Origin of the sequence: Cryobacterium sp. MP_M3 (assembly GCF_015752155.1) — a bacterium.
Classification (GTDB): Bacteria; Actinomycetota; Actinomycetes; order Actinomycetales; family Microbacteriaceae; genus Cryobacterium.
In genome coordinates this window covers 1-57,043 of the sequence record NZ_JADOVI010000016.1, presented here as the reverse complement: position 1 = coordinate 57,043, position 57,043 = coordinate 1, and the positions used below count along the sequence as shown (strand labels likewise).

Annotated in this window: 50 protein-coding genes and 2 pseudogenes (1 of these 52 cut by a window edge); 27 read left to right on the top strand and 25 right to left on the bottom strand. The window is 70.1% G+C overall.

The genetic code is table 11. The features are described from left to right. Positions 1-774 carry the 5' portion of an amidohydrolase family protein gene (locus IWX89_RS15525; RefSeq protein ID WP_196904441.1) on the bottom strand. It extends 180 nt beyond the left edge of the window, so only the first 774 of its 954 coding nucleotides appear in the window; it begins with the start codon at positions 772-774; its stop codon lies off the left edge, out of view. A gap of 22 nt (positions 775-796) precedes the next feature. Further along, a pseudogene (gene kynA / locus IWX89_RS15520) lies at positions 797-1,652 on the bottom strand (tryptophan 2,3-dioxygenase). Between the two features lie 161 nt (positions 1,653-1,813). Here kynA and IWX89_RS15515 point away from each other — a divergent pair. The 8 genes from IWX89_RS15515 to IWX89_RS15480 all read left to right on the top strand — a co-directional run bounded on the left by IWX89_RS15515 (position 1,814) and on the right by IWX89_RS15480 (position 11,683). Beyond that, entirely contained in the window at positions 1,814-2,533 is a 720-nt protein-coding gene (locus IWX89_RS15515; RefSeq protein WP_196904440.1) for a TetR/AcrR family transcriptional regulator, read from the top strand. Continuing rightward, on the top strand, positions 2,533-3,624 hold the full coding sequence (locus IWX89_RS15510) for a LacI family DNA-binding transcriptional regulator (RefSeq protein WP_231383379.1): 1,092 nt from the start codon (positions 2,533-2,535) through the stop codon (positions 3,622-3,624). The genes IWX89_RS15515 and IWX89_RS15510 overlap by 1 nt, the downstream gene beginning before the upstream one ends. A gap of 153 nt (positions 3,625-3,777) precedes the next feature. Next, the gene (locus IWX89_RS15505) at positions 3,778-5,430 is read left to right on the top strand and encodes an ABC transporter substrate-binding protein (RefSeq protein WP_196904439.1); all 1,653 of its coding nucleotides are present in this window, start codon (positions 3,778-3,780) and stop codon (positions 5,428-5,430) included. A 105-nt stretch (positions 5,431-5,535) separates the two neighbouring features. Beyond that, positions 5,536-6,516: an ABC transporter permease gene (locus tag IWX89_RS15500; RefSeq protein ID WP_196904438.1), complete on the top strand. Its 981-nt coding sequence runs from the start codon at positions 5,536-5,538 to the stop codon at positions 6,514-6,516. Further along, the gene (locus IWX89_RS15495) at positions 6,513-7,463 is read left to right on the top strand and encodes an ABC transporter permease (RefSeq protein ID WP_196904437.1); all 951 of its coding nucleotides are present in this window, start codon (positions 6,513-6,515) and stop codon (positions 7,461-7,463) included. The genes IWX89_RS15500 and IWX89_RS15495 overlap by 4 nt, the downstream gene beginning before the upstream one ends. Next, positions 7,460-9,397, top strand: coding sequence for an ABC transporter ATP-binding protein (locus IWX89_RS15490; RefSeq protein WP_196904436.1), 1,938 nt, complete (start codon positions 7,460-7,462; stop codon positions 9,395-9,397). The genes IWX89_RS15495 and IWX89_RS15490 overlap by 4 nt, the downstream gene beginning before the upstream one ends. After that, positions 9,394-10,302 carry an alpha/beta fold hydrolase gene (locus tag IWX89_RS15485; protein ID WP_196904435.1) on the top strand — a complete coding sequence of 303 codons (909 nt, stop codon included), beginning with the start codon at positions 9,394-9,396 and terminating at the stop codon, positions 10,300-10,302. The genes IWX89_RS15490 and IWX89_RS15485 overlap by 4 nt, the downstream gene beginning before the upstream one ends. Positions 10,303-10,360: 58 nt before the next feature. Beyond that, positions 10,361-11,683, top strand: coding sequence for a glycoside hydrolase family 1 protein (locus IWX89_RS15480; protein WP_196904434.1), 1,323 nt, complete (start codon positions 10,361-10,363; stop codon positions 11,681-11,683). A 141-nt stretch (positions 11,684-11,824) separates the two neighbouring features. Here IWX89_RS15480 and IWX89_RS15475 read toward each other — a convergent pair whose 3' ends face one another. The 4 genes from IWX89_RS15475 to purD form a co-directional block, all read right to left on the bottom strand. Further along, on the bottom strand, positions 11,825-12,664 hold the full coding sequence (locus IWX89_RS15475; protein ID WP_196904468.1) for a VOC family protein: 840 nt from the start codon (positions 12,662-12,664) through the stop codon (positions 11,825-11,827). A gap of 149 nt (positions 12,665-12,813) precedes the next feature. Further along, positions 12,814-13,191, bottom strand: coding sequence for a VOC family protein (locus tag IWX89_RS15470; protein WP_196904433.1), 378 nt, complete (start codon positions 13,189-13,191; stop codon positions 12,814-12,816). 103 nt (positions 13,192-13,294) lie between these two features. After that, on the bottom strand, positions 13,295-14,260 hold the full coding sequence (locus tag IWX89_RS15465) for a phosphoribosylaminoimidazolesuccinocarboxamide synthase (protein ID WP_196904432.1): 966 nt from the start codon (positions 14,258-14,260) through the stop codon (positions 13,295-13,297). Between the two features lie 22 nt (positions 14,261-14,282). Further along, the gene (purD, locus tag IWX89_RS15460) at positions 14,283-15,551 is read right to left on the bottom strand and encodes a phosphoribosylamine--glycine ligase (RefSeq protein WP_196904431.1); all 1,269 of its coding nucleotides are present in this window, start codon (positions 15,549-15,551) and stop codon (positions 14,283-14,285) included. A 73-nt stretch (positions 15,552-15,624) separates the two neighbouring features. Here purD and IWX89_RS15455 point away from each other — a divergent pair, with 73 nt between their 5' ends. Next, positions 15,625-15,990 (top strand): sterol carrier family protein, encoded by a 366-nt coding sequence (locus tag IWX89_RS15455; RefSeq protein ID WP_196904430.1) that lies wholly within the window; start codon positions 15,625-15,627, stop codon positions 15,988-15,990. Between the two features lie 180 nt (positions 15,991-16,170). Here IWX89_RS15455 and IWX89_RS15450 read toward each other — a convergent pair whose 3' ends face one another. Then, positions 16,171-17,157 (bottom strand): ribokinase, encoded by a 987-nt coding sequence (locus IWX89_RS15450; RefSeq protein WP_196904429.1) that lies wholly within the window; start codon positions 17,155-17,157, stop codon positions 16,171-16,173. A gap of 67 nt (positions 17,158-17,224) precedes the next feature. On the opposite strand from IWX89_RS15450, the gene IWX89_RS15445 reads away from it, so the two are divergent. The 3 genes from IWX89_RS15445 to purM are packed head-to-tail and all read left to right on the top strand — an operon-like array spanning position 17,225 to position 20,364. Then, entirely contained in the window at positions 17,225-17,620 is a 396-nt protein-coding gene (locus tag IWX89_RS15445) for a hypothetical protein (RefSeq protein ID WP_196904428.1), read from the top strand. Between the two features lie 21 nt (positions 17,621-17,641). Continuing rightward, a complete protein-coding gene (gene purF / locus IWX89_RS15440; protein ID WP_231383377.1) occupies positions 17,642-19,264 on the top strand; it encodes an amidophosphoribosyltransferase in 1,623 nt (540 codons plus the stop codon). Next, the gene (gene purM / locus IWX89_RS15435) at positions 19,261-20,364 is read left to right on the top strand and encodes a phosphoribosylformylglycinamidine cyclo-ligase (protein ID WP_196904427.1); all 1,104 of its coding nucleotides are present in this window, start codon (positions 19,261-19,263) and stop codon (positions 20,362-20,364) included. The genes purF and purM overlap by 4 nt, the downstream gene beginning before the upstream one ends. 260 nt (positions 20,365-20,624) lie before the next feature. On the opposite strand, the gene IWX89_RS15430 is transcribed toward purM, so the two are convergent. Then, a complete protein-coding gene (locus IWX89_RS15430) occupies positions 20,625-20,870 on the bottom strand; it encodes a DUF3073 domain-containing protein (protein ID WP_134522745.1) in 246 nt (81 codons plus the stop codon). A gap of 151 nt (positions 20,871-21,021) precedes the next feature. Here IWX89_RS15430 and IWX89_RS15425 point away from each other — a divergent pair, with 151 nt between their 5' ends. Continuing rightward, positions 21,022-22,107 carry an NAD(P)-binding domain-containing protein gene (locus IWX89_RS15425; protein ID WP_196904426.1) on the top strand — a complete coding sequence of 362 codons (1,086 nt, stop codon included), beginning with the start codon at positions 21,022-21,024 and terminating at the stop codon, positions 22,105-22,107. Between the two features lie 36 nt (positions 22,108-22,143). Here IWX89_RS15425 and crcB read toward each other — a convergent pair whose 3' ends face one another. From crcB to IWX89_RS15405, 4 genes are all read right to left on the bottom strand, one after another. Beyond that, a complete protein-coding gene (gene crcB / locus IWX89_RS15420; protein ID WP_196904425.1) occupies positions 22,144-22,512 on the bottom strand; it encodes a fluoride efflux transporter CrcB in 369 nt (122 codons plus the stop codon). After that, positions 22,509-22,928 carry a CrcB family protein gene (locus IWX89_RS15415; RefSeq protein ID WP_196904424.1) on the bottom strand — a complete coding sequence of 140 codons (420 nt, stop codon included), beginning with the start codon at positions 22,926-22,928 and terminating at the stop codon, positions 22,509-22,511. Before IWX89_RS15415 ends, crcB begins: the two co-directional genes overlap by 4 nt. A gap of 3 nt (positions 22,929-22,931) precedes the next feature. Continuing rightward, complete coding sequence (locus tag IWX89_RS15410; protein WP_196904423.1) at positions 22,932-25,055, bottom strand: APC family permease; 2,124 nt, start codon at positions 25,053-25,055, stop codon at positions 22,932-22,934. A gap of 143 nt (positions 25,056-25,198) precedes the next feature. Next, positions 25,199-25,642 carry a MarR family winged helix-turn-helix transcriptional regulator gene (locus IWX89_RS15405; protein WP_196904422.1) on the bottom strand — a complete coding sequence of 148 codons (444 nt, stop codon included), beginning with the start codon at positions 25,640-25,642 and terminating at the stop codon, positions 25,199-25,201. 47 nt (positions 25,643-25,689) lie between these two features. Here IWX89_RS15405 and IWX89_RS15400 point away from each other — a divergent pair, with 47 nt between their 5' ends. Beyond that, positions 25,690-25,956, top strand: a complete 267-nt coding sequence (locus IWX89_RS15400; protein WP_196904421.1) for a hypothetical protein — start codon at positions 25,690-25,692, stop codon at positions 25,954-25,956. A gap of 91 nt (positions 25,957-26,047) precedes the next feature. Here the strand turns inward: IWX89_RS15400 and IWX89_RS15395 are convergent, their stop codons facing one another. The 3 genes from IWX89_RS15395 to IWX89_RS15385 form a co-directional block, all read right to left on the bottom strand. Further along, positions 26,048-26,671: a PadR family transcriptional regulator gene (locus tag IWX89_RS15395; RefSeq protein WP_196904420.1), complete on the bottom strand. Its 624-nt coding sequence runs from the start codon at positions 26,669-26,671 to the stop codon at positions 26,048-26,050. Further along, positions 26,668-27,555 carry a DUF4097 family beta strand repeat-containing protein gene (locus IWX89_RS15390; protein ID WP_196904419.1) on the bottom strand — a complete coding sequence of 296 codons (888 nt, stop codon included), beginning with the start codon at positions 27,553-27,555 and terminating at the stop codon, positions 26,668-26,670. Before IWX89_RS15390 ends, IWX89_RS15395 begins: the two co-directional genes overlap by 4 nt. A 231-nt stretch (positions 27,556-27,786) precedes the next feature. Then, positions 27,787-29,301: a chitinase gene (locus IWX89_RS15385; protein ID WP_307836589.1), complete on the bottom strand. Its 1,515-nt coding sequence runs from the start codon at positions 29,299-29,301 to the stop codon at positions 27,787-27,789. A gap of 337 nt (positions 29,302-29,638) precedes the next feature. Between IWX89_RS15385 and IWX89_RS15380 the strand changes: the two genes are divergently transcribed. Together IWX89_RS15380 and IWX89_RS15375 are read left to right on the top strand one after the other, a co-directional pair. Beyond that, complete coding sequence (locus IWX89_RS15380; protein WP_196904467.1) at positions 29,639-31,900, top strand: glycosyltransferase family 2 protein; 2,262 nt, start codon at positions 29,639-29,641, stop codon at positions 31,898-31,900. Positions 31,901-32,037: 137 nt separating this feature from the next. Then, the gene (locus IWX89_RS15375; RefSeq protein WP_196904417.1) at positions 32,038-33,822 is read left to right on the top strand and encodes a DUF222 domain-containing protein; all 1,785 of its coding nucleotides are present in this window, start codon (positions 32,038-32,040) and stop codon (positions 33,820-33,822) included. A gap of 181 nt (positions 33,823-34,003) precedes the next feature. Here IWX89_RS15375 and IWX89_RS15370 read toward each other — a convergent pair whose 3' ends face one another. Further along, positions 34,004-34,843 carry a CPBP family intramembrane glutamic endopeptidase gene (locus IWX89_RS15370; protein ID WP_196904416.1) on the bottom strand — a complete coding sequence of 280 codons (840 nt, stop codon included), beginning with the start codon at positions 34,841-34,843 and terminating at the stop codon, positions 34,004-34,006. A 57-nt stretch (positions 34,844-34,900) separates the two neighbouring features. Here IWX89_RS15370 and IWX89_RS15365 point away from each other — a divergent pair, with 57 nt between their 5' ends. The 4 genes from IWX89_RS15365 to IWX89_RS15350 all read left to right on the top strand — a co-directional run bounded on the left by IWX89_RS15365 (position 34,901) and on the right by IWX89_RS15350 (position 39,238). Beyond that, entirely contained in the window at positions 34,901-36,073 is a 1,173-nt protein-coding gene (locus IWX89_RS15365) for a M20/M25/M40 family metallo-hydrolase (protein WP_307836588.1), read from the top strand. Between the two features lie 149 nt (positions 36,074-36,222). Next, positions 36,223-36,999, top strand: a complete 777-nt coding sequence (locus IWX89_RS15360; RefSeq protein ID WP_196904465.1) for a MerR family transcriptional regulator — start codon at positions 36,223-36,225, stop codon at positions 36,997-36,999. 285 nt (positions 37,000-37,284) lie between these two features. Beyond that, the gene (locus IWX89_RS15355) at positions 37,285-38,436 is read left to right on the top strand and encodes an NRAMP family divalent metal transporter (protein ID WP_196904464.1); all 1,152 of its coding nucleotides are present in this window, start codon (positions 37,285-37,287) and stop codon (positions 38,434-38,436) included. A gap of 4 nt (positions 38,437-38,440) precedes the next feature. Further along, positions 38,441-39,238: a putative hydro-lyase gene (locus tag IWX89_RS15350; RefSeq protein WP_196904415.1), complete on the top strand. Its 798-nt coding sequence runs from the start codon at positions 38,441-38,443 to the stop codon at positions 39,236-39,238. 132 nt (positions 39,239-39,370) lie between these two features. On the opposite strand, the gene IWX89_RS15345 is transcribed toward IWX89_RS15350, so the two are convergent. From IWX89_RS15345 to IWX89_RS15325, 5 genes are all read right to left on the bottom strand, one after another. Continuing rightward, complete coding sequence (locus tag IWX89_RS15345) at positions 39,371-40,075, bottom strand: GntR family transcriptional regulator (protein WP_196904414.1); 705 nt, start codon at positions 40,073-40,075, stop codon at positions 39,371-39,373. A gap of 101 nt (positions 40,076-40,176) precedes the next feature. Further along, the gene (locus IWX89_RS15340) at positions 40,177-41,976 is read right to left on the bottom strand and encodes a biotin carboxylase N-terminal domain-containing protein (protein ID WP_196904413.1); all 1,800 of its coding nucleotides are present in this window, start codon (positions 41,974-41,976) and stop codon (positions 40,177-40,179) included. 4 nt (positions 41,977-41,980) lie between these two features. Next, on the bottom strand, positions 41,981-43,621 hold the full coding sequence (locus IWX89_RS15335) for a 5-oxoprolinase/urea amidolyase family protein (RefSeq protein WP_196904412.1): 1,641 nt from the start codon (positions 43,619-43,621) through the stop codon (positions 41,981-41,983). Positions 43,622-43,624: 3 nt separating this feature from the next. Then, a complete protein-coding gene (locus IWX89_RS15330; protein ID WP_196904463.1) occupies positions 43,625-44,383 on the bottom strand; it encodes a LamB/YcsF family protein in 759 nt (252 codons plus the stop codon). 139 nt (positions 44,384-44,522) lie between these two features. Next, on the bottom strand, positions 44,523-45,197 hold the full coding sequence (locus tag IWX89_RS15325) for a YitT family protein (protein ID WP_231383373.1): 675 nt from the start codon (positions 45,195-45,197) through the stop codon (positions 44,523-44,525). Positions 45,198-45,260: 63 nt separating this feature from the next. Between IWX89_RS15325 and IWX89_RS15320 the strand changes: the two genes are divergently transcribed. Beyond that, positions 45,261-46,721: a PLP-dependent aminotransferase family protein gene (locus tag IWX89_RS15320; RefSeq protein WP_196904411.1), complete on the top strand. Its 1,461-nt coding sequence runs from the start codon at positions 45,261-45,263 to the stop codon at positions 46,719-46,721. 16 nt (positions 46,722-46,737) lie between these two features. Here the strand turns inward: IWX89_RS15320 and IWX89_RS15315 are convergent, their stop codons facing one another. Beyond that, entirely contained in the window at positions 46,738-46,941 is a 204-nt protein-coding gene (locus IWX89_RS15315) for a dodecin family protein (RefSeq protein ID WP_196904410.1), read from the bottom strand. A gap of 146 nt (positions 46,942-47,087) precedes the next feature. Between IWX89_RS15315 and IWX89_RS15310 the strand changes: the two genes are divergently transcribed. Beyond that, positions 47,088-50,348 carry an efflux RND transporter permease subunit gene (locus IWX89_RS15310; RefSeq protein WP_196904409.1) on the top strand — a complete coding sequence of 1,087 codons (3,261 nt, stop codon included), beginning with the start codon at positions 47,088-47,090 and terminating at the stop codon, positions 50,346-50,348. On the opposite strand, the gene IWX89_RS15305 is transcribed toward IWX89_RS15310, so the two are convergent. Together IWX89_RS15305 and IWX89_RS15300 are read right to left on the bottom strand one after the other, a co-directional pair. Then, positions 50,345-50,680, bottom strand: a complete 336-nt coding sequence (locus IWX89_RS15305; RefSeq protein WP_196904408.1) for a hypothetical protein — start codon at positions 50,678-50,680, stop codon at positions 50,345-50,347. The genes IWX89_RS15310 and IWX89_RS15305 overlap by 4 nt on opposite strands. Before the next feature lies 1 nt (position 50,681). Next, complete coding sequence (locus IWX89_RS15300) at positions 50,682-51,311, bottom strand: DUF4232 domain-containing protein (protein ID WP_196904407.1); 630 nt, start codon at positions 51,309-51,311, stop codon at positions 50,682-50,684. A 110-nt stretch (positions 51,312-51,421) separates the two neighbouring features. Here IWX89_RS15300 and IWX89_RS15295 point away from each other — a divergent pair, with 110 nt between their 5' ends. From IWX89_RS15295 to IWX89_RS15275, 5 genes are all read left to right on the top strand, one after another. Then, on the top strand, positions 51,422-52,783 hold the full coding sequence (locus tag IWX89_RS15295; protein ID WP_196904406.1) for a protein kinase: 1,362 nt from the start codon (positions 51,422-51,424) through the stop codon (positions 52,781-52,783). Positions 52,784-52,845: 62 nt separating this feature from the next. After that, entirely contained in the window at positions 52,846-53,394 is a 549-nt protein-coding gene (locus tag IWX89_RS15290) for a Dps family protein (protein WP_374220528.1), read from the top strand. A gap of 107 nt (positions 53,395-53,501) precedes the next feature. Then, positions 53,502-54,617, top strand: coding sequence for an acyl-CoA dehydrogenase family protein (locus tag IWX89_RS15285; protein ID WP_307836586.1), 1,116 nt, complete (start codon positions 53,502-53,504; stop codon positions 54,615-54,617). Further along, positions 54,611-56,086 (top strand): bifunctional PIG-L family deacetylase/class I SAM-dependent methyltransferase, encoded by a 1,476-nt coding sequence (locus tag IWX89_RS15280; RefSeq protein WP_196904404.1) that lies wholly within the window; start codon positions 54,611-54,613, stop codon positions 56,084-56,086. The genes IWX89_RS15285 and IWX89_RS15280 overlap by 7 nt, the downstream gene beginning before the upstream one ends. Further along, positions 56,083-56,835, top strand: coding sequence for a glycosyltransferase family A protein (locus IWX89_RS15275; RefSeq protein ID WP_196904403.1), 753 nt, complete (start codon positions 56,083-56,085; stop codon positions 56,833-56,835). The genes IWX89_RS15280 and IWX89_RS15275 overlap by 4 nt, the downstream gene beginning before the upstream one ends. Before the next feature lies 1 nt (position 56,836). On the opposite strand, the pseudogene IWX89_RS15270 reads toward IWX89_RS15275, so the two are convergent. Continuing rightward, positions 56,837-57,043, bottom strand: a pseudogene (locus IWX89_RS15270) (HNH endonuclease); the annotation flags it as partial.

Sequence of the window (57,043 nt, the reverse complement as noted above, 5' to 3'; positions counted from 1 at the left end):
GGCGCCGGGGAATCGGCCGATGGAGTCGCCGGTCAAGGCGTGGAGGAGCTCGTCGGGGGAGAGGCCGCAGGCCAGCAGGGCGTCGAGCTCGCGCCGGTTGAGCCCGACCGGGAGCGGGCCGTTGCCGAGGTCCGTGCCGTAGAGCACCTGGCCGCCGGCGGCGTGGAACCGGCGCAGGTTGTCGCTCGCCCGGGCGAAGTCCTCGGTGGGCCGGCCCCAGCCGTGGATGTCGAGGGTGCTGATCCAGGTCATCCGGCCGGCCATCGCGACGATGAGGTCGTCGTCCAGGCGCTCGTCGAACGGGGTGTGCGCGAGGGCGTCGACGCCCGCGGCGCAGGCGTCCCCGGCCTGGCCGGCGCCCTCCGCGTGGGCGACGACGGGCGCGCCGCGCTCGTGCGCCCTGGTGACGATCGCCGCGAGCACATCGCCGGGCAGCACCGGGCCGGCCACGGAGTTGAGAGTGACCTTGATGACGGATGCGCCGGCCGCGAGCTGCCGGTCCACGGCCGCGGCGGCATCCGTGGCGTGCGCCACCTCGCAGACGCTGCCGGCCGGGGTCCAGTCCTGCCTGGCGGGGTAGCCGCCGGGCGTGGTGAGGAACTGGCCGGCGAAGGACGCCTGCGGGCCGGGGTCGCCCGCATCCGTCGCCGGCGCCCGGTGCGGTCCGCCGAGGTCGAGCACCCTGGCGATCCCTCCGGCGGCCAGGCCGGCAGGGTCGATCAGGGCCAGGTGCACGTGCGCGTCGAGAAAACCGGGGAAGACGGTGCCGCTCATGGGGTGGGTCGCCGCCCGCGGCTCACGTGCCGAGCTCCGTGCGCACCGCGAAAAGCTCGGGAAAGAAGGTGAGCTCGAGGGCCTTCTGCAGGAAGGCGGCGCCGCTCGAGCCGCCGGTGCCGTGCTTCATCCCGATGATGCGCTGCACCGTCTTCAGGTGCCGGAACCGCCAGAGCTGGAAGTTGTCCTCGAGGTCGACGAGCTCCTCGCAGGCCTCGTAGGCGCCCCAGTGCAGGGTGGCGTTCTCGTAGATCTCGCGGAAGACCGCCACCAGTTCCGGGTGCAGCACCCAGGCCTCGGTGACGTCCCGGTCGAGCACGGCGGTGGGAACGGAGAATCCCTGCCGGTGCAGGTAGCGCAGGAACTCGTCGTAGATGCTCGGCGCCTCGAGCATCTCGGTGAGCAGCGCATGCGCCGCCTCATCGCTTTCGAACACGGTGAGCATCCGCCGGTTCTTGTTGCCGAGTGCGAACTCCACGGCCCGGTATTGGTAGGACTGGAACCCGGAGGAGTTGCCCAGCACCCCCCCGGAACTCGGCGTACTCGCTCGGGGTGAGTGTCGCGAGCACGGACCACTGCTCAGTGAGCGTGCGCTGGATGTGCTTGACCCTGGCGATGCACTTGAGGGCCGGAGAGATCCGGTCCAGGCGCAGGTGCTCCGTGGCCGCCCGCAGTTCGTGCAGCACGAGCTTGAGCCAGAGTTCAGTGGTCTGGTGCTGGATGATGAAGAGGAGTTCGTCGTGGTGCTCCGGCCTGCTGACCGGTTTCTGGGCGCCGAGCAGGGTGTCCAGGTCGAGGTAGGAGCCGTAGCTCATCCGCTCCCGGAAGTCGGTCACGATCTCCGGATCGAACTCCCGGGTGTTGTTCTCGACCGGCATGGCAGCTCCGTTCCGCACGGCCGGCATCGGGCCGCGGTGCCAGGTTTCGTTGATTGCATTCTCGTGGGACACGCCGGTGGACGCAACATGACGAACCGCGAACCCCGGTCGTGGAGGATCCCCTCCGCGAAGTCGGAGGTAAGGGTCCTAGAATCAAGCCCATGACTTCGCCCGAACCGACCCAGCAGGACGGGGCGCAGCCAAGACGGCGTGACGCCCGGCAGAACCGCGAACGTCTCCTCCTGGAGGCTCGCGCCCTGATCGCCGTGCACGGTGTCGACGCGTCACTCGAGGAGATCGCTCGCCGCGCCGACGTGGGTGTGGCCACGCTGTACCGCAACTTCCCGACCAGGGACGACCTCATTCGCGCGCTGCACGAGATCGCGCTCGCCGAGCTTGCCACCGTCAAGGACGAGATCGCCGCGGCCCCGACCGCGTGGGACGGCATCGTCGTCTACACCGAGCGGGTGGCCGAATGGCTCGTCGCCGACCCGGCCCTCCCGTTCATCCTCAAGCGGATGGAGACCATCGACCCGACGCTCGGCAAGGGCAAGGAATTCCAGACCGTGATCGCGGCGCTCGTGGCCCAGGCCAAGCGAGACGGTGCGTTGCGCCCGGACGTCGACGCGGTCGACCTCGCCGTGCTGGTCACCATGGTCGGCTCCCTCGGCACCCTCGGCGGCGGCTACACCGGCCAGTGGCGCCGGCAACTCTCGATCGTGCTCGACGGGTTGCGCTCGAAGGACCTGGACCGCCCGAAGCTGCCGGGGCGCCCGCTCGGCGCACGCGAGTTCCAGGCCGCTGTGCACGGGCTGTCCCGCCGCGGCAAGCGGGCCGCCACCCGCCCGCCGGCAGGGCCGGCCACGACCCCGGGAGCCTGATGAAGGCCGCGACCGTCTACGACGTGGCCGCCCACGCGGGCGTGTCGATCGCGACGGTCTCGAGGGTGTTGCGGCGACCCGCCGATGTACGCGCATCCACCCGGGAGCGTGTGCTCGCCTCCGTGCAGTTCCTCGGCTACGTGCCCAGCGCCAGTGCCCGTGGCCTGGCCGCGCGCCGCACGGGAGTGCTCGGCCTGTTCTTCCCCAGCATCGACGACGAGGACGACAGCACCGAGGTGCCGTTCGTGCAGGACACGAGCGTCCGGATCGTGGTGGACATCCCCGATTCGGGCGAGGTCCGGCCGCCGAACCTCTACTTCGACGAGGTGCTCCGGGGGAGCGAGCGCGAGGCCTGGCGCCACGGCTTCGCCCTGATGGTCGGCGTCGGCCGCGGCACGAACCCTGCCGAGATGGTCAACGACATCGCCGGCCGGGTCGACGGGATGGCCGTGCTGGCCCGCAGCGTGCCCGACGACCTGCTCGACCACGTGTCGCGGCGCATCCCCGTGGTGCTGATCGCCGGCCCCCGGCGCGGAGACGACTACGACCACGTGAGTGTGAGCAACACCGAGGGGATGCAGGCGCTCACCGAACACCTGCTGGTGACCCACCGGATCACCGAACCGGTCTACGTGGCCGGGCCGGCCGACTCGCCTGACGACGCGGAGCGCTACGCCGGGTTCGTGCAGGCCCTGGCCGCGGCCGGCATCGACGCGACCGCCCTCCCGGTGCTGCGCGGTGACTTCTCCCGGATCCGGGCCCGCGACCTCGCCGAAGAACTGCTTGCGGCCGGCAGCCTGCCCCGCGCGCTCGTCTGCGGCAACGACCAGATGGCGCTGGGCTTCCTCGACGTGTTCGGCCCGGCCGGCGTCCGGGTGCCCGAGGACGTGATCGTGACCGGATTCGACGGGATCGAGGCCGGCCGGCTCTCCACTCCGCGCCTGACCACCGTGCACCAGCCGATGGCCGACCTGGGCCGGGCGGCGATGCGGGCCATGCTCAGCCGGCTGCAGCATCCGGACCAGCCGCCGATCACCTCGCGACTGCCAGTGAAGGTGCTGCTGAGGGAGAGCTCAGAGGGCCCGGTCTGATCCGATCGCGGGGTTTCGACAACCTCGCCGGAAAAAGTGTTGCGCGACGGAATGTAAGCGCATACAGTTGGGGGAACGCCTCAGGTGGTCCGGTTCACCGGCTTCCGACCCCCACTGCCACAGGTCAACGACGACACAAGGGATTCAAGAGCAATGAAGCAATTGAGATTGCGCATCGCACGAACGGCTCTGGCCGTGGTGGGTGTGACCGCACTGCTGGCCACCAGCGCGTGCAGCATGAACGTCAACAAACAGTCTGCCGGTTCGAGTGACGGGTCACTGCTCGTGGCCGCCGACAACGGGTCGCCCACCTTCGAGAAGAACTTCAACCCCTTCTCGACCAGCAAGCGCGTCGCCACGACGTACATGTACGAACCGCTCGAGGTGACCAACACCCTCGACGGCAAGGCGACCCCGTTCCTCGCCACCGGCAACACACTGCCGGATGCCCGGACGGTCGTCTATGACATCCGCAAGGACGTCACCTGGTCCGACGGCCAGGCGTTCACGCCCGCCGACGTCGCCTTCACGTTCAACCTGGTCAAGGCGACCCCCGCGCTCGACACCTGGGGCGTCTGGCAGCACATCGAGAGCCTCGAGATCGTCGGCGACACGGTGGTCTTCCACCTCCAGTCGGATGACGTTCCGGCCGCCTCGATCATCGACCAGCAGCTGATCGTGCCGGAGCACATCTGGAAGGATGTCAAGGACCCGGTGACCTGGAAGAACGAGAAGCCCGTCAGCACCGGCCCGTTCGTGCTCGACACGTTCACCGCCAACCAGTACACCCTGAAGAAGAACAAGGACTACTGGCAGGCCGACAAGGTCGCCGCCCTGAAGCTCGTGCTCCCCGCGGCCAACAGCCAGCTCGACGTGGTCAAGAACGGCTACGACTGGGCCTACGCCTTCATGACGGATGTCGAGGGCACCTGGGTTGCCGCCGACAAGCAGCACAACAAGTACTGGTTCCCGCCGGGCGGAACGGTGACGCTCACACCCAACCTCACCAAGGCGCCGTACAACGACGTGAACTTCCGCCAGGGCCTCAGCCTCGCACTCGACCGCGACAAGATCGCCAAGGACGCGGAGCAGGGCTACGTGGATGCGGCCGGCCAGTCCGGCCTGCTGCTGCCCAACCAGGAGGCGTGGCTGAACCCCGACCTGCCTGACGGCGGAGTCGTCGCCCAGGACGAGACCGCGGCGCTCGCCGCGTTCGCCAAGGCCGGCTACACCAAGCAGGGCGACAAGCTCGTCGACGCGAGCGGAACGCAGCTCAGCATCAACATCCTCACGGCCAACGGCTACACCGACTGGCTCCAGGGCCTGCAGACCGTGCAGTCGCAGCTCGGCAAGATCGGCATCGACGTGAAGCTCAGCCAGCCGCAGCCGGCCGCCTACACGGAGGCGCTCAGCAAGGGCGACTTCGACATGGCGATGAACAGCTTCGGCGGCACCGGCAGCGTCTTCCAGGACATGAACACGCTCCTGAACAGTCAGTTCGCCACCCCGATCGGCTCGGGCACGACCGGCAACTACGGCCGGTTCAGCGACCCGAAGGTCGACGCCCTGCTCGCCCAGCTCAAGGCATCCACCGACGAGGCCGACCAGAAGGCGATCTCCGCCCAGTTGCAGTCCGTGCTCTACGAGCAGCTGCCCGTGATCAGCCTGTTCTACGGCGGGCTCTGGGGTCTGTCCAGCGACAAGAACTTCACCAACTGGCCCAGCGCGGACAACGCCTACGCTCCGCCGAACACGTGGAACTCGACCCCGCTGCTCATCCTGACCAATCTGAAGAAGGCGTCCTAACCCACGATCGGCGATAGCGGGCGGGTACCCCTGGGGGGACTCGCCCGCCCCGCCGCCCACGGCGGATTCATCCGCCGGCCTGTCCAGACTCGAAAGGAACGACCCGTGCGCTATCTGCTGGGCAAGGTCGGCCTGCTCCTGCTCACCCTGTGGGCCGCAGTCACGCTGAACTTCCTCCTCCCCCGACTCATGCCGGGCTCCCCGGCGGATGCCGCGATCGCCAAACTCGCCCAGAACGGCCCGGTCAGCCCGTCGACCAGGGCCGCCATCGAGGCCCAGCTGGGCGTGCCGACCGGCAGCGCCTGGGACCAGTACCTGCAGTACCTGAACAACGTCGTGCACTTCGACTTCGGAGTGTCGTACACATTCTTCCCGCAGAGCGTCGCGAGCCTGGTCGGCACCGCGCTCCCGTGGACCCTGGTGCTCGTCGGGTTCGTCACGATCGTCGCCTTCATCTGCGGCACCCTGCTCGGCGTGCTCGCCGCGTGGAAGCGCGGCACCTGGCTGGACACCCTGCCCACCGTGGGCGGCACCTTCGCCAGCGCGTTCCCGTACTTCTGGACCGCCCTGCTGCTGCTGTTCTTCCTCGGCTACGTCGCCGGCTGGTTTCCCACCTCCGGGGCCTACGGAAGCGCGGCCACCCCCGAGCTCACCGGCACGTTCCTGCTCGATGCCCTCTACCACTCCATCCTGCCGGCGACGACGATCCTGATCACCTCGCTCGGCGGCTGGATCCTCGGCATGCGCAGCACCATGATCAACACCCTCGGCGACGACTACGTGACCTTCGCGGAGGCCAACGGCCTGCACCCGCGCACCGTCGCCATCCGCTACGCGGCCCGCAACGCCATCCTGCCGAATCTCACCTCGTTCGGGCTCGCGCTCGGCGGTGTGGTGGGCGGCTCGCTCCTGGTCGAGCGGGTGTTCAGCTACCCCGGGGTCGGCTACCTGCTCTACACCGCGGTGGTCAACCAGGACTTCCCGCTCATGCAGGCGCTCTTCCTGATCATCACGATCAGCGTGCTCCTGGCCAACTTCATTGTCGATATCTTGTACGGCATCCTGGACCCGAGGACACGACGATGACCCCCACCGGCACGACCCGACCGACCAGACCGACCACCTCCGCGGTGAAGACGATCAGCCAGGGGAACCACGACGCCGGGGCCAACCCGTTGCGCGTCATCCTGCGGGCGTTCCTCACCATCTGGAGTGTGCCCAAGGCCCGGATCGGGGTGGCGCTGCTCGGCGTCTTCGTGCTCCTGGCCGTGTTCGCCCCGCTCCTCGCCCCCTACGGCGCGACCGACAACAGCTTCGACCGCAGCGAGGACATGAGCGCGGCGCACTGGCTGGGCACCACGGCCGCCGGCCAGGACGTGCTCTCCCAGATCATCTACGGCGCCCGCGTCTCCGTGTTCGTCGGCTTCGTCGCCGGGCTGCTCTCGACCATCATCGCCGTGCTGATCGGACTGAGCTGGGGGTACCTGCGCGGCCTCGCCGGCGACGTGATCAACTTCATCGTCAACCTGTTCCTCGTGATCCCGGCACTCCCGCTGATGATCGTGATCGCCGCGTACCTCCAGAACGGCGGGATCGGCATGATCGTGCTCGTCGTCGTGATCACCGGCTGGGCCTGGGGCGCGCGCGTGCTCCGCTCGCAGACCCAGTCGCTCCGCTCCCGAGACTTCGTCACGGCCGCCGTTTTCAGCGGGGAGAGCCCGGCCCGGATCGTGTTCCGGGAGATCCTGCCGAACATGACCTCGCTCATCGTCGGGAGCTTCTTCGGCGCGTCGACCGCGGCGATCCTCGCCGAGGCCGGTCTCGAGTTCCTCGGCCTGGGCGACTCGACCACTGTGAGCTGGGGCACGATGCTCTTCTGGGCCCAGAACAGCAACGCCCTCCTCACCGGCCAGTGGGTGCTCCTCTTCGCCCCAGGCCTCTGCATCTCCCTGCTCGCCACCTCGATGAGCCTGATCAACTTCGGCGTCGACGGGCTGAGCAATCCGCGCCTCCGGGAAGGAGCAACACGATGAGCCTCGTCAGTGTGCAAGGCCTGTCCGTCGTCTACGAACCGAACGGCGCCGAGCCGGTGCCCGCCGTCAAGGCGGTCTCCTTCGACCTCGAACAGGGCGACTTCGTCGGGCTGGTCGGCGAGTCGGGGTCAGGCAAGTCCACCCTGGGCTTCGCGCTGACCGGGCTGTCCAGGCCCCCGGCCCGCGTCTCCGCCGGCAGCATCATCTTCGACGGCGTCGACATCGCCGGCCTGACCCCCAGCCAGCTGCGGGTGCAGCGGCACGGCGGCTTCGCCATGGTGCTGCAGTCGGGGATGAACGCGCTGAACCCGGTGCGCAGCATCCGCAATCACTTCTTCGACATCTTCGCCGCCCACGGCCACGTCTCCACCCGGGACCGGGAGGCCAGGGCGGCCGAACTCGTCGGCAAGGTCCAGTTGCCCGCGAGCGTGCTCGACAGGTTCTCCGGTGAGCTGAGCGGAGGGATGCGCCAGCGCGTCTCGATCGCGCTGGCCCTCTCCCTCGAACCGCGCCTGATGGTCTTCGACGAACCGACCACCGCGCTCGACGTGCTCGTGCAGCATGCCGTGATGGACACCATCCGGGAACTGCAGAAATCGGAGCGGTTCACCGCGGTGCTGATCAGCCACGACCTCGGCATGGTGCTCGAGGTCACCGAGCGGGTCATGGTCATGCACGACGGGCTGATCGTGGAGGACGCCACCGCCGCGGAGATCCTGGCCGCGCCGCAGCATCCGTACACCCGGATGCTGCTCAGCCACTACGGCGACCCCCGCGCTGCCGTCGTCGAGGTGCCGGGGCTCGCCTCCCGCGGCACCGAGCGGGCGACGGATGTCGCTCAGGCCGTTGCCGGGGGAGCCCCCGTGGGCGAGCCGGTTGAGTCGCAGGGCGAGCCGGTCGAGTCGCAGGGCGAGCCGGTCGAGACCCCGGTCGGCGAGCCGGCCCCGAGCGCCCCGACCGCCGTGACAGTGCGGAAGCGCGAGGGCAGGGCCGCCCGGGAGTCGATCGTCGTCTCCGGCGTCTCCAAGGTCTACCCGCGGCCCAGCCGCCGCGACCAGCCCGTGACCGCGGTCAACGACGTGTCCTTCACTCTCGAGCCGGGCGCCTCGATGGCGCTCGTCGGCGCGAGCGGCAGCGGCAAGAGCACGATCGCCAAGCTGATCACGGGCGTCGAGCATCCGACCAGCGGCACCATCACCTTCGGTGATCTGCGGATCGACACGATCAGGCGCCGGCAGCTGAAACGGCTGCACACCGAGGTGCAGATGGTGTTCCAGGACCCGTACGCCGCCCTGAACCCCCTGCACACGGTCGAATATGCGCTCACCCGGCCGGTGCTCAACTACTCGTCGCTGCGCGGCCGGGACGCCCGCCGCCGCGTGCTGGAACTGCTCGAAACCGTGGGGCTGACCCCCGTCGAGCAGTTCGCCGCCCGGCTCCCGCACCAGCTCTCCGGTGGGCAACGGCAGCGCGTCGTGATCGCCCGGGCGCTCGCCAGCGACCCTCAGGTGATCATCGCCGACGAGCCGGTGTCGATGCTCGACGTGTCCCTGCGCGCCGGAGTGCTCGCCCTGCTCGACAGCCTGCGCGAAACCTGGGGGGTGAGCATGCTCTACATCACCCACGACCTGCTCAGCGCCCGGCTCGTCACCGACCAGATCATGGTGCTCAACAAGGGGTCGGTGGTCGAGGAGGGCCGCACCGCGACCGTGCTGCAGAATCCGCAGGATGAGTACACGATCCGACTGCTCGACGCGATCCCCGCGCCGCGAAGCGGCGCGAAAGGCGGCAGCCGTCACCCCCAGGAATCCTCAAAAAAGGGACTGCGACCCCCAGCCACAGTCCCAACTTCCTCACCCCCAGCCACAGTCCCAACTTCCTCACCCCCAGCCACAGTCCCAACCTCCCTGACCTCCCCCCGGAGCCCCTCATGACCTCCACCTCCACCTCGTTCCCCGCAGTGTCCCCGTTCGGGACCCTCCCCGTGCCGCCGGCGGATGCGCTCGCCCACCTGGGCCTCGACCTCCCAGTCGGCCGCCTGACCGCCATCCGCGCCCGGCCGGCCGGTCCGGCCCGCGGTGTCGTGCTGCTCGTGCCCGGCTTCACCGGCTCGAAGGAGGACTTCACCGCGTTCCTTCCGCTGCTGGCCGAGCGGGGCTGGGACGCCTGGAGCTTCAGCCAGCGTGGCCAGGCCGATTCCGCCGCTCCCTCAGGGCCGGGCAACTACACCCTCGACCTCTTCGCCGGCGACGTGGTCGCCGTGGCGGCACTCGTCGGCGCCGGAAGCCCGGTGCACCTGCTGGGCCACAGCTTCGGCGGGGTCGTGGCGCGCGCCGCCGCGATCGCGTCGCCCGGCAGGTTCGCCGACCTCACCATGCTCTGTTCCGGGCCGCACGGCTGGGCGGGAAGGCTGGAACGCGAGGCAGACATCGTCCGTACGCGGGGTTCCGACGGCTGGTGGAGCGAGGACAACCCGCACACCGTCGGCCGGGCGGATGCCGAGCTCACCGCCGACGAGGCGTTCCGCCGGCTGCGGATGGGCCGCACCAGCGACGACAACCTGATCGCCGGCGCCGGGATCCTCGCCGACGAGACCGACAGCACCGGGGAACTGCTGGAGACCGGGCTCCCCGTGCTCGTCGCGCACGGCGCCGCCGACCCGGCCTGGCCGCAGGACTGGCAGCGCACGATGGCGCTGCTCCTCAACGGGCGGTACGCCGTCATCCCGGACGCCGCCCACTCGCCACAGCTCGAGAACCCCGCCGCCACCGCGGCCGTGCTCGACGGGTTCTGGGCCGCCACCAGCCCCGGCCCGGCCGGATCCACCGACGCCGGCTAGGCATCCGCCCCTACTTTTCCGCCAGTCACCGCCCCCGCAATTGCACCAAGGAGTTATCGTGCCCAGTTTTCCCCAAGGATTCCTCTGGGGCGCCGCCACCGCCGCGCACCAGGTCGAAGGCAACAACGTCAACAACGATTGGTGGGTGAAGGAACACGCCGCCGGCACCCGGATCGTGGAGCCCAGCGGCGACGCGATGGACAGCTACCACCGTTTCGGTGAGGACATGAGGCTGCTCGCCGACGCCGGGCTGGACTCCTACCGGTTCAGCATCGAATGGAGTCGGATCGAGCCGGCTCCCGGCCGCGTCTCCCGGGCCGAGATCGACCACTACCGGCGGATGGTCGACACCGCCAGGGAGAACGGGCTGAACCCCATCGTCACCCTGATGCACTTCACCGTGCCGCAGTGGATGTTCGAGCGCGGCTTCTGGCGCAACCCGGACGCCCCCGACCTGTTCGCCCGGTTCACCGAGCTGGCGCTGCCGATCGTCGCCGACGGCGTCGACTACGTCTGCACCATCAACGAGCCGAACATCGCGGCGATGCTCGCCGGAGGGGAGACCGCGGCCAACCTGGTCGCGTTCGGGCTGCCCCGGTCCGACCTGCAGGTGGCGGATGCCCTGCTCGCGTCGCACAAACGCTCCCGCGAGGTGCTGTCCTCGGTCAGCGGGCTGAAGTCGGGCTGGACCGTCGCCACCCAGGCCTTCCAGTCGACCGGTGAGCCCGGCGCCGACGAGAAGCTGCACGAGTACGGCTACCCGAGCGACGACTGGTACCTCGAGAACGCCCGCGGGGACGACTTCATCGGCGTGCAGGCGTACACCCGCACGTTCATCGGACCGGACGGCCCCATCCCGGTGCGGGACGACGTCGAGACCACCCTGACCGGGTGGGAGTACTACCCGCCGGCCCTCGGGCAGGGCGTGCGCGCGGCCTGGGAGCTGAGCGGGCACGTGCCGGTCATGGTCACCGAGAACGGCATCGCGACTGCCGACGACACCCGCCGGATCGCCTACACCGACGGCGCGCTCCGCGGGTTGCGCTCTGCCATGGAGGACGGCGTGGAGGTGCTCGGTTACCTGCACTGGAGCGCCTTGGACAACTACGAGTGGGCCAGCGGATTCCGGCCGACCTTCGGCCTGATCGCGGTCGACCGGGAGACGTTCGTGCGCACCCCGAAGCCGAGCCTGGCCTGGCTGGGCGAGGTCGCCCAGCGGAACGGCCTTCCCGACGAGCCGGTCGAGCCCGCGGAGTCGGAGCCCGCTGAGTCGGAGCCCGCTGAGTCGGAGCCCGCTGAGTCGGAGCCCGCGGAGTCAGGGCCCGCTGCGTCAGTGGGGCCCGCAGCGGTCGCAGCGGCATCCGCGGCATCCGTGGCCTGAACTTCTCGCCGACTTCCACCCTTCCGGTCGAGCCCGACCCGCGCACCGGTCGGGTTCGACCGGAAGGGCAGATCTCGGCGGGGCGTCCGGTGGCTGGGGGTCGCAGTCCGGGGGTCAGGCTGCCGGGGTGGGGCCGCCGCTTTACGCCGCGGCGCGCCGTGCGCGGACGACGATCCGGTTGCCCCACGGGTCGTCGAAGTCGAGGGTCTGCCCGTCGTGGCGGGTCTGGGCGCCGAAGTGGCTCATCCGTTCATCGAGGGCGCCGATGTCGTCGACGGTCGGCAGGATGATGTCCACCTCGCCCAGCCCGAGCGCGAGCCGGCGCTTGCCGGCGCCGGCACTGTTCCAGGTGTTCATCGCCATGTGGTGGTGGTAGCCGCCCGCGGACACGAACAGGGCCGCGCCGCCGAGCGACGCCGTCGCCTCGAAGCCGAGCTGGTCCACGTAGAACCGGCGGGCCGTGGCCACGTCGCCGACGGAGAGGTGCACGTGCCCGACGATGGCGTTGCCCGCGGAGGGGTCAGCCTGGCCGGCCTCGGTGAGGTGCTCGCCGATGAACTCGTTCGGGTCGAGGTAGAGGGTGGCCATCTCGACCTGGCCGTGCGACCAGCTCCACGCCGTGCGGTCGCGGTCCCAGTACAGTTCGATCCCGTTGCCCTCCGGGTCGGTGAAGTAGAAGGCCTGGCTGACCAGGTGGTCGGCGCTGCCGGTGAACGTGCCCGGATGCTTGGTGCCGACCGAGTAGACGGCCGCGGCGAGCTGCGCCTGGGTGTCGAAGAGGATCGCGGTGTGGAACAGCCCGCTCGAGCGCGGCTCGGCAGCGGCGAGCTCGGGGGAGTGCTGCAGGATCACGATCGGCGTGCTGCCGCGGCCGAGCACGGCGACGGCGCCGTGCTGGCTGAGCAGGGTGAGGGTGACCGCATCCCGGTAGTACGCGATCATGGCGTCGAGGTTGCCCACCCGGAGGGTCACCGCGCCCATTCCGGTGGAGGCGGGAAGGAAGTCGTTCGCAGAGTGGCTCACAATTGCTCAAACGGATGCCGGCCAGCCGGTATTCCGGAATGCCCCGTTCGGGGGCGCACCCCGCGGCGCTGCGTCCTGGTGGAGATCCTCAGTCCTGGCCGGGGCGCTCAGTCCTGGTGGAGCTGGACCAGGTTGCCGCAGGTGTCGTCGAAGAGCACCGAGGTGCCGGAGGCATCCGTGATCGGCTCGCTGGTGAAGCGCACCCCGAGGGCGGTGAGCCGGTCGTAGTCCGCGCGAACATCGGGGGAGCCGAGCACGATCACGGGCAGGCCGAGGGCGCGCAGCCCCTGGGCGTACTTCGTGGAGATCTTGTTGTCGCTCGGCTCGAGCAGCAGCCCGACGCCGTCGGGGTCTTCACGGGACTTGACGATGTAGAGCTGGTGTTCGGGCATGGTCAGCAGTTCCTCGAATCCGAGGACGGACGTGTAGAAGTCGAACGCGGCCGAGGGATCGTTCACGTGGACACTGCACATCTTGATTCGCATGCCGGGAGCGTAACATTTTCGCGGCAGCGGGCGGGCGGGCGTGACTCCCCGAGACGCGGGCGCCGGCCCGGCGCCGGGCCGGCCCGGGTGCCCGCGGCGGGTGTCAGCCCTTCGCGGCGAGCCCGGCGTGGGTGAGCCGCTCGAGCAACTCCAGGTAGCGGGCGGAGGTGCGCGCGATGATGTCCTCCGGCAGGGCGGGCGGGGTGCCGGTCTGGTCCCAGTGGGCGGCGAGCCAGTCGCGCACGATCTGCTTGTCGAAGCTGGCCATCCGTTGCTCGGGCGTGCTGCCGGAGCGCCACAGGGCGGCGTCCCAGTAACGGCTAGAGTCGCTGGTGAGCACCTCGTCGGCGAGGGTGATGACGCCGGTGACGCGGTCGGCGCCGAACTCGAACTTCGTGTCGGCGAGGATGACGCCGGCCTTCTCGGCAATGACGGAGGCCTGACCGAAGATCTCGAGCGAGAGCCGGCGAAGTTCGATCGCGACCGGCTCGCCGACCAGGTCGACGGTGCGCTCGAACGAGATGTTCTCGTCGTGCTCGCCCATCGGCGCTTTCCAGGCGGGGGTGTAGATCGGTTCGGGCAGCCGGTCGCCGTTCTGCAGCCCGGCGGGCAGCGGGATGCCGCACACGGTCTGGCTGGCCAGGTATTCCTTCCAGCCGGAGCCGGTCAGGTAGCCGCGCACGACGCATTCGATGGGGAACATGTCCAGGGTTTTGCAGAGCATCGCCCGGCCGGCGACCGCGGCGGGGATGAGGCTCGTCACGACCCCGTTCACGGTGTGGTCGGGAACGAGGTGATTGGGGATGCCCGCGAGCTGGTCGAACCACCACAGGCTGAGCGTGGTGAGCAGTTCGCCCTTGCCGGGGATGCCGGGCTCGAGCACGTGGTCGAAGGCGCTGACGCGGTCGCTGGCGACGACGAGCACCCGGGTGGCGGTGGCCAGGTCAACAGGGGCATCCGGGTTCGCCCCGGCGGGAACGTACAGGTCGCGCACCTTGCCCGAATAGGCGTGGCGCCAGCCCGGCAGGTCGAGGGGGGCGGATGTCGAGGGCTGGTCGGGTGAGGTCACGGCTTCATTCTCTCGCACGGTGTCAGCCGGCGACGCGGGCGGCGATGTCGGTGCGGTACTGGGCGCCCTCGAGGGTGATCAGGGCGAGGGCGTCGTAGGCGCGGGCTCGGGCCTCGGCGAAGCCGGCGCCGACCGCGACGACGCTGAGCACGCGCCCGCCGGTGGAGACGAGCACGTCGTCGATCACGGCGGTCGCCGCGTGCGCGATCGTGACGCCGGGCACGGCGGATGCCGCGTCGAGGCCGGCCAGCGGGCGCCCGGTGACGGGGGCATCCGGGTAGTTCTCGCTCGCGAGCACGACCGTGACGCAGGCGTCGGCCGAGAACACCGGGCGGGCCAGGCCGCCGAGCGCGCCGGTGGACGCAGCCAGCAGCAGTCCGGACAGCGGGGTGACGAGCCGGGGCAGCACGACCTGGGTCTCGGGGTCGCCGAAGCGGGCGTTGAATTCGATCACGCGGATGCCGGCATCCGTCAGAATGAGGCCGCAGTAGAGCAGCCCGATGAACGGGGTGTCCTCGGCGGCGAGGCGGCGCACGGTGGGCAGGGCGATGGTCTCGATGACCTCGTCGACGAAGGCCTGTTCGCTGCCGAACCGGGCGTCGAGCCAGGGCAGCGGGGAGTAGGCGCCCATCCCACCGGTGTTCGGGCCGGCGTCGCCGTCGCCGAGGCGCTTGTAGTCCTGGGCGGGGGAGAGGGGGAGTACAGTGTGGCCGTCGCTGAGCAGGAAGAGCGAGACCTCCTGCCCGTCGAGGAACTCCTCGATCAACACGCTGCCGTGCTGCAGCCAGTGCGTGGCATGGGCGAGGGCCGCGGGGCGGTCCTCGGTGACGAGCACGCCCTTTCCGGCGGCGAGTCCGTCGGCCTTGACCACGTAGGGCGAGCCGAATTCGTCGAGTGCCGCCGTCGCCTCGGCGAGCGTGCCCGCGCGCACGGCGCGGCCGGTCGGCACCCCGGCCGCTTCCATGATGCGTTTGGCGAAGGTCTTGCTGCCTTCGAGGGCCGCGGCGGCCTTGCCCGGGCCGAACACGGGGATCCCGTGGGCGCGCAACGCGTCGGCGACGCCGGCCACGAGCGGAGCCTCCGGGCCGATCACGACGAGGTCGACACCGTTCAGGTTGGCGTAGTTGGTGACCTGCTCCGGGTCGGTCGGATCGAGCGGAACGACCGGCACGTCCCTGGCGATCCCGGCGTTGCCGGGTGCGGCGACGACCTCGTGGGCCGGCTCCTCTCGGAGCAGGGCGGTGATGATGGCGTGCTCGCGGGCACCGGAACCGAGGACCAGAATTCTCACCGGTTCAGGCTACCGGATGACGCGCCCGCGGGTGGCGGGCGCGGTTGTGGGGTGGGGACGGCAGAATGGGGGGATGGCCAAGGCGAGGATCGACGACGGAGTGGGACGCGCGGCGGTGCGCAGCTACGTGGCGGATGCGGCCGGGGCGAGCCGGGACATCCGTGCCCTCGCCGTGCGCTACACCCTGCAGCTGCTCTCCGAGGAGGCCAACGGCAACACCCTCGAGGTGCGCGTGCCGCCGTTCGGGGCCGTGCAGTGCATCGCCGGTCCCCGGCACACCCGCGGCACCCCGCCCAACGTGGTCGAGACGGATGCCGCCACCTGGCTCTCCCTCGCCACCGGGTCGCTCTCCTGGGTCGACGGCCTCGCGACCGGGCGCATCCACGCCTCCGGCCAGCGGGCCGACCTCGCCGCGCACCTCCCGCTCCCGCTCGGCTAGTTGCGGCGGGGCGCGGCCGGCCCGGTTGCCCGAGCCCGGGTGCCCCGGCCCGGGTGACCCGGCCCGGTGGCGCCGAGATCTACCGTTTCGGTCAAACCCGACCCGTGCACCGGTCGGTTTCGACCGAAACGGCAGATCTCGGCGGGGGTAGGCGCCAGGCGCCGTCGGGACGCGGCGCACTCAGCGGAGGATCGCGGTGACCTCGGCCAGGGTCGGCATCGAACTCGTGGCACCGGGCCGGGTGACCGACAGGGACGAGGCAACGGTCGCCCAGCGCACCGCGTCGATCATCTCCGCCTCGCTGACGGCGGCGGGCCCCGCGCCCCCAACGGCACTCACGCCTGAGCCGGTGCCGGCACGCGCATCCACGCCGGCAGCACTCGCGCGGTCCGAGCCGGCCGCCAGTCGCGCGACGAGTGCGCCGACGAAGGTGTCCCCGGCGGCGGTCGTGTCGACCGCCCGCACCGGGCGCGCGGGGGCGAGCCCGAGCACGCTGCCGTCGAAGGCGACGACGCAGCCCTCCGCGCCGAGGGTGACGATGGCCCAGGTGCGGCCCGCGCTGAGGACCTCGGCCGCGCGCACCGGGTCGCTCTCGCCCGTGAGCGCCGCCGATTCCAGGCGGTTGGGCACGACCAGGTCCACCCCGGCGAGGAACCCGTCCGGAAGCGGCACGACCGGCGCCGGCGTGAACACGGTGAACACTCCGGCCGCCCGCGCGGCGGCGACGCCGGCCACGAGTGTGGAAACCGGCAGCTCGCACTGCACCAGGAGATGGGACGCCCCGCCGATCGTCTCCCGCTGCGCCTCCGACAGTCCCGTCACCGTCGCGTTGGCACCCGGCACGACGACGATCGAGTTCTCGCCGGAGTCCACGACGGCGACATGGGCGGTCCCGGTCGCCCCCGGCGCCGTGTCGAGACCCGACGTGCGGATGCCCTCCGAGCCCAGCAGCGCGCGCAGCTCCGAGCCGTAGGCATCCGTTCCGACCGCGCCGAGGAAGTCGACCGAGGCACCGAGCCGGGCTGCGGCGACCGCCTGGTTCAGGCCCTTGCCGCCCGGCACGGTCATGAAGGCGGAGCCGATGATCGTCTCCCCGGGGTTCGCCGGGCGGGGCTGCCGCACGACGAGGTCCATGTTCGCGCTTCCGAGCACCGCAATCCTGTTCATCTGCCCAGTCTGCCAGCGACCGCGAAAAGCCAGCCGATGGCCCCGGCGCGCGTGCGAGAATAGACGGGTGAGTTCAGCCGAGCAACCCGAACAGCAGGTCCCGGAGTCCGGCGAAGGCGAGATCCTCGTCGATCAGACCCGGGTCACCATGCGGCGCTCGCCGCGCTACCTCAACTTCATGATCCTCGGCGCCGTCGTCGGCGCCATCCTCGCCCTCGTGCTCACCGTCTCCTTCCCGGGGAATGCGGAGTTCGCGCCCAGCCAGGTCTTCGGATTCCTGCTGCTCGCGGGGGTCGTGGCCGGCGTCACCGTCGGCGCCGTAGCCGCCATGGTCGTCGACCGGGTCACCGGCCGCTCGGCCACCACGGTCGTCGTCGATAGACTGGGCGCCTATGGTCCGAGCGGCCAGGAGGCTCCGGATGCTCCATCCGACTCCCCGAATTCCAGCGGCAACTCAGAGTAAAGACAGTTAAGAGGCTTCGATTTGGCTGGTGGCGACGGACTTCTAGGTCATGACCTTCTCCCGGGTGAGAAGGGGCCGCAGGATGCCTGTGGCGTCTTCGGCGTCTGGGCCCCCGGCGAGGAGGTGGCCAAGCTCAGCTACTTCGGCCTCTACGCGCTGCAGCACCGCGGTCAGGAATCGGCCGGCATCGCCACGAGCGACGGCTCCAAGATCCTCATCTACAAGGACATGGGCCTCGTCGCGCAGGTCTTCAACGAAGCCGCGCTGAGCACTCTCCTCGGCCACATCGCGGTCGGCCACACCCGGTACTCCACGACCGGGTCCTCGAGCTGGCAGAACGCCCAGCCCACCCTCGGCCGCACTTCGAGCGGAACCGTCGCCCTCGGCCACAACGGCAACCTGACCAACACGGCCGAGCTGCTCCAGCTCGTGCACGAGCGCTACCCGAAGGTCGAGGGTGAACTCGCCCGCGGCAACACGACGGACACCGCCGTCATCACCGCCCTTTTCACCGGGGACCTCGACCACACCCTCGAGGCCACCGCGCTTGAGGTGCTGCCGCGGCTGCGCGGCGCGTACTGCCTCGTTTTCATGGACGAAACCACGTTGTACGCGGCCCGCGACCCGCAGGGCGTGCGCCCGCTGGTGCTCGGCCGTCTCGAACGCGGCTGGGTGGTCGCATCCGAGACCGCGGCCCTCGACATCGTCGGCGCCAGCTTCGTGCGCGAGGTCGAACCGGGCGAACTGCTCATCATCGACGAGGACGGCCTGCGCTCGCAGCGGTTCGCCGAGTCCAAGCCCGCCGGCTGCGTGTTCGAATACGTCTACCTGGCTCGGCCGGACACCACCATCGCGGGCCGCGGGGTGCACGAGGCGCGGGTGGAGATGGGCCGCCGCCTCGCCGCGGAGTACCCGGTCGAGGCCGACCTCGTCATCCCGACCCCGGAGTCGGGCACGCCGGCCGCGATCGGCTACGCGCAGGCGTCCGGCATCCCGTTCGGCCAGGGTCTGGTCAAGAACTCGTATGTCGGCCGCACCTTCATCCAGCCGTCGGAGACCATCCGCCAGCGCGGCATCAAGCTCAAGCTCAACCCGCTCAAGGCCGTGATCAAGGGCAAGCGCCTGATCGTCGTCGACGATTCGATCGTGCGCGGCAACACCCAGCGCGCCCTCGTCAGCATGTTGCGGGAGGCAGGCGCCGCCGAGGTGCACGTGCGCATCTCGAGCCCGCCGATCACCTGGCCCTGCTTCTACGGCATCGACTTCGCCTCCCGGGCGGAACTCATCGCGACGGGGCTCGGCGTCGACGAGGTGCGACAGGCCATCGGCGCCGACTCGCTCGGTTACCTCTCCCCTGAGGGCATGATCGCCGCCACCGAGCAGCCGCGCGAAAAGCTCTGCACCGCGTGCTTCACCGGGGTCTACCCGATCCCGCTGCCCGACGCGCTTCACCTGGGCAAGAACCTGCTCGAACGCCCGGCCGGTTCCGACGGCTGTGACCCCGGACCCGACGCGGAGTACGAGCCCCTGCTCGAAGCGGCTGCGCGCCGCCCCGGCGCCCCGGCCGGAGAACCAACGACCCAGGGCGGCATCCCAGCAAAACCGGTAGTGTTCCCGATCGGCGATCCAGGAAGACAAGAATGAGCAACGCTTCATACGCGGCGGCCGGAGTAGACACCCAGGCCGGCGACCTCGCCGTCTCCCTGATGAAGGCCGCCGTCTCCCAGACCCACGGCCCCGAGGTGCTGGGCGGGTTCGGCGGCTTCGCCGGGCTCTACGACGTGTCGTTCCTCACCTCCTACCGTCGCCCGCTGCTGGCGACGTCGACGGATGGCGTGGGCACCAAGGTCGCGATCGCCCAGGCCATCGACAAGCACGACACGATCGGCCAGGACCTGGTCGGCATGGTCGTCGACGACATCGTCGTGGTGGGCGCCCGCCCGCTGTTCATGACCGACTACATCGCCTGCGGGAAGGTGGTCCCCGAGCGCATCGCGGACATCGTCGCCGGCATCGCCCGCGCCTGCTCCGAAACCGGAACAGCCCTCGTCGGCGGCGAAACCGCGGAGCACCCCGGTCTGCTCGGACCCGACGACTATGACGTCGCCGGGGCGGCAACCGGAGTGGTCGAGGCCGACCAGGTGCTCGGCGCCGAACGGGTCATGCCGGGTGACGTGGTCATCGCACTCGCGTCATCCGGGCTGCACTCCAACGGGTACTCGCTCGTGCGTCACATCCTCGCCCAGCGCGGTATCGGCTACACCGACACCTCCGCTGATCTCGGCGGGGTCGTCGGCGAGGTGCTGCTCACCCCGACCCGGCTCTACACCGGCCCCTTGCTCAGCGTCCTGGCCGACCCGGAGCTCGCCGGGGCGGTGCACTCGCTCAGCCACGTCACCGGCGGCGGGATCGCGGCCAACCTCGCCCGTGTGCTGCCGCTCGGCTCCTGGGTCGAGGTCGACCGGTCCACCTGGTCGCCGTCGCCCGTCTTCCGGGTGCTCAGCGAGATGGCCGGCTCCTCCCTTGAGAGCTCCGAGGGCACCTGGAACCTGGGGATCGGCATGTTCGCGGTCGTCGCGGCCGGCTCCGCGTCATCCGTCATCGCGCGCCTGGCCACCGACGGCATCCCCGCCTGGGTTGCCGGACGGGTCTCGACCGCGGCACACGACCTGTCGGGCTTCGAACAGGGCGCCAAGGGCGTCAACGGCGGCGCCGTGCGCCTGGTCGGCGGCTACGCGGGCTGACCCGGTCGCGTGGCAGGCGCAGTGACGCGGGCCGGGCCCTCACACCCTCGCCGAGATCTGCCGTTTCGGTCGAGACCGCCCCGCGCACCAGTCGGTCTCGACCGAAAAGGTGGATCTCGGCGGTTTGCGTTGGCATGGGGGCGACGGTGGTCACCGGGCGCGGGGATACGCCGAGGTCGGGGTCGCCGGTCGCCGTGGCACTCCTGGAGGCTGCCGGATTTAGGGCTGCCGCCTTTCGCGATGCTTCGCATCGCGCGGCATCACGCCCGGCGCTGCTCGTCTTCCGTCGCGTAGGTGTCGACGTATTGCTCGTCGTCTTCGTCACCCTTGCCGGGCTTGGATGCCTCATATTCCGGCCACTTCGCCAGGTCCTCATCGAGGCGCGGGTCTTCGACCGGATGCCCCGTGAGCTCGCGTTCGAGCGCGTTGTAGTTGGTGTCCGGGCTGAAATACTTCAGCTCGCGGGCTACCTTGGTGTGCTTTGCTTTTTGACGGCCGCGCCCCATGCGAGACCCCCTAACGATGCCAGGCCGAGTGAGGAATGAGTCACCCGGGGAGTTGCCGAACGGAATGGTGAAAACTAGCCGCTAGTTTAGCATGATGGGCCTGAACCCCCGCTGACGCGGTTCACAGGCCACCCTGCTGGAATGAGGTGTGATGGCGAACGAGGCGACGGTACCCGTTGTCATCGTCGGCGCCGGTCAGGCCGGCCTTTCGGTGGCCTATTACCTGCGCAAGTTCGAGCTTAGTCCTGGTCGCGACTTTGTGATCTTCGACCGCGGCCCGGATGCCGGCGGAGCCTGGCAACATCGCTGGCGGTCCCTGCGCCTCGGCGCCGCACACCGGGTCAACGACCTGCCCGGGATGGGCGAAATCGGCGTCAGCTTCGACACCGCCGACCGCTCACTTCCCGCCCGGGACGTCGTGGCGGACTACTACCGCCGGTACGAGGAACACTTCGGGCTGAAGGTCGTGCGGCCGGTCACCGTGCGCTCCGTCTCCAACCGCCGGGCGGACCTCGTGGTGTCGACGACCTCGCCGGGCTACGGCGACCGGGACACCACGGCCCGGCTCCTCGTCAACGCAACCGGCACCTGGGGTTCCCCGTTCGTGCCGCACTACCCCGGGGCGGAGCGTTTCGCGGGGCGGCAGCTGCACACGGCCGGCTACGTCTCCGCCGACGAATTCGCCGGCCAGCGCGTGGTGGTCGTCGGAGGCGGCACCAGCGCGATCGGGTTCCTGCTCGAGCTCGAGGGCGTCGCGGCCGAGCTCAGTTGGGCGGCCAGGCGCCCGATCGACTGGATCCACACCGAACTGCTCGAGCTCGAGGGGGCGTCGGCCGCGGTCGCCGCGCAAGACGAGGCCGCCAGGGCCGGGCGTGCCCTGCCGAGCATCGTCAGCGGCACCGGGGTTCCGGTCAGCCGCCGGATCGCCGCCGGGATCGACCGCGGGCTGCTCGTGGCCCGGCCGATGTTCGCGGCCATCGAGTCGAACGGCGTGCGCTGGCCCGACGACACGTTCACCGAGGCCGACGCGATCATCTGGGCATCCGGGTTCCGGCCCGAACTGCGCCACCTCTCCTCGCTCAAGCTGCGGGAGAAGGCCGGCGGGCTCTCGGTCGGCGGCGGGGCGTCCTGGACCGACCCGCGCATCTTCCTGGCCGGTTATGGACCCCAGGCGAGCACGGTCGGCGCGCACCGGGCCGGGCGCACGATCGCCCGCCAGATCGTGGCCCTGCTCTAGCAGTGCCCGGCCTGGACGCGGCACTACAGTCGGGCATCACCGGGCGAGCAGGTACCCCGCTGCGCAGAAGCCGAGCCCGAGCACGAGGTTGCCGGCCAGGCCGGCCAGGCCGGCCCGCCAGCGCCCCTTGAGCATCAGCTCGACAGTCTCGACGCTCCAGGTGCTGAAGGTGGTCAGCCCGCCGCAGACGCCCGTGAGCACGACCAGGCGCACGTCGTCGCCGACCGCGGCACGTTCGACGAGAGCGAGCACGATCCCGCCGATCAGCGACCCCGCCACGTTCACCACGAGAACGCCGAGCGGCAGTCCGCCCGGGCCCAGCGGGAGCGCGCGCGAGACCAGGTAACGGATGACCGCTGCCGCGCCTCCGCAGGCGAGCACGGCGACGACCAGGCCGGCGTTCACGGGGCACCCCCGGCATCCGTCGCCGCGCGCCCGCCCGGCCGGTGGGCCAGCGGGTTGCCCAGCCAGAGGCCGAGCGCGGCGGCCGGCAGCCCGAGCGCGAGGGTGGCAGCGAGGTAGGCGGCGGCCAGCGCCCAGGAGCCGGCGGAGGCCAGGCCGACCAGCGAGACCATCACCGCGGAGAAGGTCGTGAACGAACCGAGCAGGCCGGGGCCGAGCGCCGCCTTGATCCACTGCGGCACCACCGGCCGGGTCCAGAGGCCGGCAACCAGCCAGCCGAGCACGAACGCGCCGAGGGTGTTGACCACGAGGGTGCCGGCCGGGAACTGTTCGGCGGAATGCGGCAGCACAAGGTCTGTGCCGAAACGCAGGGCGGTTCCGACGACACCGCCGAGGAAGACCGCCGGAGCGAGCCGCACGGGCTACTTGCGCTTGCGGCGTCGCGCGGCGGACGGCCGGGACTGAGGCGGGGTCACGCCGACCACCGGCGTGGGCCGAACGGGGATCTCCTTGGTCGCGGGGGCGAGCGGCTTGCGTGGGATCGGACGGGGACGCACGGGCTCGCCGCGACGATCCTGGCCGGGGATCGGCCGGGAGCGGCGGCCGTAGATGAGCTCGGAGGAGTCGAGCAGCCACGGCACCAGCGCAATGGTGACGCCGTGCACGAGCATGAGCTTCTGGCGCAGGCGCCGGGCCTTGTGGTTGTGGAGCAGGCCCTCCCACCAGTGTCCGACGATGTAGATCGGCGTGTAGATGGTGATGACCTCGGAGCCGTGGTCCACGCGGCGGTCCTTGATGTAGCTGATCAGGGGCCAGCTGATGTCACGGTAGGGCGACTGCACGATCCGCAGCGGCACCTGGATGTTCTGCCTGACCCAGTCGCGTTTGAGCTGTTTGGTCTCTTCCTCGTCGATCGAGATGTGCACGGCCTCGATGCCCTCGTGGCGGGCGGCGATCGCGTAGTCGAGAGCCTTGAGCACGGGCTTCTGCATCTTGCCGACGAGCACGATCGCGTGGTCGCCCTGGGAACCGAAGGTGGTCTCCGGGTCGACTTCGATCTCCTTGGCGACGTCCCGGTAGTACCGGTTGACGCCGAGCATCAACGTGAAGAGCACCGGCATCATCACGAAGACGAGCCAGGCGCCATGGGTGAACTTGGTGATGGTCACGACGATCAGCACGACGCCGGTGAGCAGGGCGCCGAAACCGTTGATCGACAGGCTCGCGATGATCGAGCCGCGGTTCGGCGGATTCGTCTTGAGGAGCGTGAGCCAGTGCTTCACCATGCCGGTCTGGCCGAGCGTGAAGGACACGAAGACGCCGATGATGTACAGCTGGATCAGCACCGTGAGGTTCGCCTGGTAGACGATGATGATCAGGCAGGCGAACAGGGCCAGGAGCAGCACGCCGTTGGAGTAGATCAAGCGGTCGCCGCGGGTGCTCAGGGACTTGGGGGCGTAGGAGTCCTTCGCCAGCACCGAGCCGAGCAGCGGGAAGCCGTTGAAGGCCGTGTTGGCCGCCAGCAGCAGCACCGCGGCGGTCGCGGCCTGCAGCACGAAGAACATGATCGAGTTGTTGCCGAAGGTGGCGGCTGCGATCTGCGCGATCAGGCTCCGCTGTGGAGAGGTCGCGCACTCGTCCCAGCCGATCAGGTCGCAGGGGTTCTCGGCGTAGTGCACCTTGGTGATCAGGGCGAGCGCGGTCAGGCCGACGAACAGGGTGATCGCGATCCCGCCCATCAGCACGAGGGTGCGCTGCGCGTTCTTGACCTTCGGATGCTTGAACGCGGGCACTCCGTTGGCGATCGCCTCGACGCCGGTGAGCGCGCTGCACCCACTGGCGAATGAGCGCAGCAGCAGCAGGATGAAGGCCGACTGGGCCAGGTTCTGGGCCTGCACGTCGAACCCCGCCGACTCGGCGACGGGGGCGTCGCCCAGGGCGACCCGGGCGAGACCGACGACCACGAGCAGGAACACGCTCGCGATGAACAGGTAGGTCGGGATCGCGAACGCCTTGCTCGACTCGGCGACGCCACGGAGGTTGACCGCCGCGAGCAGGATCACGAAGACGACGGCGATCTCGACGCGGAATCCGGCCAGCATCGGCAACGCGGAAATGATGTTGTCCACGCCGCTGGCCACCGAGACGACGACGGTCATCACGTAGTCGACGAGCAGGGCGGAGGCCACGAGCAGTCCGGCCTTCTCGCCGAGGTTCTTCGAGGCGACCTCGTAGTCACCGCCGCCGGAGGGGTAGGCCTTGATCAGCTGGCGGTAGGAGGCGACCACCACGACGAGGAGGAGAACGACGACGGCCGCGACCCACGGGGCGAAGCTCAGGAACGCGAGCCCGCCGAGGGTGAGGATCATCAGGAGCTCTTGCGGCGCGTAGGCCACGCTCGACAGCGGGTCGCTGGCGAAGATCGGCAGGGCGAGGTGCTTGGGCAGCAGCTGGCCCTCGAGGTGCTCGGTCGAGAGCGGGTCGCCGATGATCCATCGCTTGGGCGATCGTGTTTCTGGCGCGGGGCCGGTTCCCTCTGGTGTCACGAGGGACGACACTACTCCCTTGCACACCGCTGTCAAATCTGTGGGAGGTTGCCCCGGACGCGGCGTGGCGTCCGCGTGTCGCGAGCGGGTCCGGGCGAGTCGCGGGCGAGTCCCCGCGAGTCCCCGCGCGTCCCGCAGAGCCCCTACCCGGGGTGGGTCGCGTCGATCACCCGCCAGAGCGAGCGCCGCAGGGCCTCGAGCTCATCGATGCTCATTCCGAGCCTGTCGATGATGCGCGGCGGGATGGTCCGGGCCTCCTCGCGGAGCCGCAGGCCCTCCATGCTCAGTGCCACGTCGAGCATCCGCTCGTCACGGTCGTTCCGGGTGCGGGTGACCAGCCCGGTGGCCTCGAGCCGCTTGAGCAGGGGGGAGAGGGTGGCCGGTTCGAGGCGGAGCTCGGTGGCGAGGTCCTTGACCGAACGGGGGCTGCGTCCCCAGAGGGCCAGCATGACCAGGTACTGCGGGTGAGTGAGACCGTAGGGCTCGAGGATGGGCCGGTAGATGCCGATGACGCTGCGGGAGGCGATCGCGAGTGCGAAACAAACCTGGTCTTCGAGTCGGAGCAGGTCGGGGGTGTCCTCGGTCATCTGTGAGCGCCTCGTTTTTCCGGGATTTGATTAGTACACTAATGATTATGACACGCACTAGTAAAGGGGAACGAGACGGCAGTGGCCTGGTCGGCATCGTCGGCTGGCTCAATCGCACGCTCCTGCCCTGGATCGGCCCTCCGCCCCTCGGCCCGTACACGACGGTGACGGCGACCGAGGTGGCCGCGGCGAAGTCGGAGGCCCGCTGCCCGATCTGCTCCGAGCTGATGAGCCTGCACGAGATCGACCGCTCCGGGGAGCGCACGCAGGTCTACCACCCCACCCCGGAGCAGGTCGCCGAGCGTTCCGCCTGAGTGGGCGGGCTGGTCTCGACAGGCTCGACCACCGCGGGCGGCTCGACCACTGCGGGCGGCTCGACCACCGCGGGCGGCTCGACCACCGCGGTCAGTGGCCGAGTGAGGCGAGGATGCCCGCGCGCACCTCGGCGAGCTGCCGGCGCAACTCGGGAACCGTGGCGGCCGGGACGCGGGCCACGGCGGCCCGGTTGCGAAGGTCGGCGCGGAGTTGCTGACGGAATTCGTTGAGCACGAGGTCGGCCTCGTGCAGGGCCCGGTTCGACTCGAGGCGGATGGAGGTGCTCGAATCGGCGGCGCCGCTCGAGGGAGGGGCCGGGGTCTCCATTCCGGCCTGTCGTTTCGCGGAGGCAAGATCGGCGCGCAGGCTCTTCATCGCCGCGGTGACGCTGACGCGCACCTCGTCGGCCAGGCGCCGCACCGAGTCGGTCACCTCGGTTTCGATGGCATCCAGGTCGCCCTCGCGGGCCAGGAGTTCCTCGCGGCCTGCGGCGGTGATCTCGTAGACGGTCTTGCGCCCGTCCGTGGACTTGGTGACCAGGCCCTCCTCCTCTAGCTTGGCCAGGCGCGGGTAGATCGTGCCGGCGCTGGGAATGTACGTGCCGCCGAATCGGTCGCTGAGCGCCTGGATCAGCTCGTAGCCGTGCCGCGGCTGCTCGGCGAGCAGGCTGAGCAGGTAGAGGCGCAGGCTGCCGTGAGCGAAGACGGGAGTCATTCCGACGCCTCCGCCACCGAGCCGGTGGGGTCGGCGCTCGCCGCGGCATCCGCTGCAGCCGGAGCTGCCGTGGCCGAGGCCGGCGCGCGCCGCACGATCGAGACGTCACCGGACACTGAATTGGCGTGCAACTCGAGCCAGGTGCCGGAAAGGTCCCCGCTGCTGCCCTCGTAGCCCTTGCCGAAGACGCCCTTCATGGTCTGGTCGTCGAGCTGGAGCGTGCCGGAGACGGTGTTGAGGTGGTAGCTCGTGGCCACGGCCGCGTCGAGCCGGGCGGTGAGGTTGCCGCTGACCGTGTTGGTGTCGATCGCATCGGGGACTCCGTCGATGTCGAGGAACACGTTGCCGCTGACCCCGTCGGCGCTGAAACGCGGGATCCTGCCGCTCGCGGTGATGTCGCCGGTGACGGTGTGCGCGGAGATGCGGCCGGTGTGGTTGCTGACCGACATCTCGCCGTTCACTCCGTTGAGCTCAAGGGTGCCGGTCACGCCGTCGACGACGATGTCGCCGGAGACGGTGCTCAGCCGGGCGCCCGAACTGAGCCCGGAGACGAGGGCTTCGGCGCTGACCACGCCCAGTTTCAGGGAAACGTCGCGGGGCACCATGATGCTCACATCGGCCTTCGCGGTGCCGCGGAAGGAGGCGAACACCTCGATGAAGTTGTCCCAGCGCAACTGGGGGTGGTCGATCTCGAGGGTGTCGCCGTCGAGGGAGATCTTGAGGTCCTTGCCGCTCACGCTGTGCACTTCGACCCGGGTGTCGGCCTCGTCATGGCCGATCACGTCGACCTTTCCGCCGATCAGGCCCACCTTGAGGTTGCGGACGAGCTCGATGTCGATCACCTTGGTCTGCCCGGGGGCGACCAGCCATTTCTCCTGTGCCATTGCGTACTCCTTCGTGGGTTCGTGGGTGGCATCCGCCGGATGCCGAAATCCTGAATCGCGATATATCGCGTCTATTGGAACTCACGATATATCGCGTTTGTCAGGCGCGCAACCCCCGGCAGGCATTCCGACCCGGAAACAGGAGGGGGCGGGACCAGACGATCGTCTGGTCCCGCCCCGGCGTCGGTGCGGCGCTATCGAGTCACGGCTGTGGCCCGGTCGTTCGCCCGGTCACTTGCCCGCCAGGATCTTCCGCACTTCCTCGTTCTTGAGCAGGCTCCACGGAGCGCTGCTCGAACCGTCCAGGGCGGCCTGGGGGCTCTCGCCCTGGTTCCACCACTTGGTCTCCAGGATCCGGCCGTCGAAGAGCACGCGGTCGCCCTTTTCGTAGATCGTCGTGGGAGACCACGCCGGGTACGTCCCCTCCGGGACCACGATCGGGGGAACGGGCCGATCGCCGGGGAGAACCGGGCCGATCAGGTCCCAGGGCGCGCTCGACGCCTGGGCGATGGGGGTGTCGGGCTGGTCGCCGACCGTCCACCATTTCGCGGCGTACACGTTCCCGTGCCAGACCGCGCGGTCTCCGATCACGTAGGCGGTGTCCTTCGACCAGATCGGGTAGGGGCTGGTCGCCGGGTTGTCGGGCATCGGAGTGGTGGTGGCCCGGGGCGTCGCCGTGCGCGTCGTGACGACGGCATCGATCTGTCCGGTGATGCCGCGGGCGAGCAGTTGGGCGAAGCTGGTGCCGCCCTGCACTACCCCGCTGCAGTTGTCGGAAACCCGGGTGACGTCGGGGTAGTTCACCCCGCAGCTCGCGTCGCGGTTCAATGACCAGGCGGACATGCGCCCGACGCCGTTCTTGCGGGCGAAAGCGTTGAGCCCCTCGGCGTTGTCGAGGCCGAAGACCTCGCCGCCGACGTCGCTCTGGCCGATCATCGGCGTCAGCCCGATCTTGCGCCAGATGGTCTTCGGTCCGAGGGTCATACCGCTGCGTTCGTAGCTGTCGCCCAGCTGGGTGTGGGTGGCCTGGGCGGCGGCGACGGATGCTGACAGCACGCTCTGCGACGCCCCGAGGCTGTCACCGAAGTCCATGGTCATCGCGTTGACGCCGGTGAGGTTGACCCTGGCCGCCAGCATCTGGTCGACCGCCGCGATCCCGGCATCCGCCAGCCCGGCGGTGGAGACGGGCAGGGTCAGCCAGACGTTGAGCGACTTGCCGTCGGCGCGGCGGTCGGCCTGGATGGAGGCGATCGCTTCCGCCCGGCGCAGCCCGGCATCCGTGTCGGCGAGGCTGTCGCCCTCGATGTCGAGGTCGATCGTGGTGAGCTTGTACCGGTCGATCACCTGTTCGTAGGCGAGCTTGAGGTCTGCCGCATCGGTGCACTCGGTCGCGAGTTCGCTGTTGGCCTGGCCGCCGAACGACACGGACACGTCCCCGCCGTTCTGCTCGAAGCGCGCGATCCGCCGGTCGAGGTCGAGGGTTGTCTGGGCGTCGTCGAGGCCGTAGGCGGCACCCCACGACGGCTGGCAGGGGTTCGCGGGGTCGGCCACGATGAAGGAGAGCACGACGCTCCTGCCTGTCTCTGTCGTCGACGATTCAAACGGATACGACGGGGTGGCTGTGACATCGACGTAGCCGGCGAAGAACGGCGTTCCGGCAGAGGCCGCGTTGGCATCCTCGAATTCGGTCCAGGCCAGCGCACCGCCGGCGCCGAGGAGCGAGACGACGAGCCCGAGGACGAGCACGCGGACAGCGGACAGCCGACGGCCAGGAAAGAGCTGTGACAAAAAATCCCCCAGGTGGGCTAACCGCATTTTTCAGGCGCGGTCCGGAACGGAGCCTCGTCGCGACGGCGCGAGGATGGAGCGCGGGTAATCCCGCCCAGCCTTGGCTTCTCATCGACTATCATGAGGGCCATTCGTGAAATTATCCCTGATCTTTCGAGGTCAGGCGACCGGAAATTAACAATCGGGCAGGGCAATGTGCTCCCCGGCTTCCAATAGGTGGGGGATCGTGCCAGACCAGGTACAACTGTCAGAGCTGTTCTCGGGCTCGAACGACGTCGCGCCCACCGCGCCCGCAATGCCGGCTCGTCGCCGCCAGTGGGGTTCGGAGAAGCGATCCGAGCCGTTGTCGATCGTTCACCCCATCCCCTCGCAGCGCAAGATCACGCTGGGGCGGCTGGCGATCGTGACGACGATCGTGGCCTGGATCGTCTATGTCGTCTCCACGATCTTCAAGCAGCTCGCCGACAACCCGAACGCGGGCTTCCGCTTCCAGTTCGAGACCTTCTCCTATCTGGTGGTGGTCACGTTCCTGACCTTCTCCGCGCTGATGTACCTGCTGGCCAGGCAGGGTGCGCTCTACCGGTTCCAGGGCCATCGGCGGGTGCCCCGCGGGGAACTGGACCGTCATTTCCATGACTACACCGAGGGCATCACCGTTCTCGTCCCGTCGTATGCCGAGGAGCCCGTCGTGGTTCGCGCCACGCTGTGGTCGGCGGCGTTGCAGGAATTCCCCGACCTGAAGATCGTCCTTCTCGTCGATGACCCGCCCGAGCCCACTGATCCGCGGGTGCTGGCCCGGCTCGAAGAGACCAGGGCGCTGACCGACGACATCGCCGCCTCGCTCGCCGTGCCCGCCGCCCGGTTCAACGCGGCCCTCGCGGACTTCCGCCGTGCGCCCGAAGTCGACGCTGAGGCGCAGGTGCTCCGCCTCTCCGCCGAATACGAGGCCGCCGCGGCGTGGCTGGAAGCCATGGCCGAGGCCGAGACCGTGGAGGACCACGTCGACGAGTTCTTCGTGGACCGGGTCATCATGGGGCTCGCCCGCGAGCTCAGGCTGACCCTCCTCGCCCTGAACGCGGCTTTGGCCCAGGGTGAGGCGCCGGACGAACGCCGCCAGGCCGAGCTCTACCAGCGGCTGGCCTGGATCTTCAACGTCAGGCTCGAGACCTTCGAACGCAAGAAGTACGCCAGCCTGTCCCACGAGGCCAACAAGGCGATGAACCTCAACGCGTACATCTCCCTGATGGGCAACCGCTGGCACAGGGAGTCCACCGCGGGCCAGGTCGTACTCCGGATTGCCGACGAGGAGCGTCCCGACGACCTGATCGCTCCGGACACGACCTACCTCCTCACCCTTGACGCGGACTCGCTGCTGCTGCGCGACTACTGCCTGCGGCTGGTCTACTTCCTGGAGTCCGCGGGCAATGAGCGCGTGGCGGTCACCCAGACGCCCTACTCGTCCTTCCGCGGGGCACCGACCCGGATCGAGCGAGTCGCCGGCGCCACCACGGACATCCAGCACATCCTGCACCAGGGCATGACGTACTACGGCGCGACCTTCTGGGTCGGCGCGAACGCCATCATCCGTAAGCGGGCGCTCGAGGACATCGTCGAGGTGGAGACGGTCGGCGGGTTCGAGGTGCGCACCTACATCCAGGACCGCACCGTGATCGAGGACACGGAGTCGAGCGTCGACCTTGGCGCGCACGGCTGGACCCTCTCCAACTACCCGGAGCGCCTGAGCTACAGCGCCACCCCGCCCGACTTCGGCGCGCTCGTCGTGCAGCGTCGGCGCTGGGCGAACGGCGGGCTGCTCATCCTGCCCAAACTGTGGAACCAGCTGTCCCATCGCCGGTTCATGCGCGAACGCATCCCGGTGCGAGAGGTGCTGCTTCGCGTGAACTACATGGCGTCGATCGCCTGGGCCAGTTTCGGACTGCTCTTCCTGCTCGGGTATCCGTATGACAGCCGGCTCCTCAGCCCGGTGGTGTTCATCGCCGCGCTCCCGTACTTCCTGGCCATGGGAAGCGACCTGAAGGAATCCGGTCACCGTTTCAGCGACATCTTCCGGATCTACGGGTTCAACCTGGTGCTGCTGCCGGTGAACCTGGCCGGTGTGCTGAAGTCGCTGCAGCAGGCGATCACGGGTGAGAAGATCCCGTTCGTGCGCACGCCGAAGGTGAAGAACAGGACCGCGGCACCCGCGCTGTATGTTCTCGTTCCGTACATCATCGTGGCCTTCTCGCTGCTCACGTTCTGGCGCAACCTGCAGCAGGAGAACTGGGGCAACGTGGCGTTCGCGGCGCTGAACGCGGTGCTGGCGGCGAGTGCCATCCGGGCCTACATCGGAGTGCGCAACTCGTTCGTGGACATCTTCCTGGGAACCCTGAGCTGGCTGTTCGTCCCGCCGCGGAAGAAGAAGGCTGCACCTCCGGAGATCATCCCGAAGACTCTGGAAGAAATCGACTGGGTTTCGGTTCTCTACCACGGCGACCGCAGGCTCAACCGCGACCTGCACGGTGGCAGCGATCGCCGCCGGAGGGCGTTCCTGCGCTGAGGCTTCCTGCCGGCCCACGGTGGGCGAGCCGCCCGGTGGTCGAGCCTGTCGAGACCACAGAATAAAGCTTCGAACAAGTTGTCCACAAGACGTGACAATGTCTCACATCTGTGTTCGTGTTTTGGTATCTTCGTGGCATGAACCCAGCAGAGCAGCTCAGAGAGGCGGCGGATGCCGTCGCCCGTCTGGGCGGTTCCAGCGCCGAATATGAGGCTCTGTCGGATGCCGCGGCGCTGGCCGGTCAAAGAGACATCGCCACCGCACGTCGGCTGCTGGAGACCCGGGCGGCGTGGATGGCCGCGACCATCGCCGACCGCTCCCGCCCGGAGCTGGGCCATTCGGGCCTAGCTGCGCAGCAGGGTTTCCTCTCCCCGGAGGCGATGATCCAGAAGGTCACCGGCTCGAGCAAGAACGAAGCCTTCAAGCTCGTCGCGGTCGGCACGATGCTCGCCCAGGCGGAGGCCGCCGACCAGCAGGCCACAGAGGTGCGTGGGGCGCTCGGTGACGACGGGACCGGCGCCGACGGGACGAGCGTTGACGGGACTGCTGCTGACGGGACTGCCGGTGTCGACGACTCGGGCGCCGGCGGCGACTCGGGCGGCCTCGGTGGGACGGGCGGTTTCCCGCCCGATCCGGCCGGTCCCGGGTCGTGGCAGGCGCCGATCGCCCGTGCCGTGACCGCCGGCACTCTCTCGGTCGACGCCGCCGAATCCATCCGCAAGGGCCTGGGCGATATCGACACCGCCGTCACGGCAGACAAACTCGCCACCGCCCTCACCCGGCTACTGGCGGAGGCGGGTGAGTTGAACGCGGACCAGTGTTTCAAACAAGCCCGGAGGATGCGCGACGACCTCGACCAGGCCGGCATCGCCGCCCGGGAGAAGCAGGCTTACGACGACCGGTTCCTCAAGGTCTACCGCCTCGCCGACGGCAAGGTCCGCCTGCACGGGCTCTTCGCCCCCGAAGACGGCGAGTTCGTGCTCTCCACCTACGACTCGATCACCAGCCCCAGGCGCGGCGGGGTGCGCTTCGTGGACCCGAAGCGCGCCGCCTGGGCCAAGGCCGTCCAGGACGACCCGCGCAGCACCGCGCAGATCGCCGCGGACTCGTTCGTGCAACTACTCAAAATCGCCGGCGAAGCAGACCCCGGCCAGATGCTCGGCGGCCGCCGCCCCGCCGTACGCATCATCGTCACCCAAAAAGACCTCACCAACGCCACCCGCACCAGCACGGGCACCGGTGATGAAACCGGTGCCGGTGCCGGGAGTGCCACCCCGGCACCGGCCGACACGTCCCCGTCAACACCAAGAACAACCCCCGCCACCACGGCATCTGAAGCACCGGGAGCACCGGAGCCGTCAGACCCCCAGCTCATTCCGGTGGCCAGACCTGACACAGCCGCTCCCTTCAAGCTATCCGGCCAGCCCGGGACGGCCGTGGTTCTGGCGGCCGGGCATGGCTCCATCGAGGGCAGTCCTGCCCCGGTCTCCCTCGCCACCGTCGAACGACAACTCTGCGACACCGGCTACATCGGAATCCTCTTCGACAACACCGGCCAGCCCCTCGACGTCGGCAGAGAACAACGCCTCTTCACCTCGGCCCAACGCACCGCCATGGGCACCCGCGACGGCGGCTGCATCTGGCCCGACTGCACCCGGCCCCCGTCCTGGACCGAAGCCCACCACCTCAAAACCTGGCTCCTCGAACAGGGCCACACCGACCTCGCCGACGGCGTCAGCCTCTGCCACCCCCACCACCTGCTCCTCCACAACACAGGTTGGGTCATCCTCCGCGACGGCGACCAGTACTGGCTGAAACCACCGGTGTCGGTCGACCCGGAACAAACGCGCATCGCCCTCCCCGGCAAGACGCGCCGGCAGCTCGACCCGGGCACGCCGGCCGCGGACCAGGACACGGACTGAACGGCCAGCCGGTTCCGCCGGGACCGCGCGTAAGGCTGAGATCATCGGAATCTGGGCCGCGGGTCTCGACGGGCTCGACCACCGTGGGGTTCGGGGGTTCGGGGGTTCGGGGTCTCGACGGGCCCGACCGCCGGTGCTTGGGTGGGCCGAAATCCTGGCGCCGGGTCCGACGGGGGCGCGGTCAGTAGGGGAAGATCGCCAGCCACTCGCGCGTGTGCGCATGCACGATGACAAGGAAGACCACCAGGTCGAAGAGCAGGTGTACGCAGACGACATAGGTGAGTGACCTGGTGAGTTTGAACGTGTAACCCTGCAGCAGCGCGAAGGGGAAGGTCATCAGGGGGCCCCAGCTCTGGTAGCCGAGCTCCCAGAGGAAGGAGCAGAAGATCACCGCCTGCAGCAGATTGGCCTGCCAGTCCGGGAAATGGCGCCGGAGCAGGGTGAAGGCGACGCAGATGAAGAACAGCTCGTCCCAGATGCCGACGAAGCCCACGCCTACGAAAAGGCGTGCGATCTCATCGGGAACGGTCACTGCCGGCCAGTTCTGGTAGGCGCCCGATCGGATGAAATAGGTCGGGAGGATCGCGTAGCCGAGGCCGACGACGATGACGAGATACCAGCGTTCGAGGGTGCTCCAGCGCTGGCCGGTTCGAATCGGGAAGCGGATTGCGTGGTCCCGGTAGCCGTAGCGCGAGATCAGATAGGGCACGAGCACCGCGAGGGTCAGCACGGTGCCCATCAACGCCATGTTCGGGTAGTCGATGTTCGCCTCGACCGAGATCGTGCTGATGATCACCAGGCCGAGCGCGAGCAGGAGCAGGTCCTTGAACAGCGCTCGGTTCACGACGAAGGCCAGGGCCAGGGCCGCGATCAGCAGCGCATAGCCGGGGAGGGCCGCACGCACCCCGAAGAGCAGGACCGCCGACGCTGACAGCAGCCCGGCAGGCAGGAGTCCCCAGGAGACCAGCGGCGGGGCATCCGTCACCGTGCCATCGGTCGCGCCATCCGTCGCACTTCGCATGCCACATGGTACCGATGCATCCTCCGGGATCGCGCCGGCCGCCGGTAGATTCAAGCTGTGACCAGCGAGCGGAGTGGGGCCGGGACCAGCGGAGCCGACGACCCGATCGACCTGATGCGGCGGCTTATCGGCATCGACTCGGTCAATCCCGATCTCGTGCCCGGCGCGGCCGGGGAGGTGGCGATCGCGGACTGGTGCGCGCGCTGGCTCGAGGGCCACGGCTTCGAGGTTCACCGCCTCGAGGAACGCCCGGGGCGGCCCTCGATCGTCGCCATCTTCCGCGGGAGCGGCGGCGGCCGTTCCCTCATGCTCAACGGCCACCTCGACACCGTGGGCGTCGCCGGCTACGACGGCGACCCGTTCTCCGGCGAGCGGCGCGGCGGCCGGGTGCTCGGCCGCGGCGCCTTCGACATGAAGGGTGGCGTGGCGGCGATCCTCGTCGCGGCGGCGCGGGCATCCGCCGCCGGGCTCCCCGGTGACGTGCTCGTCACCCTGGTCGCCGACGAGGAATTCGGCAGCCTCGGCACCATGGAGGTGCTGCGCAGCCACCGGGCCGACGCGGCGATCGTGGCGGAACCGAGCGAGCTCTGCCTGACCCTCGCCCACCGCGGCTTCGCCTGGTTCGAGCTCGAACTCATCGGGCTGGCCGCACACGGCTCCCAGCCGGAGCGGGGCGTCGATGCGATCGCGCACGCCGGTCTCGTGCTCCGCGCCCTCGACGGCCTGCGCGAGCAGATCGAGGCCGGTCCGGCGCATCCGCTCCTCGGGCACGGCACGGTGCGGGTCTCCATGATCCGCGGGGGCACTGATGCCGCCACCGTCGCCGCGACCTGCACGCTCACGATCGAGCGCCGCACGCTGCCCGGCGAGACGCCCGACGACGTCGAGGCGGAATTGCGGGGTCTGCTCACGGCCATCGCCGAGCGCACCGCGGACTTCCGTTTTCGCCTGACCCGGCTCGTGGCGCGGGCGGCGTTCGAGGCCGATCCGGACTGGTCGATCGTGCGGCTCGCCCGAGCCGAGGCCGGCCGCGTGCTCGGGCATCCTCCGGCAACGCGGGGCGAACCGTTCTGGACGGACGCCGGGCTGCTCCACGAGGCGGGCATCCCCTGCCTGGTGATCGGCGTCGCCGGCGGCGGGGCCCACGCCGCAGAAGAGTGGGCGGAGGAGGTATCCGTGCTCCAGCTGACCGAGATCCTGGCCGGCACCATCGCCGGTTTCTGCGCCTGATCCGGTCGACGCTCTGATCCGGTCGACGCTCGGGGCCTCGACGCTTCGGGCCTCGACACCCGGCGCCGATCCGCCTTGACATTGACGCTGCGTCAAGTTCTAGGGTGGGAATCGACGCATTCGAGACACTCGACACGACGGGAGGCACCATGGACTGGTCGATCCAGGACATCGCGCGACTGGCGAACACCACCAGCCGCACGCTGCGCCACTACGGCACGGTCGGGCTGCTCGAGCCCAGCCGGATCGGCGCCAACGGCTACCGCTATTACGACGAGCGCGCGCTCGTGCGGCTGCAGCGCATCCTCATGCTCCGCGACCTCGGCCTCGGCCTCCTCGCCATTCGCGAGGTGATCGACGAGCAGACGGATGAGACGCGCGCCCTGGCCGCCCACCTCGACTGGCTGCGCCAAGAGCGAGTGAGGCTCGCCCGGCAGATTCGCTCCATCGAGAACACGATTGACACCCTGGACAGAAAGGAACAACTCATGGCTGAGCAGATGTTCGACGGCTTCGACCACACGGCCCACCGGGACGAGGTCGAGGGACGCTGGGGGAAGGCCGCCTATGCCGACGGCGACGCCTGGTGGACGAGGAAGAGCCCGGCCGAGAAGGCGGCCTGGCAGAACGAGCAGCGGCAGCTCGCGGCCGAGTGGCAGGCCGCCGCCGAGCGAGGCCTCGCCCCCGAGGGCGAGGAGGGCCAGCGGCTGGCCGGGCGTCAGTTCGACTGGCTGGCCGGCATCCCGGGAACGCCCGGTGCCGGCACGACCGGACCGACCCGGGAATACTTCGTCGGGCTCGGTGAGATGTACGTCGCCGACGAACGGTTCGCGGCCAACTTCGGCGGGGTTCGCGGCGCCGAATTCGTGCGCGACGCCATGGTCGTCTACTCCGATCGACACCTGCGGCCGTCGCAGGAGACCTAGAGCAGGGCGGGCACATGGTCGGTCTGGTGCTCCCGGACCGACCATTTGCCCTCTTTCGGGGGGTGTCAGCGGTTCACCTGCGCGATGGGGTTGCGCTGATTGTTGAACAATCTATAGGCTGTCACGAACTCAGTGGCCGCCGGTGCTGACAGCATTCCCCCACAGAGAAGTGAGCGCCCGATGGTTACCACCGTGAGCCCCGCACGAACCAAACGCCCCTCCGGCCCCCGCCCGGAGAAGCCGGCCGGGCGGCGGAAGACCCAGCGAAGCGCCCTCCTCGGGGCGATGTTCCTGATGGCGACGAGCGCCGTCGGGCCTGGCTTCATCGTGCAGACCACCAGCTTCACGGTGCAGCTCGGCGCCGCCTTCGCCTTCGCCATCCTCGTCTCGATCCTCGTGGACATCGCCGTGCAGCTCAACGTCTGGCGGGTCATCGGCGTCAGCGGCAAGCGGGCCCAGGAACTCGCCAACACCGTCCTTCCCGGCTCGGGCTGGTTTCTCGCCGCGCTGATCTGCCTCGGCGGGCTGGTCTTCAACATCGGCAACATCGCGGGAACCGGCCTGGGAGCCAACGTGCTGTTCGGCGTCGACGCGAAGGTCGGCGGCGTCATCTCCGCCGTGATCGCCATCGCGATCTTCCTGAGCAAGAAGGCGGGGCTCGCGCTCGACAAGATCGTCGTCGTGCTCGGCGCGGTGATGATCCTGCTGATCGCCTACGTGGCGATCGTGTCGCATCCGCCCCTCGGCCTGGCCCTCAAGAACGCGGTCATCCCCGACGGCGTCGACTTCCTCATCATCACCACGCTGATCGGCGGCACCATCGGCGGCTACATCACCTACGCCGGAGCGCACCGGATGATCGACGCCGGCGTCTCTGGTCGTGACAACGTCACCGCGATCACCCGCAGCTCGGTCCTGGGCATCATCATCACCGGCGTGATCCGGGTTCTGCTGTTCCTCGCGATCCTCGGCGTCGTCGCCGGCGGGGTCGCGCTGACCAGCGACAACCAGCCGGCTGAGGCGTTCCAGGCTGCGGCCGGCGAGATCGGGCTGCGGCTCTTCGGCATCGTGCTCTGGGCCGCGTCGATCACCTCCGTGATCGGGGCCGCGTACACCTCGATCTCCTTCGTGACCACCCCGCGGACCTCCCCGCGAACCCGCAGCATCGCCACCTGTGCGTTCATCGCCGTGTCGACCGTGGTCTACACGCTCCTCGGGCAGGCGCCCGCGACACTGCTGATCATGGCCGGGGCCATCAACGGCCTGATCCTGCCCGTGGGCTTCGCTGTCATCCTCTGGGTGGCGTGGCGCCGCCGCGACCTGCTCGGCGGCTACGTCTACCCGAAGTGGCTGCTGGCCATCGGGGTGCTGGCGTGGCTGCTCACGCTCTTCCTCGGTTACCAGTCGCTCGGCGGCCTCGCCAAGCTCTGGGTGTAGACGGATGCCCGCCCTCCCGCCGGACCGGGCCACCCTGACCGCGGCGGCGGCCCGCGCGCACTTCCGGGGCGGCCTCGTCGCCCCGACCGCCGGCTGGGCCCGGGGCTTCACCCAGGCCAACATCCTGATCGTGCCGCGCGCGCAGGCCTTCGACGTGCTGCTCTTCGCCCAGCGGAACCCGAAGTCGTGTCCCGTGCTCGGCGTGCTGGACGAGGGCGAGACCAGCGGTGCCCTGCTGGCCGGCGGGGACATCCGTACCGACCTGCCTCGTTACACGGTCTACGAGCACGGCGAGCTCGTCGCCGAACCGACGGACCTGGGGCAGTGGTGGCGACCGGACCTGGTGACGTTCATCCTCGGTTGCAGCTTCACCTTCGAGGCCGCGCTGCAGGACGGCGGCATCCCGGTGGCCCACATCGACCAGGGCCGGAACGTGCCGATGTACCGCACGAACGTGCGATCCACCGCGGCGGGCTCACTCGGTGGCCCACTGGTGGTCTCGATGCGGCCGATCCCGCCCGAGCAGGTGGCCGGTGCGGTGCGGATCAGCGCGCGCTACCCGGCGGTGCACGGCGCCCCGGTTCACGTCGGAGACCCCGCACGCCTCGGCATCGCCGACCTGGCCGCGCCCGACTTCGGTGAGGCCGTCTCGCTCCGGCCGGGGGACATCCCCGTCTTCTGGGCCTGCGGGGTGACCCCGCAGGCCGCGGTGATGGAGTCGCGGCCGCCCCTCGCGATCGGCCACGCCCCCGGGCACATGCTGATCACGGACGCCCGCGACTCCGACTACCTCGTGCCGTAACCGCGCGTCATCCCGCCGCAATCCCGCAGCAATCGGGTCGCGTCGTGCCTGACTCAGGAGATTCTCCGCGCGCGGCCGGGCGACCGCACTGGTCCGGGACCCGGCGCGGAGCCTGGGGTCGGATCTCCTGAATCAGCCGCCGGCGCGGGCGGCGACGGCGGCGAGCAGCTGGGCCTCGGCGCGAACGAGGTAGTCGGCCAGCACGGTGGCGGCGTCGGACTGGCGTCCCTCCGCGAGCAGTGACACGATCCGGGCGTTCTCCTCGACGTAGGGCGCGTGGAACAGCGCGTTCTCGGCCATGGAATGGAAGACCAGGCGCATCTCGGCAAGCACCTGGCTCATCAGCTGGTCCAGGCGATCGCTGCCGGCCAGCGCCACGATCCCGGCATGGAAGTCCTGGTTGGCCCCGGCCATGCCCGGGATCGACCCGGCGTCCCTGGCGGCGCGCGCCCGTTCGACCGCCTGGCCCAGTGGTGCGAGGCAGACGGGGCCGAGATCGGCCGCGGGGGTCCAGGTCACGGCGGCCGGCTCGAGATAGCGCCGCACCCGGTAGATCTCCCGGATATCGTCGGTCGTCGGCCGGGACACGAAGACCCCGCGGTTGGGGAACCTGGTGACCACGCGCTCGGCGCTCAGGGTGGAGAATGCCTCCCGCAGGGTATTCCGGGACACTCCGAGCGCGTCGCCCAGGGTTTCCTCGGGCAGTTTGGTGCCGGGCTCGAGCCTCCCGGCGGCGATCTGCTCGCGCAGCACCCCGGCCACCCACAGGCCGGTTTCGGCGTGCAGGCCGGACGCCCGGGTGCGGCGGAGGTCGTCCAGGATCTCGGCGAGGGTCATGCTGCCACGATACGGGCTGGCGCGTCCAGGGCAGTCCCGTTGCGGGCCGTCCCGCTGAGGGCAGTCCCGTTCCGGGTCGTCATGGTGCGGGCGGGTCCGGCTCAGTCGCCGATGGAGGCCACGGCGGAGTTCGCGGCCACGGCGTCGCCGGGGTGCACGCTCGGGTTCCGCAGGATGCCGGTGCGGTGAGCCGTCACGATCGACTCCATCTTCATGGCTTCGAGCACGAGCACCGGGTCGCCCTCGGTCACCGCGGTGCCGGGTTCCACCAGCCATTTCACGACCGAACCGCCCATCGTGGCGCTGAGGATGCTCGGGTCGGCGTGCGACGCCGGGCTGCCTGTGCCGGTGGCGGTGCCGGCCGTGCCCTCGGCCGAGAACGCACCGGCCGCCGAGCCATCCGCTGGGCCGTTTCCCGGCCTCGCACCGCGCACGAGCGCGTCGAGCAGGCCCGCCGGCAGGCCGAGCGCCATCCGCCGGCCGTCGACCTCGATGCTGATGGTGTGGCGGGGTGCCTCGGGGGCCGCCGGGTTGAACTGGGGGTCGCTCGGCAGCTGCTCGGTGAAGTCGGCCTGGATCCAGCCGGTGTGCACGCCGAGCCGGTCGGTGCCGGTGAACGCCGGTGCCCGCACCACGGCCCGGTGGAACGGCAGCACCGTCGGCAGGCCGGTGATCTCGAACTCGGCCAGGGCCCGCCGGGCGCGGCGGAGCGCCTGCTGGCGGTCTGCCCCGGTGACGATGAGCTTGGCCAGCAGGGAGTCGAACTGGGCCGGGACGAGGCCGCCGGCCCGCACTCCCGTGTCGACGCGGATGCCCGGCCCGGTCGGCACGGTGAACGTCGCCACGGTGCCGGGGCACGGCAGGAACCCGCGCCCGACATCCTCGGCGTTGATCCGGAACTCGAAGGAGTGCCCGCGCGGCTCGGGGTCGGCCGCCACCGGAAGTGGACCGCCGGCTGCGATGGTCAGCTGGGCGAGCACGAGGTCGATCCCGCTGGTCTCCTCGGTGATCGGATGCTCGACCTGCAGCCGGGTGTTCACCTCGAGGAACGAGATGGTGCCGTCCTGGGCGAGCAGGTACTCGACGGTGCCCGCGCCGGTGTAGCCGGCAGCCCGGCAGATGGCCTTGGCCGAGGTGTAGATCTGCGCGCGCTGGGCGGACGTGAGGAACGGCGCCGGCGCCTCCTCGACGAGCTTCTGGTTGCGGCGCTGCAGCGAGCAGTCCCGGGTGCCGACGACGATGACGTTGCCGCGGGTGTCGGCGAGGATCTGCGCCTCGACGTGGCGGGGCTTGTGCAGGAAGCGCTCGACGAAGCATTCGCCGCGGCCGAACGCGGCCGTCGACTCGCGCACGGCCGAGTCGAAGGACTCCTCGATCGCATCCATGTCCCAGACCACCTTGAGCCCGCGCCCGCCGCCGCCGAAGGCCGCCTTGATCGCGACCGGGAGGCCGTGCTCCATCGCGAAGGCGCGCACGTCGGCCGCCGTTTCGACGGTGCCCTCCGACCCGGCCACGAGGGGAGCGCCGACCCGGATCGCGAGTTCCCTGGCCGAGACCTTGTTGCCGAGCACCCGGATGGCCTCCGGTGCCGGGCCGATCCAGACCAGGCCGGCGTCCAGCACGGCCTGGGCGAAGTCGGCGTTCTCCGAGAGGAAGCCGTAGCCGGGGTGCACCGCGTCGGCGCCCGACCGGCGGGCGATGTCGAGCAGCCTGGCCACGTTGAGGTAGCTGTCGGCCGGGCTGTCCCCGCCCAGTGCCCAGGCTTCGGTGGCGGCGTTCACGTGCAGGGCGTCGGCGTCGACCCCCGCATACACGGCGACGGATTCGAGGCCGGCATCGTCGCAGGCGCGGATGATGCGCACCGCGATCTCGCCGCGATTGGCAATCAGGACTTTCTGCATGGTCTCAGCTCTCCGTTGCGGGGATGGGGACGATCGAGGGTGCGCCGCCGGGTGCCGCGTCGAACCGGATGCGGGCGCCGGTGGGCAGCTGGGCGGCCAGGTCGAGGTCCTCGGCCAGCACGACCCCGATCACCGGATAGCCGCCCGTGACGGGGTGGTCGGCGAGGAACAGGACGGGCAGGCCCGACGGCGGCACCTGCACGGCGCCCTTCACGGTGCCCTCGCTGGCGAGCTCACCCGGCCTGGACCGCACGAGCGGCTCGCCGTCGAGACGGAGGCCGATCCGGTTCGATTGCGCGCTCACCGCCCACTCGTTCTCGGCGAGCCGGGCGACGGATGCCGCGTCGAACCAGTCCGCGCGCGGCCCGGGCACGAAGCGCAGCACCGTGACCTCGGCCGGCGGGGCCGGCGGGATCTCGGGGCCGTGCACGGCGCTGCCGGGGGCGGCAGGAAGCATCCGGAGGTGGTCGCCGGCGACGAGCGGGGCCGGGCCGATCCCGGACATGGTGTCGGTGGAGCGGCTGCCGAGCACCGGGGGTACGTCGATCCCGCCGCGGAAGGCCAGGTAGCTGCGCACCCCGGCGCGGGGCGGGCCGAGGGTGAGCGTCTCACCCGCGAGCAGGGAGATGGGGGCGTCCATCGGCGGCTCGCGGCGCACGGGAGCAGTGCCGGGCGTGCCGCCGGGTGTGATGCCGGGCGCCGTGACCGTGAGGCTCATCGGCGCGCCCGTGACGGCCAGCACCTGGTCGGTCTCTGCCGTGAGGACGAGCCCGCCGAGGGCGTTCTCGAGCACGGCGGCCGTGGCCGGATTGCCGACGATGTGGTTGGCCCGGCGGAGGGCGCCGCGGTCGAGCGCGCCGGAGCTTGCCACGCCGAGGTCGGCGAAGCCGGGACGGCCGAGGTCCTGCACGGTGGTCTGCAGGCCGGGGGAGACCACGAGGATCCCGTGGCTCCGCTCGCCCTCCGCGGCCTCGACTGCCGCGTTCGTCGAGCCCGCAGCCGCGACGACGAACTCGCGCACCGCACGGAATCGCACCCGGTTGCCGGGCCGCACGAGGGCAGGCCGGGCTCGGTCGAGATCCCACATCCGGGCATCCGTGCGGCCGATCAGCTGCCAGCCGCCGGGGGAGGCCCGTGGATAGACGGCGGAGTAGTCGCCGGCGAGGGCGACCGACCCGGCGGGCACCGCGCTGCGCGGCTCGGCGCGCCGGGGCGCGACGAGCGCCGGGGTCTCGCCGGTCAGGTAGACGAAGCCGGGGGCGAAGCCGCCGAACGCGGCGGTCCAGGTCTGGCCCGTGTGGGCGGCGATGACCCCGTCCTGACTGAGGCCGGTTTCGGCGGCGACGAGGGCGAGGTCCTCGCCGTCATAGACGGTGTCGATCAGCACGAGGGTCGTGTCCGGGTGCGGCGCCCGGGTCACGTCGCGGCCTCGCAACTCGGCGGCGAACCCGCGGGCGGCCGCGGCGGAGACGGCCGTGACGAGCACGGTCGTGGCTGCCGCGAGCACGTCGAGCTGGCCGTCGATCGGATCCTCCTGAAGCCGGGCCTGCAGGCCGAGCACATCGGCGAGGCTGTCCAGTTCGACCAGCACGGCGCGATCGCCGACGGCACGGATGGCGCGGATGCCGCGAGTCGACCCCGTCACGGGCTAGACGAAGCTTCGGATCGGGATGCCGGCATCCTGCAGCGCAGTGCGCACCTGGGCGGCCAGGGCGACCGCGCCGGGAGTGTCCCCGTGCAGGCAGATGCTCTCGACGGGCACATCGAGGAACGTGCCGTCGACCGCCCGCACCTGGCGATCGGCCGCCAGCCGGAGGGCCTGCTCGGTGACCCTGGCCGGGTCGACGATCACGGCGCCGGGCAGGCTGCGCGAAGCCAGGGACCCGTCGGGGTTGTAGGCGCGGTCGGCGAACGCCTCGACGACCGTGCGGAGCCCTGCCGCGTCGGCGAGCCGCTGGATCTCGGAATTCGGCAGCACCATCACCGGGAGGCCGGAATCGACCGCCATGATGGCGTCCACCACGGCCTGCGCCTGCACGGTGTGGTGCGCGATCGCGTTGTAGAGCGCGCCGTGCGGTTTCACGTAGCTGACGCGTGTGCCGGCGACCGCGGCCAGGGCCTGGAGCGCGCCGATCTGGTAGATGACCTCGTCGGTGAGGTGGCCGGGGGCCATGTCGATGAAGCGCCGGCCGAAGCCGGCGAGGTCGCGGTAGCCCGGATGCGCGCCGACCGTGACCTGTGCCGCGGCCGCCGCGGCGCAGGTGGCCCTGATCGTGCTCGGGTCGCCGGCGTGGAACGCGCACGCGACGTTCACGCTCGACACCGAGGAGATGATGGCGGCGTCGTCGCCGAGGCTCCAGTTGCCGAAGGACTCTCCGACGTCGCTGTTCAGGTCGATACCGCTCAGCTCGATGCTGTTCACGTCGATGGTGGACATCCTTATCCCCTCCGTCCCTTGCGGGAAGTTTTGACTAAGGATGCCTTACTTCCGGCGATTGTTCAACAATCGCCACCGACTTCTCAGCATCGGCCTCCGGGTGGAGGCCTCAGTTGGCGGGGCTGTCGATCGAGGGTTCGGACGGGACGGCGGAGCCCTCGAGAGCCTCTTCGAGGCCGGGGTGCGTGGGCACGGCCTCCGCCTCGGCGGGGCGCTTGATCGCGAAGAACGGGATCGTCCAGTTGCAGAGCGGGCCGACGAGCACCGCGAAGAGCACCGTGCCCACGCCGACGTTTCCGCCGAGCAGCCAGCCGGCGCCCAGCACGACCACCTCGATGCCGGTGCGCACCACCCAGATCCGCCAGCCGGTGCGCTTGTGCAGGCCGGTCATCAGGCCGTCGCGGGGGCCGGGGCCGAAGTGCGCGCCAATGTAGAGGCCGGTCGCGACCGCCAGCACGAGCAGCCCGGCCGCGAAGAAGATCACGCGCAGCCAGAGCTCCTGGCCCGGCGGGATCAGCCAGAGGCCCACGTCCGCGGAGGGCCCGACCAGCAGGGCGTTCAGCACCGTGCCGATGCCGGGCTTCTGCCGGATCGGGATCCAGAGCAGGAGCACGACGCCGCTCATCAGCACCGTGATCAGGCCGAAGCCCAGATGGGTATGGCTGTCGATGCCCTGGGTGAGCACGTCCCACGGGGCGACGCCGATCTCGCCGCGCACGATCAGCGCGATCCCAAGGCCATAAAGAAAGAGGCCAATGAGCAGTTGGGAGAGGCGACGGGTCATAGTCGTCAATCCAATTGCACTATTGGCCTGTTATCAAGTAGCCAATCTCCCTATAGTGGCCTCATGGTCGAGAACCAGATGAGCGCGCGGGCCCTCGAGGCGAGGCTGGGGGAGTGGCGCGACGGCGGGAGCGCGTACCGGGCGCTGGCCGACCGCATCCGTCTGCTCACCCTCGACGGGCGCATCCCCACCGACAGCCGGCTGCCCGCCGAACGCGACCTCAGCGCGCGGCTCGGCGTCAGCCGCACGACCGTCACGGCCGCCTACCGCCGGCTGCGCGACACGGGCTTCCTGGTCAGCGTGCGCGGCTCAGGGAGCCTTGCGCGGCTGCCCGGGGTGCCGGCGGCGCACACCGGGCCGGCCACCGGTGGCATCCTCGACTTCAGCAAGGCCACCATGCCGGCGTTCGCCGGCCTCGCGGATGCCGCCCAGGCCGCCGTGGGCGACCTGCCCGGCCAGCTCGGCGGCTCCGGCTTCGACCCCGTCGGGATCCCGGAGCTTCGCGCCGCGATCGCCGACCGGTACCGGGCCCGCGGGCTGCCCACCGACCCGGAACAGATCATGGTCACGATCGGCGCCCAGCATGCGATCGCGCTGCTCGCCCGGGTGCTGGTCGGCCGCGGCGACCGGGTGCTGATCGAGATGCCCACCTACCCGCACGCCTACGAAGCGCTGACCGCCGCGGGCGCCCGGCTCGTGCCGGTCACCGTGTCGGCCGCCGTGCCCGGCGAGGATGCCGCGACCGCCGGCTGGGACGAGACCGCGCTCCTGCAGACCCTCCGCCGCAGCAACCCCGTGCTCGGTTACCTGATGCCGGACTTCCACAACCCGACCGGCCGCACCATGCCGGCCGAACAGCGGGAGCGCGTGCTGGCCGCCGCGGCCCGCCAGGGCACGGTGCTCGTCGTCGACGAGACGATCGCCGAACTCGACATCGACCGGGCCGGCGAGTTCCTGCCCTTCCCGGCCTACGCCGAGCCTGGGCAGCCGGGCGACGTCGTGGCCATCGGGTCGGTCGGCAAGACCGTCTGGGGCGGCCTGCGGGTGGGCTGGATTCGCGCTGAACGGCCGCTGATCCGCCGGCTCGTTGCCGCGAGGTCGGCGAACGACCTGGGCACGCCCATCCTCGAGCAACTGATCGTGGTGCGCCTCCTGGCCGAGATGCCGGCGATCCTCGAGGGCCGCCGGAGCGAACTCCGGATCGGCCGCGACCACCTGGAGCGGCTGCTCGCCGCGCGGTTCCCCGACTGGCAGGTGCCGCACGTCGACGGCGGCATCACCGCCTGGGTCAACCTCGGGCTGCCGGTGAGCTCCCAGCTCGCGCTCGCCGCGCGCAACCACGGCCTGCTCGTGCCGGCCGGGCCGCGGTTCGGGCTCGACGGAGCCTTCGAACGGTTCCTGCGGATTCCGTTCTGTTACAGCACCGGCGAGATGGACCTGGCCGTCGACGTGCTCGGCCTGGCCTGGGATTCGCTGCTGCGGCATCCGGTGCCGGACACCGGGTACCTCGCCGACGTCGTCTGACGCCCCCGGGCACCAATCAGTCGTCGAGCACGAAGGTCACCTCGATCACGACCTCCCACGACGTGATCGCGCCGTCGGAGACCTCCACCTTCTGTTCCTTCACCCAGGCGCCGGAGACGCCGCGCAGGGTCTTGTTCGCCCGGGCGATGCCGGAGGCGATCGCGTCGTCGAACGACGTGTCGGACCGGATGCTCAGAGTGGTTACGCGTGCAACGGACATGGTTTCTCCTCGGTGGATGGTGTCAGTGGATGTTGTCTGATGGTGGGGCTCGTTGCCGCCGAGAATACGCGCGGGCCGTCGCCGCCGACACCCCACGGACCGGTGCGGCACGGATTCTGCACACCCTGCAATGAGATACTGGGCAGGTGCATTTCCTCGCCGTTGTGAGCATGAAGAACCGGGCGCTGATCGCGCTTATCACCATCGTCGCCGCCATTTTCGGCAGCCTCGCGCTGACCAGCCTGAAGCAGGAGCTGATTCCCTCGCTCCAGCTGCCTCAGCTGCTGGTGTCGACGAGCTACCCGGGTGCCTCGCCCGAGGTCGTCAACGACGACGTGTCGACGCCGATCGAGACCGCGATCCAAGGCATCGCCGGGCTTGAATCCACGTCGACGACGAGCAGCACGAACTCATCCCTGGTGAGTGCCACCTTCACCTACGGCACCGACCTGGTCAAGGCGGAGTCGCGGATCAGCCAGGCCATCAACCGGATCAAGACCCGGCTCCCCGACAACCTCGACCCGCAGGTGATCAGCGGCAGCATCGACGACTTCCCGGTGATCTCCCTCGCCGTCTCCGGCGGCGACCAGGCCACCCTGGCCGACGACCTCAAACGCAGCGTGCTCGGCGACATCCGTGACGTCGCGGGCGTGCGCGAGGCCGCCCTCGTCGGCGACGTCGGCCGCCGAGTGACGATCACGCCGGATGTCGCCGCCCTCACCGGGCGCGGGCTCTCCACGCAGGCCATCCGTGACGCCCTCCAGCAGAACGGGTCGCTGATCCCGGCCGGTGCGCTCAGCCAGGACGGCAAGACGCTCTCCGTGCAGGCAGGCACGAAGTTGGGCTCCGCGGAGGACATCGCGGCACTGCCGCTCATCTCCAGGGTGCCGGGAGCCGGACCGGCCCGGATCGGCGACGTGGCCACGGTCACGCTCGGCCCGAACCCGGTGTCGAGCATCTCGAGGGTGGACGGCAAGCCGGCGCTCACGATCGCGGTCACGAAGGTGCCGGCCGCCAACACCGTCGACGTGTCGAAGGCCGTGCGGGCGATCCTGCCGAAGCTCGAGGGCGCCGTCGCCGGAACCACCTTCACCGTGGTCTTCGACCAGGCGCCGTTCATCCAGGAGTCGATCGACTCGCTCACCCAGGAGGGTTTCCTCGGCCTCATCTTCGCGGTGCTGGTGATCCTGGTCTTCCTGCTCTCGGTGCGGGCGACCCTGGTCACCGCGATCTCGATCCCGACCTCGGTGCTGATCACCTTCATCGGGCTGCAGAGTGTCGGCTATTCGCTGAACATCCTCACCCTCGGCGCGCTCACGATCGCGATCGGCCGGGTCGTCGACGACTCGATCGTCGTGATCGAGAACATCAAGCGCAACCTGGTCGCCGGGATCGACCGTGCCGACACCATCGTGCGGGCGGTGCGGGAGGTGGCCGGGGCGATCACCGCCTCGACCATCACGACCGTCACGGTGTTCCTGCCGATCGCGTTCGTGGGCGGGTCGACCGGTGAGCTGTTCCGCCCCTTCGCGCTCACGGTGACGATCGCGCTGCTCGCGTCGCTGCTGGTGTCGCTGACCATCGTGCCGGTGCTCGCGTACTGGTTCCTCCGGCCCGCGCGGGTGCGGCCTGCGGCGGCGGGGGTCGAGCCGGCGGGGGTCGGAATGGGGATCTCGACAAGCTCGATCACGGGGAGTGGCTCGATTCCCGGGGGTGGCTCGATCACCGGGGGTGCCTCGGTCGACTCGAGCAGCGAGGAACGGGCACGCCGCCGGCGGCACGCGGCGGCCGAAGCCTCCGCGAATGTGATCACGGAGCACCCCAGCCGCCTGCAGCAGGGCTACCTTCCGGTCATCCGCTGGACCCTCACCCACGCCGTGACGACGATGCTGCTCGCAGTTCTGGTGCTCGGCGGCACCGTCGCGATCGTGCCGTTCATGAAGATCAACTTCCTCGGCTCGACCGGGCAGACCACCTTCCGGGTCACCCAGACCCTGCCGGTGGGCACCAGCCTCGCCGCCCAGGACGCGGCGTCCACGGCCGTCGAGAAGGCCCTGCGCGGCACCGACGGCATCAAGATCGTGCAGGTGTCGATCGGCGGCGGCAGCGCGCTGGCCGCCTTCAGCGGCGGAGCGCCCTCGACCAGCGCGGTGGCCTATTCGATCACCACCGACGGCACGGTCAAGCCCGACGCCGTGCAGGATGCCGTGCGCGGCACCCTGGCCGGGCTGAAGGACAGCGGGGAGTTCTCGGTCACGAGCGGCGGCGGGTTCGGCGGGTCATCCGACATCGCCGTCGACATCACCGCGGCCACCGGCGCCGACCTGCAGAAGGCCACCGACACGATCCTCGCGGCCGTGAAGAAGCTCGACGCCATCAAGGAGAGCTCGAGCAACCTCGCCGCCTCCCGCCCCTACCTCGCCGTCACGGTGAACCGGGATGCCGCGGCGCAGGCCGGACTCAGCGAGCTCGCCCTCGGCACGCTCGTGTCGCAGGCCATGCAGCCCAGCGTCGCCGGGTCGATCGTGATCAATGAGACCACCCTGTCCGTCTACCTGCAATCGGCGACCACGCCGGCCACCACCGCCGAACTCGCGGCCCTGCAGATCCCGACGCCGGCCGGGCCGGTCGCCCTCGACACCCTGGCCACGGTCGCGCAGGTCGACGGGCCCTCCACCCTGACGACCACGAAGGGGCTCCGCACGGCCACGGTGTCGGCCACGCCGAACAGCAACGACCTGGGCACGGCGAACACGCAGATGGCCGCCGCGCTCGCCGGCCCCGCGCTGCCCGCCGGGGCGACGGCGACCCTCGGCGGTGTCACGGCCGACCAGACCGAGGCCTTCCAGCAGCTCGGCATCGCACTGCTGGTGGCGATCCTGATCGTCTACATCGTGATGGTGGCCACCTTCCGATCGCTACTGCAACCGCTGCTCCTGCTCGTGTCCGTTCCGTTCGCCGCCACCGGCGCGATCGCCCTGCAGGTGGTCACGGGCATCCCGCTCGGGGTGCCGTCACTGATCGGGGTGCTGATGCTGATCGGCATCGTGGTGACCAACGCGATCGTGCTGATCGACCTGGTCAACCAGTATCGGCGCCGGGGACTGTCAGTGCGCGAGGCGCTGGTGAACGGGGCATCCCGCCGGCTCCGCCCGATCCTGATGACCGCGCTCGCCACGATCTTCGCGCTGCTGCCGATGGCCACCGGGCTCACCGGCAAGGGAGGGTTCATCTCCCAGCCGCTCGCCCTCGTGGTGATCGGCGGGCTCGTCTCCTCGACCCTGCTCACCCTCGTCGTGCTGCCGGTGCTGTACTTCCTCGTCGAAGGCGGGCGGGAGCGACGGGCGGAGCGCCGGGAGCTGCGGGCCGTCGCTGCCGTGGAAGCTCCGCTGCGGACGGGAAACTAGCCCAGCGCGGCCGCGAGGCCGGTCAGGGCTTCCTCGGCGAGGCCGGAGAGCTCCGGGCCGTCGATCGCGGGCACCAGCACCCAGTCCTTGAACGGCCGGCCCATGCCCGACGGATCCCACAGGCCGGCGCCGGGGATGGCGAGGGCACGGGCGTGCGCCGCGCTGCCGGCGCCGAGCTTGAACGCGATGGCGTCGCCCTGGAGGCAGGCGAACGCCTTCTTCCGCAGTGTGATGGCCCGGGCGCCGAACATCTTCGCCGTCACGGCGCCAGCCGGGGCGAACTCGGCGGCCAGGGAGATGAAGGCTGATTCGGCATCCATGGGTTGGTTCACGCTAGAAGACGACCCGTTCCGGTGCCAGGGGCCCTGAGCGCACGACGGCGGTGCTGGTGTCATCGCAGCCGTCGATCTGGTTGGGTGTGGCGACCTGGCGCGGGTCGGTCCAGTCCGGCAGGGTGACGGAGACTTCGGTGACCGGAACGATCGTGCAACTGTAGGCCCCGGCCTGACCGAGGTGCAGCAGGCTGAAAGCGGATGCCCCCGGCGCCAGCGACACGAGGGCGACCGGGAAGAAGCGGCCGGGTTCCTCGGGGCTCACGGCGCCGATCGTCTCACCGGAATTGGCGCTGATCAGGGAGACCGCCGGGTACCCCTCGACCGTGCATTCGACCGAGCTGTTGTTGGTCAGTTGCAGGTCCCAGAAGAAGTTGCCGGCACCGCTGTCGTAGGGCCGGGACTGGAGCGACAGTGCGAGCTGGTTGGGTCCGCACGCGGCGACGCCGGCAGAGGCGGTCGGAGCCGGTGTGGAGGTCGGTGAGGAGGTCGCCGTAGCCGTAGCCGTCGGCGTCGGGGAGCCGGAGGTCGATGCCGTCGGGGCGGCGCATCCCGCCAGGAGCACGATCCCGGCGGCCAGGCAGGCCAACCCGGCCCTGCGGCTGCGCCCCCGGACTTCTCTGCTGGTCATAGGCCCAGTGTCACACTCCTGGGCCGATCTCGCACCCCCTGCAGCCGCCACCTGGGCGGTGAAATCACGGGGTTCGCGCTGTCATATACTCAAATCCGACAGGAGGCCGAATGACCGCGAAACCCACCGGTCTCCTCGGTGAGCGCTATCGATTGAAAGAGCTCATCGGCAGTGGAGGCATGGCCTCGGTGTACCGTGCCGCCGACGAGCGGCTGGGTCGCGACGTGGCGATCAAGGTCTTCCGCACGAGCGCCGTCGACCAGGGCGATATCGCGAGGCAGCAGGCCGAGACGAACGTGCTGGCGAGCCTGAATCACCACAGCCTGGTCACGCTTCTCGACGTGGGGGTCCACCGCGCGTCCCCGGATCGACGCCAGATCTACCTCGTGATGGAACTCGTCGACGGGGTCGACCTGCGGGAGCGCCTCGTGCAGGGCACGATCTCGACCCGCCACATCGCCCAGATCGGGTATGACCTGGCCGAGGGGCTCGAGTACATCCACGGCCGGGGTGTCGTTCACCGCGATATCAAGCCGGCCAACATCCTGCTCGCCCAGTACAGCAGCCGGTTGCGGGCCCGGGCAAAGCTCACCGACTTCGGCATCGCCCTGTACCCTTCCAGCGAACGGCTGACCAACGACGGGATGACCTCGGGCACCGCCGCCTATCTCAGCCCGGAGCAGGCGAGGGGCGAGGAGGTCGGGCCGTCGAGCGACGTGTACTCCCTCGGGCTCGTGCTGCTGGAATGCTTCACCCGTGAGGTCGAATTCGAGGGCCAGCCGGTGCCGGCAGCGCTCGCGAGGCTGCTGCGCGACCCGGTCATCCCCGAGACCCTCGCGCCGGCCTGGCGGGACCTGCTCTCGTCGATGCTCACCAGGGAACCCGAGCGTCGGCCGCCGATCGGCGAACTGGTGCTCGCGCTCCGCCAGGCCGTCATTGCCGAGACGGGAAGGCACCGCGCCGACGAATCCCGGCCGTTCTCCACCGACGAGGCGGCCAGGATGAACGAGGTTCACCGCCTGGAGATCCTCGACACCCCCGCTGACGGCGCCTTCGACCGGATCGCGGCGCTCGCCGCCCGCATCTTCGGGGTGCCGATCGCCATCGTCAGCATCGTCGACCACGACCGGATCTGGTTCAAGTCGCATCACGGGCTCGACCTCGCCGAGATTCCCCGCGACCCGGGCCTGTGCGCCTCCGCGATCATGAGCGACGTTCCCTGGGTGGTCGAGGATGCCCGCTCCGACCCGCGTGCTCTCGCCAACCCGCTCGTGGCGGGCGAATTCGGGCTGCAGTTCTACGCGGGCGTGCCGCTGAAGACCAGCGACGGGCACAATCTGGGCACCCTCTGTGTGCTCGACTTCGAACCTCGCACGGTCACCCCGGAGGAGATCACGACCCTGGAGGACCTCGCATCCGTGGTCATGAACGAGCTCGAACTGCGCCTGGAGACGCGTCGGGCCGCTCGCTGATTCCCGGCTCGGCGCCCCGCTTTCGCACCTGCTACAGTGCTGTCTGAAACCAAGCGGGGACACTGGCCGGCAGGCGGCCGAGACGTGTTTCCTTCGCGCGAGAGAGGGGCAACACCATGAAGGCATCAGCAGAACTCGGCTCCAACCTGCAGTCCGTCCTCGTCGACCTGATCGAGTTGCATGTGCAGGGCAAGCAGGCTCACTGGAGCGTCGTCGGAAAGAACTTCCGCGACCTGCACCTGCAGCTCGACGAGATCATCGACGATGCCCGGCTGTTCTCCGACGAACTCGCCGAGCGGATGCGCGCCCTCGACGCCCTGCCCGACGGTCGCAGCGAGACGGTCACGGCCACCACCCACCTGCCGAAGTTCCCGGCCGGAGAGGTGGACACCGCAGAGACCGTCGGCCTGGTCACCGACCGCCTCAACGCGACGGTCGACAACATCCGTGCCGTTCACGACGCGGTCGATGAGGAAGACCCGACGAGCGCCGACATCCTGCACGGTTTCATCGAGAAGCTGGAACAGTATGCCTGGATGGTCAGCGCCGAGAACCGCACCCCCCGTAAGTCCACGGCCAAGGCTCCGACCAGGCCGGTCGGCAAGGCCTGAGGTCCGCAGCGCCTGAGCGGGGGCAGCGGCTCCAATCCAGCGCGGCTCCAATTCAGCGGGTCGGTCAACCGGCCAAGGCGCGGTCGGCACGAAAGGGGGAGGTCAGTGTGACGCGAATCGAGAGCTCAGAGCCGGTCTGGCTGACCGCGCCGAAGAATCGCACGGCGGAGGCCGGGCTGCGCGAAGCCGCGGCGGCGGCCTACGCCGTGAACGGAGATGCCGGGCGCGCCATCGCCCTGGCCCGTGAGCTCGACGGCACGGTTCCCCGGCCGGGGTCAGGCCGGCCTGGATCAGGCGCGGCAGGGACGCTTCGACTGTTCGAAACGCTGGCTTCCCTGGCGGCGGCAGACCTCACGGCCGCGCGGGTGGCAGAGGCGCACCTGGACGCGCTCGCCATCCTGGACCAGGCCGGCGTCGAACCGGCCGGGCTTGCCGCGGGCGGCGGCACGGCACCGAGCTGGGGGGTCTTCGCCGCCGAAGGCGCCGGTTCTCGTCTCGACGCGACACCGGTCGCGGAGGCCGGCGAGACCGACGGCGAACCATGGCGGATCGACGGCACGAAACCGTGGTGTTCGCTGGCCGGCTCGCTCAGCCACGCCCTGGTCACCGCTCACACCTCGCCCTCCACCCGGCGGCTGTTCCTGGTCGACCTGGCCGACCCAGGGATCACCGTCCGCACGGACGCGTGGGTGGGCCGGGGGCTCCCGGCGGTGCCGAGCGGACCGGTCGAGTTCCGGGGCGTCCCTGCCCGGCCCGTCGGGGACGACGACTGGTACCTCCGCCGACCCGGCTTCGCCTGGGGCGGGATCGGTGTGGCCGCCTGCTGGTGGGGTGGCGCCGTCGGACTGGCCAGGCGGGTGTGGGAGTCGGTTCTCGAGCGGGAGCCCGATCAGATCGCGCTCGCGCACCTCGGCGCGCTCGACATCGCCCTGACCGCGGCCGGGGTTTCCCTGGCCGCCGGTGCGGCGGCGATCGACGCCGGGGACGCCGTCGGTGACCAGGGTGCCCTCCTCGCCGCGCGAGTGAGGGGCCAGGTCGCACATGTGGTCGACGAGGTGATCACCCGCACGGGCCACGCGCTCGGCCCCGCACCGCTCGCCTTCGACGCCCGGCACGCGGCACGCGTCGCGGACCTGCAGCTGTACGTGCGCCAGCACCACGCCGAGCGGGACGACGCGGCGCTCGGCCGCCGGCTGCGGGGCGCCGGGGTGTCCCCATGGTGAGCTTCAGCCACACGGATGCCGGCACTGCCGAGAGCGTGTGGGAGGCGGCGCATCGAGAGTCCGTTCGAGCGGGGCAAGCGGCATCCGCCGGCGCGGCCCTGCCAGGGTCCGCCCCGCTCCCGGCGGACCCCTCGGAGCGGGCGTTGCGCGTCGACGAACTGCGCCGGCTCATCGTGGTCGCCGCGCACCCCGACGACGAGACCCTCGGCGCGGGCGGGCTGATCGCCCAGGCCGGTCGGGCCGGGTTGCCGGTGACGGTCGTGGTGCTCACCAACGGTGAGGCCTCCCACCCTGGATCCAGCACCCACGACCCCGCGCGGCTCGCGGCATTGCGCCAGGTCGAGGTGACGGCCGCCGTCGCCGCGCTGGCGCCGGCGACGCTGGTGCGCCTGCTCGACCTGCCTGACGGGTCCCTGGCCGGCCATCACGACGATGCGGTCCGCGCGATTTCCGCCGAGATCGGGGCCGGCGGGCCGGGAACCTGGCTGGTGGCCCCCTGGCGGCTGGACGGGCATCCGGACCACGCGGCCGCTGCCGAAGCTGCCCACCGCGCGGCCCGCGACCGGGCCGTGCGCCTCTTCGGATACCCGATCTGGGCCTGGCACTGGTCCACGCCCGGGGACCCGGTCTGGTCGGACGGGGTGGTTCGAACCCTCGACCTCGCACCCGAGGACCGTCGGTGCAAAACCCGGGCGATGGCCCTGCACCGCAGCCAGGTGCAGCCGCTCTCCGTGCTGCCCGGCGACGAACCCGTCATCCAGGCGGCCTTCGGCGTGCACTTCGAACGCGGGTACGAGACGTTCATCGAGATCGACGCGGAGCCGGAGACGGATGCTCTATCGTTGCCGGACCAGGTCGCCGGATCCAGCCTGACCGGGGATTTCTTCGAGGAGTTCTACGCGGGGACCCGTGACCCCTGGGGTTTCGAGACCCGGTGGTACGAGGAGCGCAAGCGACTCCTGACCCTGGCGGCCCTGCCTCGCAAACGCTTCCGAGCGGCGCTCGAACTGGGCTGCTCGATCGGCGTGCTCACGGCCGGCCTGGCTGAGCGGTGCGACACGGTCAGCGCGGTCGACATCGCGGAGCGGCCGCTCTCGGTCGCCCGCGCCCGGCTGGCGGCACGGCCCTGCGTCAGCTTCGCGCGGCTCACCCTGCCCGCCGAGTGGCCGGAGGGCACCTTCGACCTGATCGTGTTCTCCGAGGTCGGGTACTACTTCTCAGCCGTCGAGTTGCGCGAGGTGCTCCGGCGATGCCGCGACAGCCTTGCTCCCGGGGGCGTGATCGTGGCCTGCCACTGGAGGCATCCGGTGCCGGAATACCCGTTGACCGGTGACCAGGTGCACGCGGAACTCGGCAATCTGGCCGGGTTCGAGCGCACCGTCGAGCATCGGGAACGCGACTTCCTGCTCGAGGTGTTCGAAGCCGCGCCGGCTCGCTCTGTCGCCCAACACGAGGGCCTGGTGCCGTGACGGGCCGCGACACCATCGACAGGGTCGTGGTCGTGGTCCCGGCCCGAAATGAGGAAGAGCTCCTGCCTCGTTGCCTGGCCGCGTTGACGACGGCTGTCGGGGAGGTCAGCGCTGCAGGGGAGGTCGGCGGTGTGGCCGGCCAGGCGCCGCCCGCCATCGATGTCGTGGTCGTTCTCGACCGGTGCAGCGACGGAACGGCCGAGGTTGTCGCGGACTGGCCCGCATTCGGCAGCATCAGCACGAATAGTGGCGCGGTCGGCGTCGCCCGCCGGGCCGGGGTGCGACACTTGCTGCCGACATTGAACGACTTCAGCTCGGCCACCTGGATCGCGACAACGGATGCCGACTCCGCCGTGCCGCCCAATTGGCTCACCGTTCAACTCGCATTCGCCCGCAACTCCGTCGACCTCGTGCTGGGAACGGTCATTCCCGACGACGGGTTGTCGGACGGAGGCAGGGTGCGATGGGACGCCCAGCATCGGCTGGTCGAGGGGCACACCCATGTGCACGGCGCGAACCTCGGAGTGCGCGCTGACCGGTACCACCAGGCCGGAGAATTCGCTCTCCTCGACGGGAATGAGGACGTGCGACTGGTCGCTGCCCTGCGTGGTCTGAGGGTGAGCGAGATCCGCACCGAGCTGATCCCGGTGCTCACCTCCGGGCGGCTCAGCGGCCGCACCCCGGCCGGATTTGCCGGCTATTTGCGTGATCAAGCGGCCGGGGCCGGTGCGGCAGACGCTTCCCTCTGACTCAGAACGGCGGGTCGTCGGGGAGGTCTGGAGCCGTGGCTGTCGGCGGCCCGGCTGTGGGCGGCCCGGTGGGGAGCACGGTCGGCAGTATGGTGGCGGGTTCGGTGGTGAACTCCCGTCCGGTCGGGGAGGTCCAGGTGAGGATGCCGCCGGGTTTCTGGGTGACGGTCCACCGGGTCTGGGTTTTCAACGCGTGGTTGGGTTTGCA

What these genes read in the sequence shown, in the direction of transcription:
- IWX89_RS15395 (WP_196904420.1), bottom strand. Translation starts at nt 26,671, where the DNA reads ATGACTCCCGTCTTCGCTCACGGCAGCCTGCGCCTCTACCTGCTCAGC.
- IWX89_RS15280 (WP_196904404.1), top strand. Translation starts at nt 54,611, where the DNA reads ATGGTGAGCTTCAGCCACACGGATGCCGGCACTGCCGAGAGCGTGTGG.
- IWX89_RS15425 (WP_196904426.1), top strand. Translation starts at nt 21,022, where the DNA reads ATGGCGAACGAGGCGACGGTACCCGTTGTCATCGTCGGCGCCGGTCAG.
- IWX89_RS15510 (WP_231383379.1), top strand. Translation starts at nt 2,533, where the DNA reads ATGAAGGCCGCGACCGTCTACGACGTGGCCGCCCACGCGGGCGTGTCG.
- IWX89_RS15470 (WP_196904433.1), bottom strand. Translation starts at nt 13,191, where the DNA reads ATGCGAATCAAGATGTGCAGTGTCCACGTGAACGATCCCTCGGCCGCG.
- IWX89_RS15430 (WP_134522745.1), bottom strand. Translation starts at nt 20,870, where the DNA reads ATGGGGCGCGGCCGTCAAAAAGCAAAGCACACCAAGGTAGCCCGCGAG.
- IWX89_RS15360 (WP_196904465.1), top strand. Translation starts at nt 36,223, where the DNA reads ATGGACTGGTCGATCCAGGACATCGCGCGACTGGCGAACACCACCAGC.
- IWX89_RS15315 (WP_196904410.1), bottom strand. Translation starts at nt 46,941, where the DNA reads ATGTCCGTTGCACGCGTAACCACTCTGAGCATCCGGTCCGACACGTCG.
- IWX89_RS15400 (WP_196904421.1), top strand. Translation starts at nt 25,690, where the DNA reads ATGACACGCACTAGTAAAGGGGAACGAGACGGCAGTGGCCTGGTCGGC.
- IWX89_RS15345 (WP_196904414.1), bottom strand. Translation starts at nt 40,075, where the DNA reads ATGACCCTCGCCGAGATCCTGGACGACCTCCGCCGCACCCGGGCGTCC.
- IWX89_RS15350 (WP_196904415.1), top strand. Translation starts at nt 38,441, where the DNA reads ATGCCCGCCCTCCCGCCGGACCGGGCCACCCTGACCGCGGCGGCGGCC.
- IWX89_RS15490 (WP_196904436.1), top strand. Translation starts at nt 7,460, where the DNA reads ATGAGCCTCGTCAGTGTGCAAGGCCTGTCCGTCGTCTACGAACCGAAC.
- IWX89_RS15475 (WP_196904468.1), bottom strand. Translation starts at nt 12,664, where the DNA reads ATGGGCGCGGTGACCCTCCGGGTGGGCAACCTCGACGCCATGATCGCG.
- IWX89_RS15390 (WP_196904419.1), bottom strand. Translation starts at nt 27,555, where the DNA reads ATGGCACAGGAGAAATGGCTGGTCGCCCCCGGGCAGACCAAGGTGATC.
- IWX89_RS15450 (WP_196904429.1), bottom strand. Translation starts at nt 17,157, where the DNA reads ATGAACAGGATTGCGGTGCTCGGAAGCGCGAACATGGACCTCGTCGTG.
- purM (WP_196904427.1), top strand. Translation starts at nt 19,261, where the DNA reads ATGAGCAACGCTTCATACGCGGCGGCCGGAGTAGACACCCAGGCCGGC.
- IWX89_RS15375 (WP_196904417.1), top strand. Translation starts at nt 32,038, where the DNA reads ATGAACCCAGCAGAGCAGCTCAGAGAGGCGGCGGATGCCGTCGCCCGT.
- IWX89_RS15495 (WP_196904437.1), top strand. Translation starts at nt 6,513, where the DNA reads ATGACCCCCACCGGCACGACCCGACCGACCAGACCGACCACCTCCGCG.
- IWX89_RS15405 (WP_196904422.1), bottom strand. Translation starts at nt 25,642, where the DNA reads ATGACCGAGGACACCCCCGACCTGCTCCGACTCGAAGACCAGGTTTGT.
- IWX89_RS15485 (WP_196904435.1), top strand. Translation starts at nt 9,394, where the DNA reads ATGACCTCCACCTCCACCTCGTTCCCCGCAGTGTCCCCGTTCGGGACC.
- IWX89_RS15455 (WP_196904430.1), top strand. Translation starts at nt 15,625, where the DNA reads ATGGCCAAGGCGAGGATCGACGACGGAGTGGGACGCGCGGCGGTGCGC.
- IWX89_RS15515 (WP_196904440.1), top strand. Translation starts at nt 1,814, where the DNA reads ATGACTTCGCCCGAACCGACCCAGCAGGACGGGGCGCAGCCAAGACGG.
- IWX89_RS15370 (WP_196904416.1), bottom strand. Translation starts at nt 34,843, where the DNA reads ATGCGAAGTGCGACGGATGGCGCGACCGATGGCACGGTGACGGATGCC.
- IWX89_RS15325 (WP_231383373.1), bottom strand. Translation starts at nt 45,197, where the DNA reads ATGACCCGTCGCCTCTCCCAACTGCTCATTGGCCTCTTTCTTTATGGC.
- IWX89_RS15295 (WP_196904406.1), top strand. Translation starts at nt 51,422, where the DNA reads ATGACCGCGAAACCCACCGGTCTCCTCGGTGAGCGCTATCGATTGAAA.
- IWX89_RS15320 (WP_196904411.1), top strand. Translation starts at nt 45,261, where the DNA reads ATGGTCGAGAACCAGATGAGCGCGCGGGCCCTCGAGGCGAGGCTGGGG.
- IWX89_RS15300 (WP_196904407.1), bottom strand. Translation starts at nt 51,311, where the DNA reads ATGACCAGCAGAGAAGTCCGGGGGCGCAGCCGCAGGGCCGGGTTGGCC.
- IWX89_RS15355 (WP_196904464.1), top strand. Translation starts at nt 37,285, where the DNA reads ATGTTCCTGATGGCGACGAGCGCCGTCGGGCCTGGCTTCATCGTGCAG.
- IWX89_RS15340 (WP_196904413.1), bottom strand. Translation starts at nt 41,976, where the DNA reads ATGCAGAAAGTCCTGATTGCCAATCGCGGCGAGATCGCGGTGCGCATC.
- IWX89_RS15380 (WP_196904467.1), top strand. Translation starts at nt 29,639, where the DNA reads ATGCCGGCTCGTCGCCGCCAGTGGGGTTCGGAGAAGCGATCCGAGCCG.
- IWX89_RS15505 (WP_196904439.1), top strand. Translation starts at nt 3,778, where the DNA reads ATGAAGCAATTGAGATTGCGCATCGCACGAACGGCTCTGGCCGTGGTG.